Annotated in this window: 44 protein-coding genes and 4 pseudogenes; 22 read left to right on the top strand and 26 right to left on the bottom strand. The window is 59.4% G+C overall.

Translation table 11 applies throughout. The features are described from left to right. The 8 genes from FJ543_RS30790 to virB11 all read left to right on the top strand — a co-directional run. The coding region (locus FJ543_RS30790; protein WP_140700730.1) for a VirB4 family type IV secretion/conjugal transfer ATPase at positions 1–1,735 on the top strand (1,735 nt) is incomplete at its 5' end. Between the two features lie 13 nt (positions 1,736–1,748). Beyond that, positions 1,749–2,432, top strand: coding sequence for a type IV secretion system protein VirB5 (locus FJ543_RS30785; RefSeq protein ID WP_064993313.1), 684 nt, complete (start codon positions 1,749–1,751; stop codon positions 2,430–2,432). A gap of 58 nt (positions 2,433–2,490) precedes the next feature. After that, positions 2,491–3,378 carry a type IV secretion system protein gene (locus FJ543_RS30780; RefSeq protein WP_064993312.1) on the top strand — a complete coding sequence of 296 codons (888 nt, stop codon included), beginning with the start codon at positions 2,491–2,493 and terminating at the stop codon, positions 3,376–3,378. Positions 3,379–3,400: 22 nt separating this feature from the next. Then, the gene (locus FJ543_RS30775) at positions 3,401–3,559 is read left to right on the top strand and encodes a type IV secretion system lipoprotein VirB7 (RefSeq protein ID WP_013533338.1); all 159 of its coding nucleotides are present in this window, start codon (positions 3,401–3,403) and stop codon (positions 3,557–3,559) included. After that, entirely contained in the window at positions 3,556–4,269 is a 714-nt protein-coding gene (locus FJ543_RS30770) for a type IV secretion system protein VirB8 (protein WP_013533337.1), read from the top strand. The genes FJ543_RS30775 and FJ543_RS30770 overlap by 4 nt, the downstream gene beginning before the upstream one ends. After that, positions 4,266–5,147 (top strand): TrbG/VirB9 family P-type conjugative transfer protein, encoded by an 882-nt coding sequence (locus tag FJ543_RS30765; protein ID WP_064993311.1) that lies wholly within the window; start codon positions 4,266–4,268, stop codon positions 5,145–5,147. Before FJ543_RS30770 ends, FJ543_RS30765 begins: the two co-directional genes overlap by 4 nt. Beyond that, positions 5,144–6,286, top strand: a complete 1,143-nt coding sequence (gene virB10 / locus FJ543_RS30760) for a type IV secretion system protein VirB10 (protein WP_064993310.1) — start codon at positions 5,144–5,146, stop codon at positions 6,284–6,286. The genes FJ543_RS30765 and virB10 overlap by 4 nt, the downstream gene beginning before the upstream one ends. After that, on the top strand, positions 6,270–7,310 hold the full coding sequence (gene virB11, locus FJ543_RS30755; protein WP_013533334.1) for a P-type DNA transfer ATPase VirB11: 1,041 nt from the start codon (positions 6,270–6,272) through the stop codon (positions 7,308–7,310). Before virB10 ends, virB11 begins: the two co-directional genes overlap by 17 nt. A 118-nt stretch (positions 7,311–7,428) precedes the next feature. Here virB11 and FJ543_RS30750 read toward each other — a convergent pair whose 3' ends face one another. The 3 genes and pseudogenes from FJ543_RS30750 to FJ543_RS30740 form a co-directional block, all read right to left on the bottom strand. Continuing rightward, complete coding sequence (locus FJ543_RS30750; RefSeq protein ID WP_064993308.1) at positions 7,429–9,864, bottom strand: ATP-binding protein; 2,436 nt, start codon at positions 9,862–9,864, stop codon at positions 7,429–7,431. Positions 9,865–10,031: 167 nt separating this feature from the next. Further along, positions 10,032–10,784: a carbonic anhydrase gene (locus tag FJ543_RS30745; RefSeq protein WP_064993307.1), complete on the bottom strand. Its 753-nt coding sequence runs from the start codon at positions 10,782–10,784 to the stop codon at positions 10,032–10,034. 973 nt (positions 10,785–11,757) lie between these two features. Further along, positions 11,758–12,463 (bottom strand): annotated as a pseudogene (locus FJ543_RS30740) (porin); the annotation flags it as partial. On the opposite strand from FJ543_RS30740, the gene FJ543_RS32115 reads away from it, so the two are divergent. Next, a complete protein-coding gene (locus FJ543_RS32115; protein WP_064993306.1) occupies positions 12,378–12,863 on the top strand; it encodes a hypothetical protein in 486 nt (161 codons plus the stop codon). The pseudogene FJ543_RS30740 and the gene FJ543_RS32115 sit on opposite strands and share 86 nt — an antisense overlap. Positions 12,864–12,892: 29 nt before the next feature. Here the strand turns inward: FJ543_RS32115 and FJ543_RS30730 are convergent, their stop codons facing one another. Next, a complete protein-coding gene (locus FJ543_RS30730) occupies positions 12,893–13,492 on the bottom strand; it encodes a type IV toxin-antitoxin system AbiEi family antitoxin domain-containing protein (protein ID WP_084015684.1) in 600 nt (199 codons plus the stop codon). Between the two features lie 98 nt (positions 13,493–13,590). Here FJ543_RS30730 and FJ543_RS30725 point away from each other — a divergent pair, with 98 nt between their 5' ends. Next, complete coding sequence (locus tag FJ543_RS30725) at positions 13,591–17,655, top strand: helix-turn-helix transcriptional regulator (RefSeq protein WP_084015682.1); 4,065 nt, start codon at positions 13,591–13,593, stop codon at positions 17,653–17,655. Positions 17,656–17,826: 171 nt separating this feature from the next. On the opposite strand, the gene FJ543_RS30720 is transcribed toward FJ543_RS30725, so the two are convergent. Beyond that, a complete protein-coding gene (locus FJ543_RS30720; RefSeq protein ID WP_064993354.1) occupies positions 17,827–19,473 on the bottom strand; it encodes an MFS transporter in 1,647 nt (548 codons plus the stop codon). A gap of 141 nt (positions 19,474–19,614) precedes the next feature. Here FJ543_RS30720 and FJ543_RS30715 point away from each other — a divergent pair, with 141 nt between their 5' ends. Continuing rightward, positions 19,615–19,803, top strand: coding sequence for a hypothetical protein (locus FJ543_RS30715; protein ID WP_064993304.1), 189 nt, complete (start codon positions 19,615–19,617; stop codon positions 19,801–19,803). A gap of 10 nt (positions 19,804–19,813) precedes the next feature. On the opposite strand, the gene FJ543_RS30710 is transcribed toward FJ543_RS30715, so the two are convergent. The 9 genes from FJ543_RS30710 to FJ543_RS30670 all read right to left on the bottom strand — a co-directional run bounded on the left by FJ543_RS30710 (position 19,814) and on the right by FJ543_RS30670 (position 29,451). Further along, positions 19,814–20,797: a beta-ketoacyl-ACP synthase III gene (locus tag FJ543_RS30710; protein WP_064993303.1), complete on the bottom strand. Its 984-nt coding sequence runs from the start codon at positions 20,795–20,797 to the stop codon at positions 19,814–19,816. Then, positions 20,794–22,059 (bottom strand): adenosylmethionine--8-amino-7-oxononanoate transaminase, encoded by a 1,266-nt coding sequence (locus FJ543_RS30705; protein WP_064993302.1) that lies wholly within the window; start codon positions 22,057–22,059, stop codon positions 20,794–20,796. The genes FJ543_RS30710 and FJ543_RS30705 overlap by 4 nt, the downstream gene beginning before the upstream one ends. After that, entirely contained in the window at positions 22,059–22,694 is a 636-nt protein-coding gene (bioD, locus tag FJ543_RS30700) for a dethiobiotin synthase (protein ID WP_064993301.1), read from the bottom strand. The genes FJ543_RS30705 and bioD overlap by 1 nt, the downstream gene beginning before the upstream one ends. Continuing rightward, positions 22,691–23,833 (bottom strand): 8-amino-7-oxononanoate synthase, encoded by a 1,143-nt coding sequence (locus FJ543_RS30695; protein ID WP_064993300.1) that lies wholly within the window; start codon positions 23,831–23,833, stop codon positions 22,691–22,693. Before FJ543_RS30695 ends, bioD begins: the two co-directional genes overlap by 4 nt. Then, positions 23,830–24,840, bottom strand: a complete 1,011-nt coding sequence (gene bioB, locus FJ543_RS30690; protein WP_064993299.1) for a biotin synthase BioB — start codon at positions 24,838–24,840, stop codon at positions 23,830–23,832. The genes FJ543_RS30695 and bioB overlap by 4 nt, the downstream gene beginning before the upstream one ends. Before the next feature lie 190 nt (positions 24,841–25,030). Further along, positions 25,031–25,909 carry a carboxylating nicotinate-nucleotide diphosphorylase gene (nadC, locus tag FJ543_RS30685; RefSeq protein WP_064993298.1) on the bottom strand — a complete coding sequence of 293 codons (879 nt, stop codon included), beginning with the start codon at positions 25,907–25,909 and terminating at the stop codon, positions 25,031–25,033. Next, a complete protein-coding gene (locus tag FJ543_RS30680; protein WP_064993297.1) occupies positions 25,906–27,453 on the bottom strand; it encodes an L-aspartate oxidase in 1,548 nt (515 codons plus the stop codon). The genes nadC and FJ543_RS30680 overlap by 4 nt, the downstream gene beginning before the upstream one ends. After that, entirely contained in the window at positions 27,450–28,424 is a 975-nt protein-coding gene (gene nadA, locus FJ543_RS30675) for a quinolinate synthase NadA (RefSeq protein WP_064993296.1), read from the bottom strand. The genes FJ543_RS30680 and nadA overlap by 4 nt, the downstream gene beginning before the upstream one ends. Positions 28,425–28,488: 64 nt before the next feature. Beyond that, complete coding sequence (locus FJ543_RS30670) at positions 28,489–29,451, bottom strand: hypothetical protein (protein WP_064993295.1); 963 nt, start codon at positions 29,449–29,451, stop codon at positions 28,489–28,491. A 173-nt stretch (positions 29,452–29,624) separates the two neighbouring features. Between FJ543_RS30670 and panB the strand changes: the two genes are divergently transcribed. The 4 genes from panB (at position 29,625) to FJ543_RS30650 (ending at position 32,936) form a co-directional block, all read left to right on the top strand. Then, positions 29,625–30,461, top strand: a complete 837-nt coding sequence (gene panB, locus FJ543_RS30665; RefSeq protein ID WP_064993294.1) for a 3-methyl-2-oxobutanoate hydroxymethyltransferase — start codon at positions 29,625–29,627, stop codon at positions 30,459–30,461. Further along, positions 30,458–31,321 (top strand): pantoate--beta-alanine ligase, encoded by an 864-nt coding sequence (gene panC, locus FJ543_RS30660; protein ID WP_064993293.1) that lies wholly within the window; start codon positions 30,458–30,460, stop codon positions 31,319–31,321. The genes panB and panC overlap by 4 nt, the downstream gene beginning before the upstream one ends. Before the next feature lie 159 nt (positions 31,322–31,480). Then, a complete protein-coding gene (locus tag FJ543_RS30655) occupies positions 31,481–32,206 on the top strand; it encodes a LuxR family transcriptional regulator (protein ID WP_064993292.1) in 726 nt (241 codons plus the stop codon). 94 nt (positions 32,207–32,300) lie between these two features. Continuing rightward, positions 32,301–32,936, top strand: a complete 636-nt coding sequence (locus tag FJ543_RS30650; RefSeq protein ID WP_064993291.1) for an acyl-homoserine-lactone synthase — start codon at positions 32,301–32,303, stop codon at positions 32,934–32,936. 557 nt (positions 32,937–33,493) lie between these two features. Here FJ543_RS30650 and FJ543_RS32110 read toward each other — a convergent pair. From FJ543_RS32110 to FJ543_RS30615, 6 genes and pseudogenes are all read right to left on the bottom strand, one after another. Then, entirely contained in the window at positions 33,494–34,717 is a 1,224-nt protein-coding gene (locus FJ543_RS32110; RefSeq protein WP_224655955.1) for a hypothetical protein, read from the bottom strand. A 657-nt stretch (positions 34,718–35,374) separates the two neighbouring features. Then, the gene (locus FJ543_RS30635) at positions 35,375–36,184 is read right to left on the bottom strand and encodes a galactosyl transferase (RefSeq protein WP_064993289.1); all 810 of its coding nucleotides are present in this window, start codon (positions 36,182–36,184) and stop codon (positions 35,375–35,377) included. Next, positions 36,181–37,193: pseudogene (locus FJ543_RS30630) on the bottom strand (polysaccharide pyruvyl transferase family protein). Before FJ543_RS30630 ends, FJ543_RS30635 begins: the two are co-directional and overlap by 4 nt. Positions 37,194–37,225: 32 nt before the next feature. Then, positions 37,226–37,633 (bottom strand): hypothetical protein, encoded by a 408-nt coding sequence (locus tag FJ543_RS30625; RefSeq protein ID WP_064993288.1) that lies wholly within the window; start codon positions 37,631–37,633, stop codon positions 37,226–37,228. Positions 37,634–38,053: 420 nt separating this feature from the next. Further along, positions 38,054–38,235, bottom strand: a pseudogene (locus tag FJ543_RS30620) (polysaccharide pyruvyl transferase family protein); the annotation flags it as partial. Next, positions 38,232–39,197, bottom strand: a pseudogene (locus FJ543_RS30615) (glycosyltransferase family A protein). The pseudogenes FJ543_RS30615 and FJ543_RS30620, both read right to left, overlap by 4 nt. 522 nt (positions 39,198–39,719) lie before the next feature. On the opposite strand from FJ543_RS30615, the gene FJ543_RS30610 reads away from it, so the two are divergent. After that, a complete protein-coding gene (locus tag FJ543_RS30610; RefSeq protein WP_064993353.1) occupies positions 39,720–39,974 on the top strand; it encodes a helix-turn-helix transcriptional regulator in 255 nt (84 codons plus the stop codon). A gap of 209 nt (positions 39,975–40,183) precedes the next feature. Here the strand turns inward: FJ543_RS30610 and FJ543_RS30605 are convergent, their stop codons facing one another. Continuing rightward, complete coding sequence (locus tag FJ543_RS30605) at positions 40,184–40,573, bottom strand: hypothetical protein (RefSeq protein WP_064993287.1); 390 nt, start codon at positions 40,571–40,573, stop codon at positions 40,184–40,186. Positions 40,574–41,025: 452 nt separating this feature from the next. On the opposite strand from FJ543_RS30605, the gene queC reads away from it, so the two are divergent. The 3 genes from queC to queE are packed head-to-tail and all read left to right on the top strand — an operon-like array spanning position 41,026 to position 42,811. Beyond that, the gene (gene queC / locus FJ543_RS30600; protein ID WP_064993286.1) at positions 41,026–41,724 is read left to right on the top strand and encodes a 7-cyano-7-deazaguanine synthase QueC; all 699 of its coding nucleotides are present in this window, start codon (positions 41,026–41,028) and stop codon (positions 41,722–41,724) included. Next, on the top strand, positions 41,724–42,080 hold the full coding sequence (gene queD / locus FJ543_RS30595) for a 6-carboxytetrahydropterin synthase QueD (RefSeq protein WP_013533306.1): 357 nt from the start codon (positions 41,724–41,726) through the stop codon (positions 42,078–42,080). The genes queC and queD overlap by 1 nt, the downstream gene beginning before the upstream one ends. Continuing rightward, entirely contained in the window at positions 42,077–42,811 is a 735-nt protein-coding gene (queE, locus tag FJ543_RS30590; RefSeq protein WP_064993285.1) for a 7-carboxy-7-deazaguanine synthase QueE, read from the top strand. Before queD ends, queE begins: the two co-directional genes overlap by 4 nt. A gap of 440 nt (positions 42,812–43,251) precedes the next feature. On the opposite strand, the gene FJ543_RS30585 is transcribed toward queE, so the two are convergent. Next, positions 43,252–43,488, bottom strand: a complete 237-nt coding sequence (locus FJ543_RS30585) for a DUF2188 domain-containing protein (RefSeq protein ID WP_086081356.1) — start codon at positions 43,486–43,488, stop codon at positions 43,252–43,254. Positions 43,489–43,734: 246 nt separating this feature from the next. Here FJ543_RS30585 and FJ543_RS30580 point away from each other — a divergent pair, with 246 nt between their 5' ends. Further along, positions 43,735–44,268 (top strand): hypothetical protein, encoded by a 534-nt coding sequence (locus tag FJ543_RS30580; RefSeq protein WP_064993284.1) that lies wholly within the window; start codon positions 43,735–43,737, stop codon positions 44,266–44,268. A gap of 523 nt (positions 44,269–44,791) precedes the next feature. Here the strand turns inward: FJ543_RS30580 and FJ543_RS30575 are convergent. The 4 genes from FJ543_RS30575 to FJ543_RS31675 form a co-directional block, all read right to left on the bottom strand. Next, entirely contained in the window at positions 44,792–45,337 is a 546-nt protein-coding gene (locus tag FJ543_RS30575; RefSeq protein WP_086081355.1) for a hypothetical protein, read from the bottom strand. A gap of 22 nt (positions 45,338–45,359) precedes the next feature. After that, positions 45,360–45,605 carry a DUF2188 domain-containing protein gene (locus tag FJ543_RS30570; protein WP_084015674.1) on the bottom strand — a complete coding sequence of 82 codons (246 nt, stop codon included), beginning with the start codon at positions 45,603–45,605 and terminating at the stop codon, positions 45,360–45,362. 56 nt (positions 45,606–45,661) lie between these two features. After that, positions 45,662–45,928, bottom strand: a complete 267-nt coding sequence (locus FJ543_RS30565) for a DUF3892 domain-containing protein (RefSeq protein WP_064993282.1) — start codon at positions 45,926–45,928, stop codon at positions 45,662–45,664. A 745-nt stretch (positions 45,929–46,673) separates the two neighbouring features. Continuing rightward, positions 46,674–46,913: a hypothetical protein gene (locus FJ543_RS31675; RefSeq protein WP_181174113.1), complete on the bottom strand. Its 240-nt coding sequence runs from the start codon at positions 46,911–46,913 to the stop codon at positions 46,674–46,676. A gap of 128 nt (positions 46,914–47,041) precedes the next feature. On the opposite strand from FJ543_RS31675, the gene FJ543_RS32345 reads away from it, so the two are divergent. Further along, positions 47,042–47,827, top strand: coding sequence for a thermonuclease family protein (locus FJ543_RS32345; RefSeq protein WP_176479564.1), 786 nt, complete (start codon positions 47,042–47,044; stop codon positions 47,825–47,827). 329 nt (positions 47,828–48,156) lie between these two features. Continuing rightward, a partial coding sequence (locus tag FJ543_RS30550; RefSeq protein WP_140700728.1) for an RNA-directed DNA polymerase occupies positions 48,157–49,110 on the top strand: 954 nt, incomplete at its 3' end.

Raw genomic sequence — 49,110 nt, 5'->3', positions numbered from 1 at the left:
GATCTACACTGACCAGGTCATCTGCGGGAAGCGGGCGCTTGAGATTCGACGGCCCGGGGGCAGCTCGGTGGGGTCATTGTTTTCGTTCCGTGAATATCCGGCGACGACGCGGCCCGGCATGCTAAATCCCTTGCTGTCGGCCAACTTCCCGCTTGTGCTCAGCCAGAGCTTTTCCTTCCTCACTCGGCCCCAAGCTCATGCGAAGCTTAGCCTTAAGTCCAGCCAGATGACGAGCGCCGGCGACAAGGCTCTCACCCAGATCAATGAACTTGCCGAAGCAGAGGACGCACTGGCAAGCAACGAGTTCGTCATGGGTTCGCATCATCTGAGCCTGTGCGTCTATGCCGAGAGCCTCAACAGCCTTGCAGATCGCGCAGCAAATGCCCGCGGAAGGCTGGCCGATGCGGGCGCCGTCATCGTCCAAGAGGGTATCGGTATGGAGGCCGCGTACTGGTCCCAACTTCCGGGGAACAACAGGTGGCGCACACGCCCCGGGGCCATCACCTCGCACAATTTTGCCGGGCTTGTGTCATTTGAGAACTTCCCAAACGGTTCCGCATCCGGCCACTGGGGCAAAGCTGTTGCGCGCTTCCGCACGAACGGTGGAACTTCTTTCGACTACATCCCCCATGAGAATGACGTGGGCATGACGGCGATATTCGGGCCAGTCGGCAAAGGCAAGACGACGCTGATGACCTTTATCCTCGCGATGCTTGAGCAAAGCGTGGTCGATCGCGATGGTGCCATCGTCTTTTTCGATAAGGACCGGGGTGGTGAACTGCTGGTGCGGGCCACGGGGGGGACATATCTAGCCTTGCGCAGAGGCGCTCCGAGCGGCTTGGCCCCTCTGCGTGGACTGGACAACACCTCCGCCTCGTTGGACTTTCTGCGCGAATGGTTGATGGCCCTTATCGAGAGTGACGGCCGCGGTCCGATCTCGCCGGAGGAAAGCCGTCGACTAGAACGTGGCATTGTTCGTCAACTTTCGTTCGAACCCGTGATGCGCTCAATTGCGGGCCTGCGCGAATTCCTGCTGCACGGCCCCTCCGAGGGCGCAGGAGCACGGCTGCAGCGGTGGTGTAGAGGGAATGCGCTTGGATGGGCCTTTGACGGCGATGTCGACGAAGTAAGGCTTGATGCCTCCATCACCGGCTTCGACATGACGCAGCTCCTGGAATATGAGGAGGTCTGTGCGCCGGCCGCCGCATATCTTCTGCACCGCGTGGGCGCCGTTGTCGATGGCCGTCGGTTCGTCATGAGCTGCGACGAATTTCGCTTCTATCTGCTCAACCCGCAGTTCTCGGCTGTTATCGACAAGTTCTTGCTCACCGTCCGCAAGAACAACGGGATGTTGATACTTGCAACGCAGCAGCCCGAACACGTGCTGGAATCGCCGCTGGGAGCCAGTCTCGTTGCGCAATGCATGACGAAGATTTTCTACCCGTCACCGACGGCGGACCGGGCTGCGTATGTCGATGGTTTGAAGTGCACCACGCAGGAGTTCGAGGCGATCCGCCACGGAATGGCAATTGGCAGCCGCAAGTTTTTGCTCAAGCGCGACAGCGGGAGTGTTGTTTGCGAATTCGACCTTGGCCAGATGCGCGAGTACGTAGCCGTACTCTCGGGGCGGGCCAACACCGTGCGCTTTGCCGACCAGCTTCGTGACCAGCACGGAGATGCCCCAAGCGGGTGGCTCGACGAGTTCATGGCTCGTTACCACGAAGTTCAAGACTGAAGGAGGAATATTCATGAGATTTGCCAAGCTTGCAGTGACGACGCTTGCTGTTTCCTTTCTGCTTAGCACACAGGCCAGGTCGCAATTTATCGTCAGCGACCCGGCATTGACAGTACAAGCGGGACTAACAGCGGGTTCCACTGCGGCGATGCTTATAAAATCGGCTCAGACGCTCGCTACCACGATCGAAATGGTAGAGATACTGAAGTCGTCATTTGCTGTCACGGGACTGCTGGGCGCACTGAACCAGGGAAACCACTACCCATCGAGCAATAAGCTGGACGGGCAGATGTTTGATGCTCGGGCGCCGGTTTCGACCATGGCGCGTACCATTGTGCAAGACCCAACCCGGAGAGTCACCGGCACCGATTCAGAAGCGAAACTGTTAGAGGAGCAAATCACTGGTGCCGCCAATGCGGCAGCTCTTGCAGCCGACACTCTGGACGTAATGGACAAGCGCCTTAAGGCTAACGACAACACGCCTGGTCAGCTTTCGCGCTCGCGAAATATTGTGCAGGCCACCGTGACCAACGGTCTGGTCCTCAAGCAGATTCACGATGCGGTCATCCAAAATGTCGAGGCCACGAGTCTGCTGACGATGACCACTGCACAAGGCAGCCTTCACGCCGTGGAGGAGGCCGCCACGCAGCGTCGCGAGCGCCAGGACACCGCCAAGATGTTTGGCACACTGCCGTGAACCACGCAAAGTTCGTCCGGCTCAACTGGGCTGATCAGGGACAAATCAGGCTCAGGCCATGAATTTCAAGATTGCCGCGCCATTCACGGCCATACACACGATCTTTGATCTGGCCTTTACCTCAGGGCTGCACAACGTGCTTGAAAAGATCCAAGAGGCGGTCAGCGCACCTCTGGTCGCGTGTGTAACGCTTTGGATAATAATACAAGGCTGTCTGGTCATGCGCGGTCAAGTCGATGCGCGCGGGAGTATCTCGCGCGTAATCATGGTGTCGATTGTCGTTGCCCTGATCTTGGACCAGTCCAACTACCAGCAGTACATTGAAACGTTCTTCGACGACACGATTCCAAGGTTTGCTCACCATATAAGTAGCAGCGACTTGCCATTCGTCGATATTCCTCGGAAGCTAGACTTTATGTTTGCTGCAAGTCAGTATGCTTTTCAGATGATTGCTTCCGAAATTGGGACAATGAATGGCCAGGACATACTTGCCTTCCAGGGAGCGCAATGGATTTTCTACGGCTCGCTGTGGACGGCGTTCGAGATCTACGATGCCGTTGGAATTCTGACGAAGCTGCTCTTGGCGATCGGACCCCTGGTCCTTGTCGGCTACCTTTTTGATCGCACGCGAGACATGGCCACCAGATGGATCGGCCAACTGCTCTCGTACGGGCTGCTGCTTCTCCTTCTCAACATCGTTGCGACGATAGTTATTGCGGCCGAAGCAGTCTCGCTGACAGCAATGCTTATCATAATCAAAATGTCGGGCACGACAGCAGCCAAGATCATCGGGCTTTACGAGCTCGACATGCTCTTCCTCGCTGGCGACGCTCTGATCATCGCGCTTCCGACGATCGCCAGCAGCATCGCCGGCGGCTCTTTGGCAGGCGAGAACCGACCTCTTAGCAACCTCAACCGCTACTTTGCCAAAACGGCGGGTGGTTAATCAATCAACCGGTGCCAAAAACATGAAACGCTATCTACTGTTGCTAATCCTCGCTTTGGCGGCCTGCAAGACAACCGATCGGCTTGCGACCTGCACGGGTACGCCATTCCAACTGAACGCGGGACAATGGGAAACCACTCCTGAGGATCTTCAGGTCGAGTGCGCGGAAGAGCCCAAGTGAAATTTCCTGAACATGCCCTTCTGGTGGAGAGAGAAACGCTAGCCGCTCACTACAAGAAGGTGGAAGCGTTTCAAACTTCACGAGCGAAGTCTGCGCGGCGCTTGTCAAAGGCGCTTATAGCCTTTGCCGCAGCGGCGGTCCTGGGAAATGTCGCCCAGGCATTTACCATCGCTGCCATGGTCCCGTTGGCCAAGCTCGTACCTGTGTTCCTCTGGGTGCGGCCGGACGGTACCGTTGACAGCGAAGTGTCAATCTCTCGACTGCCGGCAACCCAAGACCGAGCCGTCATAAACGCTTCGCTGTGGGAATATGTACGCCTGCGCGAGGGCTACACGGCAGATACAGCCCAATACGCCTATGACCTCGTCTCCAGTTTCAGCGCACCTTCTGTGCAACAGCAATATCAAGATTTCTTCAACTATCCCAACCCCACCTCGCCGCAGGTCACGGTTGGGAAGCGCGGCAAGCTCGAGGTCGGGCATATTTCATCAAATGACATCAGTCCCGACGTTCAGCAGATCCGATACAAACGTACGCTTGTTATCGATGGGCAGACGCCGATAGTGACCTCCTGGACTGCTACCATCCGCTACGAGCGCTTGACGGGTCTGCCTGGGCAATCGAGGCTCACCAATCCGGGAGGTCTACTCGTCACATCCTACCAAGCCTCGCAAGACACCGTATCGAACCTGGGCTTCGTGCAGCCATGACAAAAAGAGCATTTCTGGCGCTGGCCTGTTCACTCTTCCTAACGATGGAAGCGTGCGCCGAAGACACGCCACTTGCCGGCAAGCATGATGCGCGGATGCGCTACCTGGCTTACCGCCCCGACGAAGTGGTGCGCCTATCGACCGCAGTTGGGGCAACGCTGGTTGTCACATTCGCGGCAAACGAGACCGTCGCAGCCGTGGCTGTTTCCAATAGCAAAGACCTGGCTGCGCTCCCGCGCGCCAATTATCTCTTTTTCAAGGCTAGCCGGATGCTGTCGCCGCAGCCGGTCGTCGTGCTGGCCGAGAGCGAGTCCGGTACACGCAGATACGTCTTCAGTATTTCAACGAAAGCGATGCCCAAACTCGATGAGGAGCAACCAGACCTATACTACAGTGTGCAGTTCACCTATCCTGCTGATGAGGCTGCTGCTCAGAGAAAGGAAGCGGAAAGGCGCTCGATTCTTGGCCAGGCCCGGGCGAGAGTGCTGCAAGACGAGAGAGTTCGGGATTTGTTGAATCGGCCCGCCGCAGCTGCCAGTCCGGACGAAAGCAATTTTCACTACGTCGCAAAGGGCGATCGGTCGCTGGCGCCGCTGGAAGTCTTCGATAATGGCTTTACGACCGTATTTGGATTCGCAAGCAATTCCCGCATACCCTCCCTCTACGTTATCAATCCCGACGGCAAGGAAGCCGCTGCCAATTACACGGTCAAAGGCGACTATGTTGAAGTATCCGCCGTCGCCCGGGAATGGCGTCTGAGAGATGGCAACACGGTCTTGTCCATTTTCAACAGAGCTTATGACCCTGTGGGACGAGCGCCAGCGACCGGTACAGTGACACCCGACGTGTGGCGCGTTTTGAAAGGCTCGGGACGATGAATGAAACCGGCCCACAGGCGGGACATGATGTCCATGCATCCGGATCGATGGTCTCGGAGCCGGCCCGCCGGCATGTTTCGGGATCGCAGAAGTTGGCCGTCGCTGCTCTTGTTCTCATCTCGTCTCTATCGCTCATCTGGCTCGGAGGTCGTTCCAGCACACAAGACGAACCATCTCAGCCAAAGCCGCCAATTGTCGCCAACGTCGAGCCATTCCGTCCCGTGCCAATCGAGGTTGCTCCAGAACCTCCAGCACCCGCAGAGGCGGCCAAGGCGGCAGAGCCTGCGCCATCCACGCCGCCCCCACCAGCGGCAGATGATCCGCCGCCGGAGGAATCACCAATTTTCGCCTACAGCGGCAGCGGTCAAATGCCCAATGCCGATCAGCGGAGCGAAGACAAGCAAAATGATGCTCCGGGGACAGCGGATGAGATTTCAAACGGTGGCGATCTGTCAGGCCGATTGAAGCCAGATATACAGGAGCCGAGCCGGGCCACACTTTTGCCGCACCCTGATCTCGTGATTACTCAAGGAACGATCATTCCCTGCATTTTGCAAACTGCGGTCGACACAAATTTACCCGGCTATGTGAAGTGCGTCTTACCTAAAGCCGTCCGAGGCGCCACCAACAACGTCGTGCTCTTGGATCGCGGGACAACCGTGATTGGCGAGATCCAGCGCGGTCTCCAGCAGGGGGATGCGCGTGTATTCGTGCTGTGGACGCGCATCGAAACACCTGACCATGCCCTCGTTTCGATAGCATCGCCGGGCGCTGACGAGCTCGGCCGCTCCGGAATGCCTGGCACGGTGGACAATCACTTCCGGGAACGCTTTGGCGGAGCGATTCTCATGAGCGTCATCCAAGGCGCGTTTCAGGCGGCTGGTCAATATGCGGCCAGCTCTGGCGGAGGAAGCGGCACCAACAGCTTCCAGAGCAATGGTGGACAAGCCGTCGAGACGACATTGAGAGCGACGATCAACCTTCCCCCAACCCTGAAGAAAAACCAAGGAGACGCCGTATCCATCTTTGTGGCTCGGGACCTCGACTTCTCGGATGTATACGATCTTAGAGCGACTGCCGCAGCGCCATCCCCCCAACATCGCGAACGCCGGAGAAACAACAATGCAATCGGAGGCTGATCCTCAATTGCGTTTGCTTCTCGATCCCGTTCTGAAATGGCTTGAGGAGCCAAGAACCGAAGAGGTCGCTATCAACCGGCCTGGGGAAGCCTTTGTCCGACAGGCCGGCGTTTTCACGAAACATCCACTGCCGCTGTCTTATGACGATCTGGAGGACATCGCGATCCTCGCCGGAGCGCTGCGCAAGCAAGATGTCGGACCGCAAAGCCCCCTCTGTGCGACTGAGTTGCCGAACGGAGAGCGGCTGCAGATCTGTTTGCCCCCCGCAGTACCCTCAGGAACAATAAGCCTGACGATACGGCGTCCCTCAAGTCGTGTGACCGAACTCAAGGAAGTTTCTTCTCGCTACGAATATTCGCGTTGGAATCAATGGCGGTCACGAAAAGAGCGCCAAGAGCGGCAGGACGAAACGATTCTTCAGCACTACGACCATGGTGACTTGGAGCAATTTTTGCGAGCCTGCGTCTGCGGGCGGCTCACAATGCTGCTTTGCGGACCGACTGGAAGCGGCAAAACGACAATGAGCAAGACTTTGATCAACGCTATACCCCCGCATGAGAGGTTGATCAGCATCGAGGACACGCTCGAACTTGCAATCCCGCACGAGAACCATGTCCGCTTACTCTATCCAAAGGACCGAGCAGGCGCAGGTGCGGTGACGGCCGAGCAACTGTTGCAAGCCAGTTTGCGCATGCGGCCTGATCGAATATTGCTTGGCGAGATGCGCGATGACGCCGCTTGGGCCTACCTTAGTGAAGTCGTCTCCGGCCATGCGGGATCGATATCAACGATTCATGGGGCTGATCCGGTACAAGGTTTCAAAAAGCTCTTTTCACTCGTCAAGAGCAGCGCGCAAGGAGCCGCTGTCGAAGACCGCACGCTTCTTGACATGCTGTCGGCTGCCATTGACGTCATCATACCGTTCCGTACCCAAGGCGACGTGTATGAGGTAGGAGAGGTATGGCTCGCCGCCGATGCCCGGCGGCGGGGAGAGACAGTAGCCGACCTTCTCAACAAGCACTAAGGCTGGAACAACGTCTCGGGATCGGTAAGCCGGTGTCGACGCGTTATTCTGTTCTGCTTCGATATCTTTTTGACGGGCCTTCTCGCAGTGGTTGGATAGGCTGAGCGATTCGGCGGTATCATGCCATCATCATTGTACGAACCGCATGCGCCATTGTCCGGGATGAGACCGGCTTCGCTAGCCAAAGGACGAGGGCCTGATTAGCGGATATGACCGGCATGGAGTCGGTTTGGCCGACGACTATGACAGGCACCGTCATGAGGGTGGGGCATACGGATTCGGCCTGTCCTCGCTCCAGGAAAGGCGTTCTACCTAAAATCACCAGGTCTGCTGCCTTCCCGCTTTCGGTCCACTCGCAAAGACCTTCAAGGTTCGCGAAGCCGACCGGCTCATAACCCAGCGCGGCGATCTGGTCCCTGTAGATCTCCAACTCTGCTGGATCGGGCTCCACGACTGCAACGATTTCTCCGTTGCCAAGTGGTCCGTCGTACCGACCGAAAGCGATGTCAGCGGTGACTGGCTCCTCGTCGGAGGCCGGTAGGTAGATATCAAACCGCGTCCCTCGGCCAACAGCCGAGGTGACATCAAGGCATCCTGCGAGCGCGCTCACGTGCCTGTCAACCGCAGCAAGACCCAGCCCGGTCCCGCCGACGACAGAGCGCGTGGTAAAAAAGGGCTCAAAGACATGCGGAAGTATCGAACTTGCGATTCCCGGGCCATCGTCGCTGATGGAGAGGAGAACGTAATCTCCAGGTCTCAAGGTGCCCTGAGCCAGCGGCTTGGTTTGGCGCACCTGAGCGCGAGAAACGCTGACCTCGACACGGCCCTCGTTCAAGACAGCCTCCGACGCGTTCTTGCATAGATTCATGAGGATCTGCTGTATCTCGGTTGGGCTGCCCTCGACCACCGTTTGCCACTCGTTGATCTTGAAGTTCAACTGAACATCCGACCGAACTGTGACCCGCAGCAATGGCGCAAGATCCATGACAATTTCGGAGACGTTGAATGGCACTGCCACGCGCTGTCGGTTTCGGCTTAGTGACAGGATCTGGTCGACGATCAGCTTGGCTCGGTGTCCAGCTAAAATGATCTGGTCGATGTGATTACGGATTCTGGAGGGGCGACGCACAAGGCTTTGGGCAATCTCTGAATAGCCGATTATTGCCCCTAAAATGTTGTTGAACTCATGTGTAACGCCGCTTGCGATCGTGCCCACGGTCCTCAGCCTTTCCACATGCTCCCATCGACTCACCAGAAGGTCGCGTTCCGTATTTATACGTTGCAGTTCAAGATGGTTGCTCAAACGCACAATGGCGCTGGCAAGAACCCGCAGGTCGTCTGCCGAGGGGAGTGAGCGATCTCCTTCAAAAACAAGGATGCAAACCACAACCTGCTGATCGGAAGCCCTGCAGGCAACAATTTGACAAACACCGGAAAGCCCTAAGGCGGTCCGAACGACGCGAAACACTGGCCGTCCGGCGCGGACAAGTGAAACGACTTCATCAATAAGCGGCACGTTCCAGACGGGTGTGTACGTGTTCGCCACAAAGCACTCGGTATGCCTGCTGAGACTCGGATCCACTAGGGCGAGCGCGCATTGATCCGCATCGAAAACGCGTTGAACGACTCTGAGCGCTTCTTCGGTGGAAAAGCGCGCCGAGGCGTCCTTTGCTTTACTTTCGTTGAGGCGAGTTTCGATCTCACTCATTGCCTCTTCAAGCTCCAACCGCCTTTTCAGCCGGTTCGTCCGCAGAGGCTGCCTGGAGGGCGGAATCATCGCAAACAAGCAGAGGCATATGGACACCAAACCGAGGAAAAGTCGCATGCGCTGCGCGTGCGCGCTGGCCAAGCTGTAGCCCTCCAGATGCTCTCGCTCCAGTTCGGCGGCCTTGGAGAACGTGTCCGGAGATGCGATCTGATCGGCAGCTTCGTCCAACCTCCATGAAGAAGATAAGGCAGCTCCAGCCTTGCTCAGAACGAGCCTCGGTTCAGCCGAAAGCACGATCAGCATCGAAAGTTCAACCATGCCCGACGGTGCTCCCCCAAGGCGGCCAATCGAGCGAGCTAGCTGTGCAAGACAGCTTTGCATGAGCTGATTTTGTTCGACCAAGACTGAGACGGCAGCCTTTTTGCTTTCGATCGAATCTATGAGCTGCGCGAGCAATCTGGATTGCTCTGATCTCTCATCGGACGAAATCTCGAAAGAACGTTGCAAGTTTACACGAGTCTTTTGCAACGCTTGCCCGATAGAAGCAACCGAACGGTAGTCCAATGTCATATCCATCCCAGCGCGGGCGACGTCGCGCCGGAGCAATGCGTCATTGATCTGAATCGTTCGCAGCTGGCTTAGGATCGCGTGATCGATCTGCGGGGGCTGGCCCTGCGTCCCGACCAAGAGCGCAATCGAGGTGGCTAGGGCGATCATAATTGCTTTGTCGGAACTGAGCCAAGGAAACGGCGTTTGATCCGCGATGGACCCCTTGCGAAGGTCCGACATGAATTCCAGTTCATGGGCTCGGTATGCGGCCGGATGCTGCTGGAACAGGAAAGCCACGCCTACCTCTCCCCCTTATGAGAATGGCTTAACACCGTTACCGAACTTGGTCCTGGTGCGCTTCCAGCGCGAAATGAGCTCCCAAAGCGCCTACGCGACGCGGAGCACATCCTTACGATTCTGAAAGCAGATCAACATGACGCGCAGGCGGTTTTTACGCCGGGGCGTCAGCTTAGGCCCAGGATGAAGCGCCGATTGGGCGCGCGGATAGGGCGCGCGTTTTCGGGATATAGCGAGGTAAATCGCTCTATGTCTGCTGGGTCGACATCAACCGGTTCCGTCGCCACCATCCAGTCGACGTTTTCCGTGCATGGCGGCGTCGTCAAAGATCCTTCATATGTCCAGTAGCCAAGCGAAGCCGGCAGAAGCTCGTTCGGGTCGACTTCATCGACGGCTGCCTCTTCGCCTGACGTTGCAGGAAATGCGGCAGCAAGCCGGGCAAAGCTGGCATTTGTGGCGCCTGGCGTCAGAAACACGCTCAGAACACCCACAGTATCGCTGTTGCGGCCCTTATGGACAAAATGCGCTTCCATCGGGAAACTCTTACCTGCGACGTGGTGCTCGCTTGGTGCATGGAAATGGAACTGTAGCAGCTCATAGACACGATCCCCCCGAGTGAGCGTGCTGCCTTGCGGCAGGTTGATCTGAATGGTGTGGCCGTTGTTCACCATTCTGCCGCCGCCCCTGTGCCAACCTATGGCGATGTGCGGAATATCCGCTTTGACCGCGCCCCTGATATCGACCGGCGATTGCTGCATGCCCGCCGAGCAGACCAAATTCGTCTTGTCCAGATGCCCCCATTGTTCGGGGCCGACCGGCCCGGCATATCCCCATTCGGTGCTGGCCGCCCGCGCGGCTTCAGCGCAAATGGGACAAGCGCCGAGTGCAACGAAACCTTTGATCAGATTACGACGGTGCATGTTGCTGTGGCTCCTACTGAACACTTCAATTTGGCGTGGCATGGGAACTGCGGGCGCAGCTGTGATGTGGGCGACAGGGGCCGAACAGTTCGGCACGCCACCATCGCGGCCTCAGGGCGACCGACGGTCCCGCGCACGGCCGTGCTCGCCGGCCACATGCGGTTGTGACAGCTATTTTCCCCCGGTAGAGGATAGTCCCAGCTAGCCGGCTGTATCCATGCTCATTGTCTCCACGACCGCCGTTTGCCGTTCGGCTGCAGATCACATTGGCAACTCCACCGAAGATGGCGGCACCCGGGCCGCACTGGGTAAGCGATTCCACGCAACAACTCCGATGGCCCCACCAGGCCAACTGACGCTTCATATTCATCATCGGACAGCCGGAGAAATCGATTGCTTAGATAAAGAAGCATCCATGACGTGGATGCATACATTGCCATTGCCCAATTTGCGGTGCTGCTTGGGACGCCGGCTACGGATAGGAGGGTCGGCCATTTCCCGGCGACAACAACGCGGCTGAGAACTGGGCGAGGCGGCACGAAATTTGGCTAGACCTTATGCTGTCACGGCTTCCGGGACCAAAGGCTTGCGAGCCTGGGCAGTCGGCTGCGATTCAGATTGAGTTGCCCTGAAGACGGCCCAGCAGAACAAAATTCTCACTGATGTTGCGACGACGCCCGCCGAAACTCATCCTGAACCACTGAAGAAGGTTCAAGTGCCTGGACGAAGTGTCTAGGTGTTCTCAGCCCTTGCGTGCTCTCGATTCGGCAGCTTCATCGCCAGGTAGTAGCCCAACAGAGATGCAGATCGACCGGCGATGTCGCGGACCAGCTGTTGAGTTACCGAGCTTGGGAGTCTCGCTGAGCAGGTTCTGAAGCCCAGCAACGGAGTCCGGGCATGATCATGCGGGACGACATCTTGAAAGGCCAGACAGCGAGGCACCCGTCGGGCGCCGCCGTTCAAATTCATTCCGTTAGAACGAGCTTTGGAATCGCAGAACGCCGCCGAGCCTGTCCGCTTTGCCGACGTTAGCCGGGTTCGAGGCGACGGGAGTGAGCTTGGCGTAGTGGGCATAATCGACTTCGGCCCTGATTGTGAACCCTGGAATGGCCATATAGGCGAATTGCAGCCAGTCCGCAGTTGCTGAGCTGATCGCCTGAGACCTGGAGGTTCAACGACGTTTTCTCGTCGAAACCTGTAAGTGGCCCCTACCCACAAAGCCCAGTCGCCGCTCCATTCTTGTAGAAGCCGCGACCCTGAGCGGCGATCGCCCTGCTTGGGTCGTCGTTGGGATTGCCAAGGGAGCCGTAGCCGAACATACCGAATAACGACAATCATCTGTGACGTTGAGGTCGATGCGGACCTTGCCAGCCAAAGCGTTGTAGTTGCTGTCACGAGCGATGACGCCGGTGATCGCTCCGCCAGCCTGTGTCTGTCTCACGCCTAAGACGACGTGGGGAACATGGCCGTCAAGAGAACCGACCTCACCCGCCCCTTATTCAAGTGAAACCAGAGCTGAAAACCCATTGTCGGAATCCAGATAGTACTGAGCTACGTTGGTGTCGAAATCGCCAATACGCAACGAGTGCATTATTGAAGACGTTCCCGGAGTATCCGGCAAACGTGTCGAAGGCCGAGTCGTCCTTCCCGACACGCAGGCCACCAAGCTGGATCCAGGCGGAAGTCAACTTGGCGCCGCTGTTGAAGGCTGTTCGGCCAACCCTTCAGGTTCAGGCGAACGCCTTGGTATTTTCCTTCGCGCACGGGATCGACTGTCAGGGAGGCCGCATCGAAGACGATGCCTTCGTCGGGAGCTTCGACCTGGCAAATCCGGGTGAAGAGGTCGTGAATGGCGCCGGGGTCAGGGTCGCCTTGGCCGAGCAGGTCAAGATCGCCGGTTGGCCTGAAGACGTATTCGGGCCAGGTCACGAACAGCATTGCGCCCTTGAGTACATAGCGCTCGGACGCTTCGGTCATACTGAGGCGGAAAAGCAAGCGTTCGATCGCATACCGCGTCAGGATGCGCTGATAGTCGTCACCCTGTTGCCTAGAGTGCTGAAGAAGGCGGTCTCTTATTGAGGCGGCAGGATTCTTGAGAACCTTAGCCATCATTGTACGGCCTTGATATAGGGCTCGATCCGGGCGGTCACTCGATCAATGACCGCGTACTTCATCAGCTCACTCGCTATGGTCTTTCGTTGTTGCAGAGCGTCGCGGAGCGCCTCGACTGCGACGTCTTCGCCAACATGACGGCGATGCTTGAAGCAATCGGCAACCGTTTTTGCGACGCCATAGATCGCTACATCGACGCCTTCGACGCGGATGAACTCGACTCCGGATGCCAGGACTTCGCAGGTCGCCCGAACAATCTCCAGACGCAGGCCTGGAGTGTGCGGCGTCCTTGCCTTGTGTGGTATCGTCATCCACACCGCGTGCGGAAGCTGGGTCGTCAAACCGTGGTGACGAAGCGCGCTGATGAGGCTGACCACGCCGTTCGGCACAATACGTGCCGCTTCTGCCAGATCATGATCGGTGTCTTCGCCCATTCGCTCGGGATGCTGGTATAGACCGCGCCTGAGACGTACGATATCACCGGCCTCGGTAAGGCGCCTGAGATAGACCAGCGGGATGCCGGCCGCCGTAAAGTCGCGCGCACGCACGATGCCGCGATCTCGAACGAGATTCAGGGCGGTCTCACGGTGGGTCATACGATTTCGAGGCATTTGTTATCTATTGTCGGCAAAAATTTAGATTTGTCGACAGAAAAGAACAGTTGGGAAAACTCAACTGATGTCATATATTTCATATGACCATGGCGCAACAGGTTTCCCCGCTTGATCTTACCCCAAAGCACGTCCGGGCCGCCCGGGCTCTTTTGGCGTGGTCCCAGCACGACTTGGCCAAGCAAGCCGGCGTGGCGACCTCTACCGTTGCGGATTTCGAGCGGGGTCAACGTATCCCCGTCGCCAACAATGCCCAAGCAATTCGTACGGCGCTCGAAAATGCCGGCATCCGTTTCCTGCCGACGGGTGCGGTAATCGGACCAGCTATCCCGAATATCACCCCGTCCGAGCGAGCAGGCGCACCTATCCGCTGGGTGGATGCGGAAGATCTTTCGGTCTGGGCAAACCGAACAGAAGGCGTGCTGAGCATGCCAACCCTTGTTTCACATCTGATACGCGCTACCGCCGGCACCGCAGTTCACCTCCGCTTTCCAGCTGACGAAGGGGTCCAGCATCCGGGCTGGGACGGACAGACCTACACGGACACAGGAAACTCTTACGTGCCGAAAGGTGAGGCTGGTTGGGAGATCGGAAGCCAGCGTCGCGACATCGAAAGAAAGGTGACCGAGGATTACCGGAAGCGAACCGACGAGCCGGCGCCGTTCGATCCAGCCAATGCTAGCTTTGTGTTCGTCACTCCCCGCCACTGGCCCGGCAAGGATAAATGGGCAAAGGCCCGAGAGGCGGAAGGGCCTTGGGCAAACGTTCGTGTTTATGACGCCGACGACCTTGTCCACTGGATCGAACAAACACCGGTGGTTGGGCTGTGGTTGGCGGTTCGCCTGGGGAAGCGACCGGAGGACACTCGAGAGCTCGAGGAAGTCTGGGAAGAGTGGTCGCTCGCTGCGAAGTGGCCCCTGACCGAGGAGTTGGTCCTAAGTGATCGTGACGAGGAAGCAGCTGACCTTCTCCGCTGGCTTCGCAGCAAGCCATCCGTTTTCTCGCTCCAAGCTACGACCACAGATGAGGTCGTGTCGTTCTTTTACGCAACACTTGCGATGCTCCCGGACGAAGTGAAGGCCGCTTACAAGGCCCGATGCCTGGTGGCGACGACCGCTGCGGCGGCGCGAGCATTGGCAAACGCGCCAGGTCCTCTGATTGTCGTCATGACTGAACCAGACCCCGGCATCGCGCACGCGCTGGCGGGACGCGGCCACTATGTCCTGCAAGCCTATGACGAGCGGCCGATCTCCCGAGGTGACGTCCGTGCCCTACCGCGACCGTCGCGCGAGGGGATCGCTAGCGCTCTGGTTGCCGCTGGCATTGCGCAACCTCGTGCCGAGGCATACGCGCGCGACAGCGCACGCAATTTGGCTGTCCTGCGTCGCCTTATTCCCAGCGCGCCGGGGCGACGGCCACAGTGGGCGGAGGTTAGGCCGCCTCAAGCATTGTTGGCAGCACTTCTCGCGGGCGGCTGGGATGAGGACGCAGAGGCGGATAAGGCACGCCTTGCAGAGCTCGCTGACGAACCATATGACGCAATCGCCCGCGATCTGATGCCTTACGTCGGAAGATTTGACAGCCCACTGCAAAAGATCGGCTCGACCTGGCGTATCGCTTCGCCGCAAGATGCATGGTTCCTGCTTGCGCGGCATTTGACAGGGGTCGACATCAAGCGCTTCGAGGCTGCAGCCCATGCTGTCCTCGGCTCCGTAGATCCGCGGTTCGAGATGGACCCAGACGAGCGCTGGATGGCGAGTGTTCGCGGCGTCCAGCGCGACTATTCGGGAATGTTGCGCCATGGGATCGGACAAGTACTGATCCTGCTTGCTCTGTGGGGCGAGGAGATTAAGACGATACCGGACGCCGCACGCCGTGCTGATCATATTGTCGCGAAGCTGCTGGCGAATGCCACCAAACAGAGATGGTGGTCCCTATCTCGAGACTTCCGATTGTTGGCCGAGGCCTCACCGAGCGCCTTTCTTCGGGCCATCGAGGATAGCCTTGATCTGAACGACCCGCCAATCCGCGCCCTATTCGGCAGAGACGGGGAAGGTGTCTTTGGGGCAGAGCATTTGTCGGATCTTTTGTGGGCGCTCGAGTCCCTGGCCTGGTCGCCAGAGCTCATGCCGAAAGTGACCCATGTCCTGGCTCGGCTGGACGCCATCGACAACCCGCCCGGGCAATACGCGAACCGACCGGCCAACAGTCTCCGCGCGATTCATCTTCTCTGGCTGCCCCAAACCTATGCGACGCTCGACCTGCGGCTTCGGGCGCTCGACCTCATTCGCAAGCACGAGCGAGACGCCGCCTGGAAACTCATGTTGAGCCTGCTACCGCAGGGGCACGACACCTCCATCCCGTCGCCGATGCCGCTGTGGCGTGATTTTACCGTCGATGAAGTCGAGGTGGCTACATGGGCCACCATCGGGCGCGGAGCTGTGGCGATCACGGAGCGTGTGCTCGTCGACGTCGGCCTCGATGCCGCCAGGTGGACCGCGCTGCTCGACCGATTCGCTGACCTTTCACCGGACACGGAAGGTGGGTTCTCTACACTGGAGGCGGCTGAGCCGAGGATTACTAAGCAGATTGACCGCGCAGCAATATGGGCCGCCATGCGCCGTGTCCTCCATCACCATCGGCAATTTCCAGACGCCGAATGGTCCATGCCGAGTCAAGTGCTCGACCGACTTGAGGCGATTTACGAGCGCTTCGCACCCGCTGATCCAATAGAGCGCGTGGCATGGCTCTTTGAACAAGATGCGGGCTTGCCACGGCCTTCGGCCGAAGGTTGGAAGACGAATGAGCGTGAGGTCGATCTAGCGAGGAAAGATGCCGCACACGCCCTGTTCTCCAAAGACGGCATTCCAGCCATCCTCGCGCTCTCCCGCAAGGTTGGCACAGCGGGATACATCGGCAAGGCGCTCTTTGCTGGCGGTCTCTCCGAACCCGATCTCGAAGCGCTGTTGGAGTCGGCAATTCGAAGCGAAGATGCGCATGAGCGTGCTCTTGCCCACGGCCTGATCGTCTCTGCCTTTGCAGAGCGAAAGGAGCCATGGGCAGCTGAGTTGATCGCTAAGGCAACCAGTCGCTCTTGGGGCGACACCGCATTGCTTACGATCCTGCGCGCGCTTCCTGGGCGGCGTTGGACTTGGGACCAGGCTACCAGCGCTGGCGCTGAAATCGAAGAAACGTATTGGCGTCAGACGCCGGTGTTCTGGATGAGCGACGACCGTGACGAGGTCGGTTTCGCGATCCGCAAACTCATCTCCGTTGGTCGCGCGCGTCACGCTCTGCCGCTCGCGGCACGCGACAGCCGAACTGATCTGCTCTCAGATCTTCTCATCGAGGTGCTACTTGAGGCCGTCCGACAGCCGTTCGAGAGCGAGGGCGACAGGAACGAAGCGACGATGTTCCAGCACTACGTCGCCGAAATCCTCCAGGTGCTTGACAAACGTGATGACGTCGACAGCAATGCATTGGTCAAGGTCGAGTGGGCCTATCTACCGATTTTGACTCGCTCGCGCCGTCCGCCCAAGGTGCTTATGAAGGCGCTGTCGGAGCAGCCATCCTTCTTTGTCCAAATACTCAGCGCGGTATTCAAGGCGAGCGAGGAAAGCGGTGTCGTCGACGTTGAGCCGCAGGATCCCGAGCGAGCACGCGCCATCGCCACCCAGGCCTACCGACTTCTTGAGGAATGGGATCGGCTTCCCGGTACAAAAGATGATGGGACGATCGATAACGTTGCTCTTGAGGGGTGGATCAAGGAAGCTCGATCGCTCGCTAAGACCGCCGGCCGAGAAGATATCGCCGACAGTCGCATTGGCAACGTTTTGGCTGCCTCTCCTTTTGGAGCAGACGGCAACTGGCCGGCCGAAGCGGTCCGCGACGCAATCGATCTTTTCCGCAGCAAACCAATGATCAATGGCTTTTTGACCGGTAAGATGAACCGACGTGGCGTAACAATGCGATCGCCGCGCGACGGTGGGGAGCTGGAACGGAAGGAAGCCGCTAAATACCGCGGATGGTCGAATGCGATCTCTTTCGACCATCCGCATACGGCCAAGGCTCTCGACACGCTAGCGGACAATTATGAGGCTCAAGCACATCGCCACGATCAGAGTTCCGAGCGACTGGACTGGGAATGACTGCTGGGTTTCGGGCCTGGGATCGTGTGGCCAATGCTGTTTCACACGCGAACTGCTGTATGCCGAGCTTCTGGTTGGCCGCGCGGAATTCGGAGCTTTTGCAGCAAAGTAGGTCTCTCGGTCCGCCAGAAGCGCCAAAGGCCAGACCCCAATGCTCGACGCGTGGTCACGTCACCTCGGAGGGCGAGAAAAGAGTGTTGGGGAACGGGTACGCGCGGCCTCAGTCGTGCGTTCAATGGAAAGCACTGTGTGAGGAGGATCCTCCCCATCGTGCAGTGACAGGAGATGGTCACCGATTTCCTTATCCGCTGCCGTGAGCCGATGATTCAGGCGAAGAAAGTCCATCCAGGTCGGCGTGCGGAATGTCTCTGTCCAAATCGAAGGCGTTTGAAGATTTCGCTGCAGTGTCCAGTTTCGCGCACCGGCACGGCTCTGAACATGCCGCCTGGCGCGCATGTAGCCCAGAAAGGTCTCGATGTTCTCTTCGGGTATCCGATACTCCACCTTGACCACTATGGGTCCACTTCTGGGCTTCAAGTCGAGTGCCAGCTCCGGCGGGCGAAAATCCGAACTTTCCTGATCCGTTTCCTCCCATGGACCGACCGGTAACAGCATTCCCGCAGCCGCAACCAGCAACAGAGCGCCGGCGGCGCCCTCCAAAGCCCAGCCTAAGGAGTAGTTCTGTGCGACAGTACCCCAGATCCAGCTGCCAGCCGCCATCCCGCCTGCGCTCAAGGCGTAGTAGATCGACAGTGTCCGGCCGACCACCCATCTGGGGCTTGCCAGTTGCACCGACACGTCGATCCCAGTCCAGGTGATGAGCCAACCCGCGCCGCCGAGTGCCAGCGAAACGACCGCCACGGGGACCGATGATGTGAGTGCAAGCGAAAGGCAACATGCCGCACAAGCGACAGAGGCGAAGGACACCAGCCTGTTTTGAGACGTCATCCGCCTTAGAAAGCTATTGCTCATGCCCGCAATGAAAGCACCCATCCCGAAGCCGGCCAGCAAGATGCCGTAGATGATCGGGCCGCTCTTCAGCTGGTCCCGGACAAATAGAGGCAGCAATGCAAGGATGGAGATGCTTGCCAGGCCGAAAAGGGTTGCACGGGCAATCGCTGCCCTGATCTCCAGGGACATCACAGTGAAGCGCACTCCGTCATGAATTGCCATCGTCATGCGTTCACGAGGGAGAGGGGAAGTGCGAACCTTCCATCGTGTGCGCCATATCGCGGTTAGCGGCGCCAGATCACTCAGCGCTGCCAAGGCGAAAGCGGCAAGCGGTCCAAGAAATGCCAGGACCACGCCCCCCAAAGCCGGACCAACGCTGCGTACAATGTTGTATCCTACGGACATGAGGGTGACCGCGGCCGGGATGTCCCTTTTGTGAAGGATATCGCCAACAGATGCGTGCCAGGCCGGATCATTCAAGGCAAAGCCGCAGCCAGCCAGGAAACCCAATGCAAGAATTAGCCATGGACCGGCAAATCCCAGACCCACGGATATCATCAGCGTCGTTGAAGCCAATGCTATCAGGCAGTGCCCCGCAAACATCACCCATCGGCGGCTGAAGTTGTCGGCAATGGCTCCGGCAACGATTGAGAGGAGGAACACCGGCAAGGTGGATGCAGCCTGCACCAGCGCAACCATCAGGTCCGAAGCGGAAATCGTGGCCATCAGCCAGCTGATGGCCACCGTTTGCACGAGCCAACCGAGGCTGGATATTTGTGTGGCGGTCCAGATCGAGCGAAACACCGGGTTTCGAAAGGGAGCGAGCGTTGCTGAGGCAGGCAGATGGGTATTGTTTTCGGACTGCATGATCATTTGATGCCTTCGAGGGGCCGCTTGTTCAATTCTCGGCTGCCGGTGCTGCCGCTACAATATTGATCTATGGACCAGAAGGGCCGGACTTATCGACCAGGACGACTTCGTCGAGGTGAGGAGGGGTGATGAACTCTGTTGGCTCCGCTCTCCCATGCTGGCGCCGACAACCTTCGAAAGACAGCATTGCCGATCGTGCTGATCGACAGAATCATCTGCAACTTTGATCGCTCTGGCCTGACCACGCCAGCGCCCATGAAGCTTGTCGGCGACCATTTTTTCGTGCGCCCGTTCGTTCGTGTCATCGGTGACGGATCCTGTGCATGACCGCGTACGGCTAAATTCCTATGACGAGTGCGCCTCCGCTGAGACCGGCACCGGCCGCGGCAAGAAGAATCTTTTCGCCTGGCCGAAACGGCTGCGCCCGATGCGAAAGCGAGAGCGAGAGTGGGATCGTCGCGGCCGAAGAGTTGCCGTAATCGGCAATCGTCTTGACAATTGCTTCATCCGCTATGCCCAGATTCCTGCCGACCGCATCGAAGATCCGGGCATTGGCCTGGTGCGGCACGAAACGATCGATGTGTTGCGGCGGCATTCGGGCGGCCGTGAGCGCACCTCTCGAGCAGTCAGTCATCATCTCTACAGCCCTGGCGAACACTTCACGCCCGTCACTGATGGTCATACGGGTTTGCTCGAGGTCCAGCTCGCCATGAAACGGCGTGTTGCTGCCGCCGGCGGGAATCTGAATCAGCCCGTAGCGCGAGCCGTCCGAGGCCATCGCCGCGCCGAGAATGCCTCCGTCCGGCTCTTTGCACGGGGCAACCACCACCGCGCCGGCGGCATCCGCAAACAACACCGCGCTTGCGCGCTCGGCCGGATTGATGCGGCGGCTGAGGATATTGGCGGCAATCACCAGGCTCGCTTTGCCATGGAGGCGGGTGAACCCATCCGCCAACATCAAGGCATAGATGAAGCCGGCGCAGGCACCCGTCAGGTCAATCGCACCGGCGCGGTCGAGCCCGAGCCGGTGGGCCACCAGCGGCGCGCTCGGTGGCAGGAGATGGTCGGGCGTGGACGTGGCCAGCAACAGCAGGCCGATATCGTCACGGTCGACACCGGCATTCGCCAGCGCCATGTCGCCGGCGCGCGTGGCAAGGCCCGATAATGTGTCTTCGCCCGTTGCCCAGAAGCGCGACCGTATCCCGGTGCGCCGCTCGATCCAGCCGGGTTCGAGCCCGAGACGACCTTCGATTTCCGCGTTATTGACCTTGCGCGCCGGCGCGTGATGACCGAAACCGACGATGCGCGACGACCGGATCATGATCGCGAACCGAAGCGTTCGCCGGCCTCCTCTATGGCGTCATAGAGCCCGTCCAGTTCGTCGCCGGTGATGCAATAGGGCGGCAAAAGATAGAGGACATTTCCGAGCGGGCGCACCAGCATGCCACGTTCGAGGAAAAAAGCGCGCAGTTTCGGCCCGATCTCCGCCAGATATCCGGCCGAGCCGGTGCGCAGATCGAGGGCTAGGATCGTGCCGTTTGCTCGGCCCTCGGCGAAGAAGGGATTGTTTTGGAAGCGTTGCAGGCCATCGGCCTGTCTCGCACTTAAGGCCGCAATCCGCTTGGCGACCGGCTCGCACCGCCAGACCTCGACATTGGCAAGCGCGGCCGCGCAGGCGATCGGATTGGCGGTGTAGGAACTTGAGTGGAAAAAGGTCTTCTTTCGGTCCACGCAGTAGTGGGCCTCGAAGATGGCATCGCTGGCGAGCGTGGCTGCCAGCGGGACGGCGCCGCCAGTCAAGCCCTTCGAGGTGCACAATATGTCCGGTGAGATCGATGCCTGCTCGCAGGCGAACATGGTTCCGGTGCGCCCCCAGCCGGTCATCACTTCGTCGGCGATCAAGAGCGTGCCGGACGCTTCAGCGATCCGCTTCAATTCCGCCAGCACCCAGGCCGGATACATCAGCATGCCGCCGGCGCCAAGCACGAGCGGCTCGATGATCAGCGCGGCGGCGCGGCGGTCAAGAGACAGGGTCTCGAAACGATCCAGCGTTTCCTGCTCCCGCCCCGCGGCCGGAAAAGGAATGGTGTCGACCTCGAACAACAGCGGTTCGTAGGCGGCATTGAACACGCCCCGGGCGCCGACGCTCATCGTGCCGATCGTGTCGCCATGATAGCTGTGTTCCATGGCGACGATGCGCGAGCGCGGCGCGCCTGTGTTGCGGAAATAGCCGAGCGCCATCTTCAGTGCGACTTCAACGCTCGTGGAGCCGCTGTCGGAATAAAAGACCCAGTCGAGGCCTGGCGGCACCATTTCGATCAGCGCCGACGCCAATTGCTCTGCCGGCTCATGGGTGAGGCCGGCGAAGATCACCTGGTCAAGCATCTCGGTCGCAATCCGGATCGCTTCCATGATCCGTGGCTGGCGGTGCCCGTGAGTGACCACCCACCAGGAGGAGATTGCGTCGAGGATACGCCTTCCGTCATTCGTCTCCAGCCAAGCTCCGTCGGTGCGGACGACGGACAGCATGGGCGGCTCGATCGCGTGCTGGGTGAAGGGATGCCAGACGCGCGACCGCGGCATCACTCGCCTCCAGCCATCTGCGCAAGGTCGAAGCTTGCAAACATCGCCTTTCTCAGAGTTTCGCTCGTGAGCGGAGCGAGGTGTGGCAGTCTGCCGAGCTGACGCACCGCGCCCAACTCGGTGATTGTCTTTTGCGTATCGGCCGCCTCTTCACCGATGAAGACAACGCCGATCAGCGGGATCGAGCGAGCCCGCAGGGCTTCGATCGACAGCAGGCTGTGGTTGATCGTGCCGAGTTCAGTGCGGGCGCACAGGATCACCGGCAGCCGCCATTCAGCGAAGATGTCAATGAATCTTGTCTGTCGATTGATCGGCACCATCAGTCCGCCAGCGCCTTCGATGACGAGCGGTGTGGGCAGGACCGGAAATGAAAGATCGGCAGGCTCGATCGAGACACCGTCGATTTCGGCTGAACGGTGCGGCGACAAGGGGCTCCTCAAGCGGTGGGCCTCCGGCAGCACCCGCCCCGATGGCAGGCCAGCGAGCCGTTCGACCACCTCACTGTCGGTCTCACCTTCGAGACCCGATTGGACCGGCTTCCAGTAGAAGCCGTCGAGCAGACCTGCGAGCCCCGCGGCGAAAACGGTTTTGCCAATTCCCGTATCGGTTCCCGTGACGACGATGCGCTTGCTCATGCCGTGGTGGCCAATACTTCGGCAAGCGTCTCGACCATGACGCGAATGTCAGCCTTGCCCACGTTGAGCGTCAGCGAAATGCGCAGCCGCGAGGTACCCTCCGGCACCGCCGGCGGACGAATGCCGCGTAAGTCGAAGCCGCGAGCCTGCAGAGCCGCCGCGACAGCCATGGTGCGCGCCACGTCCCCAATGACAAATGGGTGGATCTGCGAACCGCTGGGCTTGGCTCCGCAATGCTCGGCCAGTTGCCGGCTTGCGAAGGCAACGTGCTCGTGCAAATCAACGCGGCGCATCGGCTCGTCGACCAGCATTGCGAGCGCTTCGCGCGCAGCCACTGCCATCAGCGGCGATGGTGCGGTGGCGTAGATAAACGGACGGCAGCGATTGACAATATAGTCGCACAGCACTCGCGGCCCGGTGACGAGCGCGCCCGATGCGCCGAGTGCCTTGCCGCATGTATGGAGAGCCACGATGTTGTCGCGGCCCTCGAACGCGGCGGCCAGCCCGCGGCCCCCCGGTCCCCAGACACCTGTGGCATGTGCCTCGTCGACCAGTATGAAGGCCTCGTGCCGATCGGCAAGCTCAACCAGGCTCTCCATCGGCGCGCAGTCGCCATCCATGCTGTAGAGGCTTTCAACGCCGATCCAGATGCGGCCAATGCCGCCTTCGGCGCGCCAGCGCCTGATCGCGTCCTCAAAAGCATCAATGTCATTGTGTGCCACCAGCCTGAACTCGGCGCGTCCTGCCCGGGCCCCTTCATGCATGCTGGCATGGGCGAGTTCATCGAGGATCAACAGGTCGCCCTTCTTCACCAGGGTGCTCAGGAGGGCGAAGTTGGCCATGTAGCCGCTGCCGAAGAACAGCGCCCGTTCGGCCCCGAAGAACGCGGCAGCATCTGACTCCAGCGCCTCATGCTCCGGCGCGTTGCCGCGCAGAAGCCGCGATCCGGTAGCGCCCACAGGGGTGCCCCGCTCGATTGCCGCCGCGACTGCATCGCCAAGTCTCTTGAAGGCAGCAAGCCCGAGATAATCGTTGGACGAGAAGTCGAGCCCGACCCGCGGCGCCAGTGCGCGCAGCCGGTCCTTGCGTGCCAACCCCTGCAAGGTTGCTTCAAAGCGGGCGAGCGGTGGCTCGTTCATTTCGCCTCGCCTCGCATCGGTTCGATGCCCAGACGTCTAAATAGACGAGTATCCTTGTCCTCTCCGGGATTGTCCGCAGTCAGCAGCGTGTCGCCGACAAAAATGGAATTGGCGCCGGCAAAGAAGCACAGCGCCTGGGTCTCGTCGCTCATCGCCGTCCTGCCGGCGGAGAGCCTTACATCAGACTTCGGCATCATGATCCGGGCGAGCGCAATGGTGCGGATGAAATCGATCGGATCGATGGGTTCGGCATCGGCGAGCGGCGTCCCCCTGATGGGGATCAGCATGTTGATCGGCACGCTTTCGGGCGGCTCGGGCAGGTTCGCCAGCGTCACCAGCATGTCCATGCGATCGGCCTTTTCCTCTCCCATCCCGACAATGCCGCCGCAGCAGACCTTGATCCCAGCCTCGCGCACGCGCCCAAGCGTTTCCAGCCGGTCGGCAAAGGTCCTGGTCGAAACGACCTTGCCGTAATAGCGCGCAGAGGTGTCGATGTTGTGGTTGTAGTAGTCGAGACCGGCCGCCTTCAGGCGCTGCGCCTGGCTGAGGTCGAGCATGCCGAGAGTCATGCAGGTCTCCAGGCCGAGCGCCTTCACGCCTTCGATCATGGCGAGCACGGCGTCCATGTCGCGCTCCTTCGGACTGCGCCAGGCAGCGCCCATGCAATAGCGGGTTGCGCCAGCATCTCGTGCCTTGGTCGCCTCCTCGACGACATGTTTGACCTCCATCAGCTTCGAGGCCTTCAGGCCGGTTTGGTGATGCGCAGACTGGCTGCAATAGCCGCAATCCTCCGGGCATCCGCCGGTCTTGATGCTGAGAAGCCGCGACAGCTGCACCCGGTTGCGATCGAAGTTCTGGCGATGGACCGTCTGCGCCAAGAAGAGCAGATCGTTGAACGGCATTCCGTATATAGCCTCGGCCTCTTTGCGGCTCCATCGGGCTAGTGCTGCCTCCATCGACTGCGTGGCAAAGTCCGAGTCGCACTCCTCGTTCATTTCCGTTGTCATCGTCAAAGCCTCTATTGCCGATCAGCGAGCGCACTCACCAGTCCGTCGAGTGGGAGCCCCTTCCGATTGGCTCGTCGGTGGGCGCAATATTGGGATCCGGAAGTAATGAAGGGTGAGCCGCATGAAGCGTGCTCTTTCGCGCCTTTTGGTGCGCGCAGCCCGAGCACGTTGCTCCCCATTGTGTTTCCCGTTAGTTCAAATGAGTGCTGATGTTCCCGCGAGTTGGCATGTCCAGGCCGATGTCGAGAATGGGCGCGCTGTGTGTCAGCCATCCGACCGAGATGAGATCAACACCCGTCGCAGCAATCGCCGGTGCCATTTTCGGTGTCACCCGGCCGGAAGCCTCCGTGACGGCGCGGCCCCCAACCATTGCCACGGCGCGGGCAAGGTCCTCAACCGACATGTTGTCGAGCAACACCGCGTCGACCCCCAGCGTGAGCGCTGTATCGAGCTGCTCGAGGGTCTCGACCTCGACCTCGATCTTCACCATGTGCCCCGCGGCAGCGCGCGCCCGCTCTATTGTCGTGCGAATGTCGCCGGCGATCGCGATGTGGTTGTCCTTGATCAGGAAGGCGTCGTCGAGCCCGAAGCGGTGATTGGCGCCGCCGCCGACGCGTACCGCATATTTCTCCAGCGCGCGCAGGCCGGGCGTCGTCTTTCGCGTGCACACGATCCTCGCCTTGTGGCCACGCACGGCTTCGACCATCGCTGCCGTGGCAGTGGCAATGCCGCTTAGATGACACAGAAAATTGAGCGCCGTGCGCTCGGCGGTGAGCAGGCCCCGCGCCGGTCCGCACAGCATGGCGATGATTTCGCCCCCCGCGACATCGCTGCCGTCAACTCTCCAGATTTGCATGTCGATCGCAGGTTCGACGAGCATGAAGGCGAAGGCGGCCAGATCGAGCCCGGCAACGATCCCCGTTTGTCGCGACTTCAGCACCAACGTGGCGGTGCGATCGCGCGGGATCACGGCCTCGCTGGTCAGATCGCCGCATCTGCCCAGGTCTTCGAGAAGAGCACCGCGCACGATCGGTTCGATCAGGGTTGAGGGAAGCGGTGAGAATTTCATGTCAGGGTACTCCGCATCGGCGCTCGCCAGCTGAGTGCGACGGCGGTCTGTATTGCGCTGCGCAGTGTCAGTCGTGACTGGCGCGCATCTGCATCGCGTCCGGCGAAATCGGAACGATAGTGCGAGCCGCGGCTCTCTTCGCGCCGCAGAGCCGCAATGGCGATCATCAGCGCGACCATGGCGGGGTCAGACGCCGCGCTGTCGTGAGCTGCAACCGGCAACAGGGTAGCCACCCCGTCGCGTAGCGTCTCGCCGTCGCGGACGATGCCGAGCGCGGCGGAGACGATTGGACGGATGCCGGAGGCGTCCGGCCGTTGAGGCACGAATGCCGAACACACGCGTGGTCGCCGGGTGTGTGATGCGTCGGCGACGCTTTCAGCAACCCAGCTCGCCGTCACCACTGCTTCGATAAGCGAGTTGCTGGCGAGCCGGTTCGCGCCGTGCAGACCCGTGCAAGCGACCTCGCCGCATGCCCACAGTCCCTCGATGGAGCTGCGGCCCGCAGCGTCTACTGCAACACCGCCCATGTGATAATGTGCGGCCGGGCGCACCGGGATCAGGTCGGTCGCCGGATCGATGCCGGCCTGGCGGCACAAATCGGCGATCGCCGGAAAGCGCTTGTCAAATCTGGGACCCAGACATTGCCTGGCGTCAAGAAACACACGGCGTCCGAGAGCGAGTTGGCGCCAAACCGCGCGCGCAACCACGTCGCGAGGCGCAAGCTCGCCCCCTGGGGTATCACCCAGGAAACGCTCTCCCTGCTCGTCGACGAGCACAGCACCCTCGCCACGCACCGCCTCGCTCACCAGCGGCATCGGCCGCCGCGGGCCCTCGAGGGCGGTCGGGTGGAATTGCACGAATTCCAGGTCGGCGAACTCCGCCCCGGCACAAGCGGCGAGCGCGAGCCCCTGTCCACATGAGCCAGGCGGGTTTGTCGTCTCGCTGAACAAGGCGCCGATGCCGCCGGTCGCCAGCACCGCGCGGCGCGTTGGCAAGGCGATTGCGCCCGTGCACCCGGCCGCGACCACGGCGATGATCGCCCCGTCTTCCACGACAAGCCGGCGGGCCTCGACGTTTTCCAGGACAGTGATGGAGGCTGTGCGCCGTGCTGCCGCGACCAGCGCGCGCACCAGTTCGCGACCGGTGGCATCGCCCGCCGCATGCACGATCCGCCGCTGCGAGTGCGCCGCCTCGAGCCCCAGCCGCAAGGCGCCATCAGCGCGTCGGTCGAATGCGACTCCAAACCGCTCTAGAGTCCTGATCGCTTCAGGTGCAGCTCGGACCACTCGCCGCACCGTTGCCTCGTCGCAGAGGCCGTCGCCGGCCGCCAGGGTGTCACAAAGATGAAGTTCGGGACTGTCTTCGCCGCCGACACTTGCAGCAAGACCGCCTTGGGCGAGCTCGCTGCAGGCTCCGGTTCCCAGCCCCGCATTAGATAGAAGCACAACCGGTTCCGGCGCCAGATGGAGCGCGGTCATCAGGCCTGCCAAACCAGAGCCGATGATCACCGGTGCCCCGCCAATGTCATGAACGTCGAGGCTCATATGGAAAGCATTCGCTCGACTGAGTGGCGCGCGCGCTCTGCAATCCCGGCGGCGATCCGAACCTCATGCCGGTTCTCTTCGAGCGCGGCGCGGATGTTGGCCAAGGTGATGCGCTTCATGTGCGGGCAGAGATTGCAAGGGCGGATGAACTCGATTTCGGGATGCGCGACCGCGACATTGTCGCTCATCGAACATTCGGTCAGCAGGACGACGCGCGCTGGTTTCTCCCGCTCGACATAATCCAACATGGCCGCAGTCGAGCCGGAGAATTCCGCTTGTGTGACAATCTCGGGCGGGCATTCTGGATGGGCGAGCACGATGACCCCAGGATGTGCATCGCGCAATTCCCGGATGTCGGTCGACGTGAAGCGCTCATGCACTTCGCAGTGGCCCTTCCAGGCGATGATCTCGACATCCGTGTCCGCCGCAACGTTTATCGCCAGGTATTGATCGGGCACCATGATCACGCGCGGCACGCCGAGAGATTCCACCACCGCGCGGGCATTGCCCGAGGTGCAGCAGATGTCCGACTCCGCTTTTACCGCTGCCGAAGTGTTGACGTAGGTGACAACCGGGACCCCCGGATAGCGCTGCCGTAGCTGCCGCACGTCCTCTGCCGTGATGGATTCGGCCAGCGAGCAACCGGCGCGGAGGTCCGGAATGAGGACCATCTTGTTAGGATTGAGCAGCTTGGCCGTCTCGGCCATGAAATGCACGCCGGCAACCACGATGACCTGCGCCTCGACCGTGGCCGCCTTGCGGGCCAGTGCGAGGCTGTCGCCGACGATGTCGGCCACGCAATGGAAGATCTCCGGCGTTTGGTAGTTGTGCGCAAGGATGACCGCGTTTCGATCGCGCTTCAGCGCAAGGATGGCTTCAAGGTCGTCGGTAAACGCCGGCCATTCGACTGGCGGAATCACCCGCCGGACGCGCTCGTACAGGGACGCAGCCGTAGGTAACGCCCCAGTCATCAGCGCCTCCGCTTATATTCGATCTGACAATAAGGGGAATATGTCTACCTTGACTATAAGTATGTCAAGCCCGCGCGAGCGGCAATTTTGTCCCGGCCCCAGCCCTGTCGTCGAGGACGGCATGCCGGAACCGATAGAGCTTTGCCGGTCGCCCGCCCGTCTCGAGGGAGGTCTCGCCAGTTTCCTCGACCAACTCTTGCTGCTCAACAAGCCTGCGGAAATTCGGCTTGTTGATGAGCCTCCCGGCGAGGGCCTCCACGGTCCGCTGCAGCTGAAGCAGCGTGAAGGACGGCCTCATGAGCTCGAAAACCACCGGCCGGTATTTGATCTTGGAGCGTAGCCGCGCAATGCCCGTCGCCAGGATTCGTCGATGGTCAGCGACCATTGCCTTGCCAGATGTCACCGCAGGCGTTGCGTCCCGCCCGCGGCCAGCCTCTTCGATCAGGGCAGATTCATAGAGCAACTCATAACGCTGTAGGGTGAGTTCCTCATTCCAATTGCGGTGGTCGAAACCGAAGGCAATCGCGGCGCGCTGCAGGCGTTCGCGTCGCGTGGTGGCGTCGCTGGCGCCCTCAGCCCACTCACTCAGGCGTGGTCGTAAGATATCGAGCACCACCGGCGTGCCGGAGCGATGATCTTCCCAGGGCAAATACTCGTACCAACTGCGCCACCCACAACTAGCGGAGCCCGCTGCCTGTTCCTTGCGAGTGAGTGCGAGATAGCTGATTGAGATGGCGCGTTCCTGGGGCTCGGCACCTATGCGGTCCCGATCGGCGAAGGTGTAGAGCTGCTCGATATAGCCGAGCGGGTGGCCGGTCTGTTGCTCGACCCAACCCCTCAGACCTGATTGCAGCGATCGATGCTCCAGCGCATAGGGGCCGGACGGAAGGGTATCCGCGTTCCCGATGGTGAGAAGACAGGGATCACTGTCAGTTACGGCGACGACAACGGCGATCAGGTCCACTTTTGCTTCGTCGGCCTTGACCGCGGCTCTGCCTTTTCTGGTTCCTTTTGCCTGATGGTTCATGTTCGCGAAGGTGAGTTGTTCCCGAATTCGGGGTTATCAATCGATTGAATTTAAGCGTTGCTGCACGAACGTCAACACCGCACAGCTGGACGATCTTTTTTGCACTTCGCACTCGCACAAAAATATGCCAAACGCGACACCCGCGGGGGGTAACGCTAGGGAAGGATGCATCGTTGAGTGCAACGGGTGAGACAAAGGCGATCACACCGCCGGATATCAGCGCGCGGAAAGGCCAGGCTCCACTCGTCTGCCTGACGGCATACACCACGCCGATAGCCAGATTGGTTGATCCACACTGCGACGTCGTTCTCGTTGGCGACAGCGTTGGCATGGTATTGCACGGCCTCTCATCGACGCTGGGCGTCACTCTCGACATGATGATCATGCACGGCCAGGCGGTGCGCCGCGGTCTGGTGCGATCATTGATGGTCGTTGACCTGCCATTCGGCTCCTATGAAGAGAGCCCCGTGCAGGCCTTCGGCAACGCTGCGCGCCTGATGGCGCAGACCGGTTGTGCGGCTGTGAAGCTCGAAGGCGGTGAGAAAATGGCCGAGACCATCCGCTTCCTCTGCGCCCGCGGCATCCCTGTCATGGCGCATGTCGGTTTAACGCCTCAGGCGGTCAATACGCTCGGTGGCTACCGCGTCCAGGGGCGGGGAGAAGATGCCGAGCGCATCAGGCGCGATGCCAATGCGGTTACGGAGGCCGGCGCATTCTCCGTGGTGCTGGAGAAGGTGCCCGAACCCCTCGCAAAACGCATCACTGCGGAGATCGCCGTCCCCACCATCGGCATCGGCGCCTCACTCGCCTGCGACGGCCAGATTCTGGTGAGCGACGATATGCTCGGGCTTTTCAGCTCCTTCCGGCCGAAATTCGTCAAGCGCTACGCCGAACTTGGCGAACAGGCCGATGCAGCGATTGCGGCTTATGCCGCTGACGTCAGGAGACGGTGCTTTCCGGCGGCGGAACATCTCTACACACACGAGGCGAGGGCCGGAGACGTCACATGAGCGTGCCGATCGTTCGAAGCACTGCCGAGCTCCGCGCTGTTACCGCGCGATGGCGTCGCTCAGGCGCCAAGGTCGCCCTTGTACCGACCATGGGGGCCTTGCATGAAGGTCATCTCAGTCTCGTGCGTGCTGCGCTTCAGAAGGCCGATCGGGTAGTCGTGACGCTGTTCGTCAACCCCAAGCAATTCAACAGTGCCACCGATCTTGATGCCTATCCTCGCACGGAAAACCAAGATGCTGCAAGGCTTGCGCCGCTCGGCGTGCATTTGCTCTATCTGCCGGATGCAGAAGAGATGTATCCGCCAGGCTTCGCCACGAGCATTTCGGTGTCCGGCATCAGCGAGGGCCTGTGCGGCAGCTTTCGGCCGGGCCATTTCGACGGCGTGGCGACAGTCGTTTCCAAGCTCTTCCTGCAGACCGGCGCTGACTTGGCCTGTTTTGGCGAAAAGGACTTTCAGCAGCTTCAGCTGGTCAGGCGCATGGTCGGCGACCTGGACATTCCAATCACCATCCTGGCCTGTCCGACAATCCGCGAAGCCGACGGTCTTGCACTGTCCTCGCGCAATCTTCGGCTCTCGCCAGCACAGCGCGCCATTGCCCCAAAGTTGGCAGCGGTCTTGCTGGGGGTGGCCGATCGGCTTGCGCGCGGCGCTCCTGTCCTTCCCACTCTTGCGGAAGCGCGCGCAGCAATCCTGGCTGCCGGCTATCGCGAAGTCGAGTACCTGGAACTTCGCCGCGAGGCAGATCTGCAACCGCTGACGAGCCTTGACCAACCGGCACGCTTGCTTGTCGCGGCATGGCTAGGCGACATACGGCTTATCGACAACATAGGAATGTCACCAATTGGTGCAACAAATTAGAGGCTCGCGGCGCTGCATCGCCGCACAACAGGCTCATTGACCAGGAGCAGAGCAATGCCCGCGATTAAGCCGACCAGCTCGCAAACGTCGAATGGATCGCCAATCATTTAGACGAAGGTCTGCGCCGAGCAACGGCACGGAGGTTTATGCAAAGCGCAGATGCATCGCGTGTTTGAAAATTTCCTCGAGCAACTCTCCGAAAGCGTCGATGCTGTCGATCTGTGTGAGACAATGGCGTCTGCCGCAGCCGCGTTAGACTTTCCGCTCTTTGCCTATTTCAGTTGCCCGTCAGCTTCCGGCCGGAAGCCGCGCTTGATTTCGAATTATCCCCCATCCTGGACATCGCGCTATATGCAATTGCGCTACCACAGGCATGATCCGGTGATCCTGCGCGGGCTTCAAGGCTGGGACACCTTTGATTGGGGTGTGGATTTAGCTCGGCAACATCTCCCGGCTTCACAGCAACGGATTCTGGAAGAAGCAGCTCGATTTGGCATTCGTTCCGGGTTGACCATGTCGATACATGACCATCGCGGCCGCTTTGCTGCGCTGACCTTGGCTTCCGACCAGCCCCGTCCGCCTCTCTTGCGGTCACTGACACGGTACGAGCAAGCATTGCAGCTGGTCGCGATCAGCTTTCATATATTTGCCCGGCGCAGGCTCGCCGAAGATTGCGTGGTCAATGGCGTAATCCTGACCCCGCGAGAATTCGAATGCTTGAAATGGGCGGCGGACGGCAAGTCGGCCTGGGATATCAGCCAGATTCTCAGCGTCTCGAAACGAACCGTGACCTTCCATCTGGAAAACGCCAAGGCAAAACTTGGCGTGCGAACCATCAACCAAGCCGTAGCACGGCTGGCTTCTTCCCGACATTCGAGATCCTGATTCCTTTCTGCGGATACCTGTAAAGGTCTACAGGCTGCATGATTGTCGGCTTTGCTCTTCGATGGCGGGACCACATCCTGCACGGAGGCGACAAATGATGCAGCTAATCACACCTGAGCTCTACGATGAGTTTTCAAGCGAGCTCAAAGAAATGTACGGACTGAGGCATCGCGTTTTCAAGGAAAGGCTGGATTGGGATGTTCAGACCGAAGAGGAACTGGAAACAGACGCATATGACGGGCTGAGGCCCGTCTATCTCCTTCTCAAAGGATCCGACTGGCGCATTCGCGGTTGCGTCCGTTTTTTGCCGACGACGGGACCGACAATGTTGCGCGACACGTTTCCGATGCTGCTTGGCGAGACCGCGGCGCCAGCGAGTGCCCGCATTTGGGAGAGCAGTCGTTTCGCACTCGATCTCCCTGCATCAACGCCCAAGGCTGGAGGGCTGGCCCAAGCAACCTACGAGCTATTCGCGGGCATGATCGAATTCGGCTTGTCGAACGAACTCACTCGGATCGTGACAGTGACCGATACGCGCATGGAACGGATCCTGCGTCTTGCAACTTGGCCGTTGGCGCGCATCGGGCATCCCAAGGCGGTGGGCAACACGGAGGCGGTCGCCGGCTTTCTCGAGGTTTCGCACGCTAGCCTCATGCGCATCCGCTGGAGGGGACGTTTGAACGGACCTGTATTATGGCAGCCGGTTCTCGGCCTGTCGGCATACGCTTAAGATCTTCCCACGCTTGAAGGCGTCATCGCGCTGCCGTTGGCCAAAGGCGTTTCAGAAGCTCACATGAGGCCTCTATCGACGGTCCGGGGGGTCCATATTGCGGCGAAGGCTGGCGGCTCCAGCAAGGGAGCGGTGCGCAACAGGAAGCTGACCTCAATCACCGCCCGCGCGCTTTCCAACGGAGCTACTAAAGGAATCAGCCTTACGGCTTTGATACCTACGTGAAGCGATGCAGCGCGCCACTGCGCGATGACGAGGAGGGGGCATCGCCGGCCGGGCCGGTCAAGCGGCCCGTGAAGGTGGAAAATCTTCTGCCCAGTCCGCGAGCGGACCGAGAAGGTCCCCCACCTTCCGCACCACGCCACTTGACAGTCCCGCCCGCCGCAGTGGGGCGGGCTCTCGCCATCCCCCCGGAAAGACCGGGGAGGCTTCGCTCGAAAGGGCTTTCCCGTCGGGAAACACACACTCAGGACACAGACCATGACCGAACTCGCAAACTTCATCCCCCTCAACGAGGACGGCACCTATCTCGATGGCGTCGTGCGCTGGCGTCTGTGCTAATCGAAACCACGTTCTTCCACAGGTGCAATCTTGCTTCTGTGAAATAAAATCACCTCGTACGAGCTTCCATATTCCGTCTTCACTCCATCCAAGCCGTATCTCTGCGCCAAGGGAGCCCATGCGCCTAGTTCATCGGGGAACACTTGATTACCCTGCTCGTCCATGACCGCTAATTTCAGGGGCTCTTTCGCCTCGACAACAAAGTACTTTCCAGAACTACCTGCATAGCCGCGTGCCGTGTTTACATCGTTTTCTGAGGTCATCCAAATTGCGTCGCCCGTGTGCCCGCTTTGCCCGCGACCGCCCCACACCCCATCCCTGTTAGCGTGGTTGAACTTTGTTCCCGCCGGAAGTTCTTCCATCTTCTTCCTCTCCCAACCAACTGAGGCTGCCTGATCTATGTGGTGAACGGTTTGTCCCTTGCCCTTAGCCGAAACCTGACTACTCGGTACGAGGACGATCACGGTCGCAGCAAGGATCATCCCCTTCCAGAAAGACGGGGGATGCACTCGATGAATCGGGATGGCCGCGGTGGCGGTCTCTTTCGGTGAGGATCTCATGTAAGGATTTCCTTGTGCTCGTTTGTGAATTGTCCGCCATCGCATCCATTTCGCGATCGTCAAGTCGAATGGAGTTGCCGTCAGGTCTGATGACCCGGCGGCGGTCTTCGCTGGCGGGTATGCCATGAGCGCGGCGAAGATCAGGCCGCCGGCCAGTTGTATCCAGTCAATGCTGGCGCCTGAAATAGCGATAGCAGGTTCCTGCGGCACCGGGCTGGCGGCCGGCCAAGCCAGTCCATCCGTAAAGCTCTGAGTAGCGGCAAGTTCCTTATGCAGATCAACCCGCTTGGGCCATTCGGGGTCATGCAGGCAGGCGAAATTCACGATCGAAGAGGCCTCGGGCATTCGGAAGGCAAGTGCATGTGACAGATGACGTATCCCGAGATAATTCACGCGTGCGACAATGTCCCGATCCAGCGTGCCCGAGACGCCTGCGGCATTGACGAGGCCGTCGATGCGTTCGGGGAACTGGGTAAGCGCTGCATCAATTTCTTCGGGAGAATCCTGATCGATGCGAAAGAACGCGTCCAGCATCACGACGGGATCCTCCAGATCGACTCCAATAAGACGCACGCCTTCGCACCGGGCGAGACGGGCGACTTCGGCGCCGACCCCGGAGCAGACACCGGTTACGACAACGGTTTTACCGGCAAGCTTCAACGGCTTCTCCATCTTTTCGCAAAGGACGGCGCTCTCGAATGTCTGATCAGGTCGCGGCGTCCTTGACCGCCGACGCCGATTGGTTGAACTCCTCGATGCCGCCTCAGACTCCCGGGCGTGCCGTTGCCCGACTCGGACGTTTCGTGCCTCAGCGATTGAAGCAGCGATACGGGCCGATGCACCGCAGGTGCTGTCGCTTATGTCGGTTCGGGTACGATCGACAAAACTGATTCTATGCATGGTGTTCATCCATACCGTAGATGCAAAGCGCCCGTCGGCTTGGACGGTTCAAGCGCAAAAGCCATGCCAACTGACAGAGCGCTTCGGCCTGGCTTGCTAAGGTATGGTTTGGCGCAGCCGGTGCCACCGAGAGACCTTCGGCCCTCGATCGCGAATGCGATACCCTCCTTTGCGGATGTCAGAAGCTGGAGAATAGAGTCCCCGCCTAATGGCCGCTCATGCTGAAGCGGTGGCCAAGATTCTCCTGAATTGCCCCTGACCGATAGTGAGTCGATTCCCTTACCTGGGCTGACAATGGGTTACGCAATTCAGGCCAGGCAACCAATCAGGCATGTCGAACTCGCGCGTTAAGGCCGTAGAGCGCAGCCGCAAACGCCAATATTGCTCAAGCCCTGCTACAACTTTGCAGCCGCCCGTCTATTCCGGTCGTCCGAAGAACTCTTTCCTGTGGCGAGCTGACAACAGACGCAACCCGGCGAGATTTCTCGCGACACGGAAGGGGCGCTTCAGAGCGCTTCTGCTTACGAAATACATCTGCATGAGGCTCGGAGTCTTATTGTGCGACCCCTGGTGTGCAACACGGTACACAGCGGCCCGGAACGGGAGGCAATTCAAGGGAGTTCCGCGCTTGGCCAGAGCTGGTGCTATACGGACGTGGCTGCCAAGCGTATCTTTGATCCATTCGATGGGGGCATCTTCGATTTTTGCCGGCAGCCCGTACAGATCCGAACGAATGATCAGCGATGTTCCGCAATAGTGACTGAACTGGTCACGACAGAGCAGAACATTGCCGCCATCGTCCCAGCGATACCCCTTGTCAATCCTCCAGCCGTTTTCGTTCGGATGCTTAGAAGCATACTGCACGATACGAGAGCTTACCAAATCGTCGTCGTCAACGATCATGAAGAAGCGGCTGCCAGCGGCATTGAGCATGCCGGCAAGAACACGGCGGCCTTTGTCGGCGCGGAATGAATCCAGAAAGTCGTTCTCAGTTGCATCGCCTCGCTCATGAATGTCGTTCGGTGGAAAGCTCACCCGGACCACCGAGAACTTATCGGGCATGACAGGAAGATCGGCCCCGTCATTGGCAACCACTATGCCTCGCCAATCGGGGTTGGTTTGATTGGCAATGGATGTGACGGTTTGGGCGAGGTTCCTCTTCAGGAGGCCCCAATCACGCGCGTTATCCTGATGCCTGACAGGAACAATGAACGTTACGGCAGTCATGACAGTCTCCAGTCTTTGACTGTGCCAACCGCCTGTTCTCTTGCCCATCTAATGCCGTCGTCATTCGACATTGCCTTGTAGGATAGATCGGTACCCCCTGAAAAAGCGTTCATGAACCGGCGAATTTTTCCGTAGTTGTTGTCCAGCACCGCGTGGGGGCGCCCTATGAGAATCGAACAGATGTGCACATGCAGGCGATCCGTAAGGATGGCCTTGCCACGGGAAATCTGCCGGATGCCGCGTCGAAAGCGGTTGTTGGCCGCGGCATTCAGTTTGCGCAACCGCACTTCTGAGGGGCTGAGGTGCAGCAACGCAGATGCCGCACCGAGCGCTTTTGCAACGCCCACCCTCGAGTGGCGCTCGGTGATCCAGTCCTCCCTTGGGATATGGGGATAGACAGAGAAATCGACCGCTCCGACCTGCTCCTTGTCCTGGCGAAGCATCGCGAGCACCGGGAAGCGGGGCGCATCAGGCTGCACACTGCCGATGCAAAAAGCCATGTCGGGGCAGAGATGCACCTGGCAATCGAACTTTTCCCGGGCGAACAGAAGGGATTCCTCGTCGCGCACCAGCAGCACGAAGTTCTTATGTCGGCCAATGGCGCGTCTGCTTTGCTCAAGCCGTTCCGGAGAGCTGTAATGGATCGATTGCGGAAACTGGACGATCTGCCGGTCGGGAAACAACTCCAGTATATGTTCCCGGAAGTCCTGGTGAGATACCCATAAGTCGCCGAAATTGCCGCCCCCATGGATAAATATGGGCCCACTCGGAGCCGTCCCCTTGAGTTCATCATGGGAAAAATCGTCCGTCGTGCAGACATAGGAAGGCCGCTTTGCGTAACGATCCTTCAAATAGGCAATCCCAGCCATATTGCCGAGTCGCCACAGTTCTTGATGTCGGGAAAATCCAGTATCGCTATCGGCTCATCGGGCCTGACGAACATCTTTAGGCAATCATGCGTTATGTCCTGCAGCGCAGCAATCAGTTCTAGTTCCTGAGCACCTGGCATCGTACCTCTCTTTTGAATTGACGAGCTGGAGATCACGCGTGGCTGACTTTGGACAGCACCTTGAAAGCGAGCTTTCTCACTTCGGTTTCCGGCCCATCCGGACGGCCCATAACGATCCAGAGAAAGAGACTGAAACCGCAATAGAGAGTTCCGCCGAGGCAGATGAGGACGGCGAGTTGGAGAACCAAGCCGGTCTGCGTGGTCTGAGCGCCAATGCAATGATCGGCGAGCGTTACACCTGCGGCCAGAACGGCCGAGCTGGCGAGCGCCCTGAAATTCGCCAACAACTGCGCCCTGACCGAGACATTGATGAGCCGCTCCACCACCACCATGTTGACGACAGCGCTGAACAGACCGGTGAGCACCCGGCTGAATATCAGCCCCGGAAGCCCCCAGCACCCCAAACCGATCGAAATCACCGGTATGCGGACAAGAAGCATCTGTGTATCACGCACGAACAGGGTCCGGGTCTGCCCCAGGCTGCAGCCCCATTCTGTCGGTGTCCTCTATGCCCAACTGCTCGGCACCGCGCCTGTCTCGCCATGGATGCGATCAAAGCTTCCTCGCGCTAGAACGGCGTGACTTGCGTGGGACCCGCCAACGCACCTCTCGCCAAGTCTCAGCACCACGGAGTTCCGGAATTTCCGGCCCGAGTCGCTGCTCGCGGACTTTGTCATCGCGTGTCTTCAATCGCGCGACCTCGTCTGGCCGCGAGCAGCACGCCACGCTGATTTTCGACATTTGCTGGAGCGTCCCGTTGCTTAAAGATAATCTTTGCGGATTCCGTTCAGCACCTCACCAAAGCGACTTTTCAAGCCGTCGAGCGAGCCATCGGGACTAAGCTGCGGTTCCCCGCGGCTGCTTCCCACAACCAGCTTGTGCACACCGCGCGGAAGCAGGCCCGAATTCAGGACCGTGCCGACGCCCACGAGCATTGTTTGTTGGTGCACCTCCCGGAATCCAGGCAACAGAAAGTCCCATAGCCAGAGATTGAGGTCGTCACCAAATTGCCGTGGCTCGATTCCCAATGATATGGAGTCATTTCGCCTCCGCAAACTTAGCTGTCCCGAGTTCCCTCAGTGTCAGCAGCAACTCAGGGTCACGCCACGCCCAACGCGCGAGCAGGCCGACGTTTGGCACTTTGCCGCGACGAAGAAGTCCGGCCTGGCTCCAAAGCGCCTGGCGACGCGCTCTGCCCTTGGAGGGTGGCGATTGACTCAACTTCCTCTGGCCGTCAGGCAAAGCAAGCTTCGAGCGCGTCGAGCGCTGCCCAGGTGTTGAATTGCTGCTGCAGGAAGCGGCGCGATGTGCGGTCGATGCGGTGAAAGATATTGACGCCCAAGCCGCGCACGACGCCCGGATCACCGCAGAGCAGGCTGCGCCGAGAGGCGAGGATTGTATCGCAGAAGAAAAGCACGTCCTCTGCGGCGCGCCGAAGAGTGGCGTCGAAACGGATTTTTTTGAAGATGGTACGGCCGATCACCATTCCAGAAAGATGGAGAAAGCTCCAGTCCTTCAGCATTGCGCTTGCAAGGTCAGGAACTTCGATGACAAGCGGCTGCTCCCCCAATCGAATCACCCGTCCGCCCCTGCAAGTTCGGATATTGCGAGGTGGTAATAGAACTCTTCGCTCGCTTGAATTGAGGCCCAGTAACAGTCCCCTCCGAAGCACAACATGCTCTCAAAAGCGTTGTGCAGATGATGTGGCAGCCAGGTGTCGTCTGAATCGAGGAAAGCGACGAGACGCGTCGAAGGCGAAACGTTCTCAAGCCCGGTGTTGCGAGCGCCACCAGGGCCGGCGTTGGCCTGCCTTATGACCGTGATGCGCGACCTCTGATCGGCGTCAAGCGCTTCCAGCTCGACCTCAGCCGGAAGAGGGGACTCATCGTCGATAACCAGAACCTCAAAGCCCGTATAAGTCTGCTCAAATACGCTCTGTAGCGAACGGCGAAGAATCCCCGCTTTTTTCTGATAAAAAGGGATGACGATTGTGAAAGAGGCCAATTCTCATCCATGCCTTCGGGAGGTCTGTGCGAGGCCCGAGTAACGCATTCGGCAATGGTTGGCCAAAGTGATTGTATGGATGATGATCATCCATGGCGTGGATAGGCCGTCTGCGGCGAGCGTGGCGTCATCTATGGCACCAATCAGCTCGGGTCTCGGGCGCACTCTCGTTTGCCCGTTCCCGTTGGCCCGGGGCGGCTGCTTCGACATGGCTAGCAGGCCAGCAGGAACACCGAATCCAGGGTTGAGCAAGCCGAACTACTGCCCCGGAACGTCGGCGGTGATCAGCCCCACTGGGTGGCGCGGGCATGGTCGGCGCAGTCGATCAGACCATGTTGCGGCGGTCAGTTTGTTACGACTTGATCGGACCCGGTTGAGCCACCATATACCGCCTCCGGCCGCTGGTCTTAGGTGCCTCATGCACCAGACCTCCAGGCTGAATTGAGTCAATTCATTTGACTGTCCGGGTCCAGAGGAACTCTCCCGAGGTGCCGGGCATCTTTGCTCTTCTTCGAGGTGTTTATGAAAGATTCACGCATTCCCGAGCCGGTGTTGACGGCCATGTCGGCGGGGACCCACATCACCCGTGCTTATCGTGAGCACCTTGGATATTCCGTCGAGGACCTGGCAGTGGCGTGCGGGCTTGCCGCTGAGGAAATCCTGAACATTGAGTCCGGTCTGAGATACAACAAGGGTTATAGGGACCGGATCGCAAAATCGCTGTCCCTACCCGCCGGAATTCTTGAGACGGAGGCGGACATATTGGACGCTGCCTGATCGGTGGAAGGCCGGTTTCCCGTTGGTTGCCGGGAAACAGGTCTCTCGTTTTCGCATTGTTGGAACCCAGCGTTTGCGCCACAGGTCCGTTTGCCCAGGATATCACCAACGCGAGCAGCAGGTGCCATACGCGCCCGGAGAGCCTAGCTCGGGCGCCGCTCGCGGCGCGTTCGGGGGGAATGCAGGATCACACATGCATTCCAGTCACGCTAACTGCCAAGCAGATGACCGGCATTTCGTAGGGCGGCGAGGAAGGGGCCGGCATGGACGGTGATATCGATCTTTGCCTGCGTTGAGAGGGGCATGCTTGTCCAGTTCTCCAAAGGCGCCATCAGATCTGAGAACGTGTCATTCACCATGCAATAGTGGGTAAGAAGGCCCTGCCTGTCCAACGCGACCACGCCAGTTTGTTCGCCTCGATACCGGATTGCCGCGATTCGCTGCACCTGCGGGTCATCGTCGACCCGCACGTCGAAAACCAATGTACCCTGGCTCCTCGCGGCTATCTCCGCGGCTCTTTCGCTGAAACTTGATGAGAGAGAGCGGACGCTTTCGACCGCCATCTGGAAAATCGCCCAATCCAGTTCCTGCGAGGCCATGTCGGCAATTGCGCGTAGTAGAGGGGTGATTGCAACGACGCATGCGGCTTGTTCACAGATGTCGGCTGACGACCGATCCTAACCGGGGTTCTGCCGCCCATCGTGCTGTCCGATTCGGACTGATGCTGAAGCGAGGGGGCACGCCCACTGAACTACCTCTCGGCACCACGCTCACTCCCTTGCTCTTGTTAGGCAGCGCGTGGCCTCCGCAGCCTCCGCTCTCCCACGAGTACGGGAATTCTTCCCAAGCCATATCGCGAGGCTTCGCATTTGTGATTCTAAGCGTATGCCCGGGTTTGAACATTGACCTAAGGAGGCTGCGCGGTGTCGCGACCCAGCCGCACCCTCGGCGAGTCAGCGCCACAGGGTTCACAAAGTTGACTGGCTGGGCTAGGGGGAGCGCAGAGAAATCTCCGGTCGCAGCCTTACCCGGTCAAAACAAGGATACCACGATGAAGACTCTCGTCATCTGCTCCGGCGGATTGGACTCCGTTTCCCTTGCCCACAAAGTGGCAGCGGAGCACGAACTTGTCGGGCTGCTGTCCTTCGACTACGGCCAGCGGCACAGCAAAGAACTGAAATTCGCCGCGATGTGCGCGCAGCGATTGGACATTGCGCATCAGATCATCGACATCCGCCAAATCGGCCGCGGCCTTTGCGGCTCCGCGCTCACCGATGGTGTCGACGTGCCGGACGGCCACTACGCCGAAGACACCATGAAGATCACGGTGGTGCCGAACCGAAACGCCATCATGCTGGCCATCGCCTTCGGACTCGCCGCCGCGCAGCAGCTCGAAGCAGTGGGGATGGCCGCTCACGGCGGAGACCATTTCATCTATCCAGACTGCCGTCCGGCCTTCATCGAGGCTTTCCAGACGATGCAGAACCGAGCGCTCGACGGAGACGCGCAGATCCGTCTTTATACGCCTTATGTGAACCTCACCAAGGCGGACATCGTCGGCGATGGAGCAAGGCACGGGACCCCATTTGCGCAGACCTGGTCCTGCTACAAGGGCGGCGAACGTCACTGCGGACGGTGCGGGACCTGCGTCGAGCGGCGCGAAGCGTTTCATCTGGCGCAGCACGCCGACCCGACCGACTATGAGGACACCGATTTCTGGCTTGAGGCGCTGCGGAGGCGGAGCGCCTGATGTTCCGCATTACCAAGGAATTCCACTTCTCGGCCTCGCATCAGCTCACCTCCTTGCCACCCGAGCACCAGTGCGCGCGACTGCACGGGCATAACTACATCGTCGTAGTGGAGCTCTCGGCCAAGGAGCTGAACTCGCACGGCTTTGTGCGCGACTATCACGATCTGGCGCCGCTCAAACACTATATCGACGAGAGCTTGGACCACCGGCACCTCAACGACGCGCTCGCGCATGAGCAGGTCACAGCGGAATACCTGGCCAGGCATTTCTATGAATGGTGCAAGGCACGGCTGCCGGAAACCGCCGCCGTGAGGGTGAGCGAAACCCCTAAAACCTGGGCGGAGTACCGGCCGTGACCGACACGCGGCCCGCAATCCGGGTCAGCGAGATATTCGGGCCGACGATCCAGGGCGAGGGCGTGCTCATCGGTTTGCCGACCGTCTTCATCAGAACCGGCGGGTGTGACTACCGCTGTTCCTGGTGCGACAGCCTCCATGCGGTTGACAACCAATTCCGCGATGAATGGAAGATGATGCCAGTGGACGCGGTGTGGCAAAACGTGGTTGCGCTTTCCGGCGCCCGGCCAGTTATGGTGTCCCTGTCGGGCGGCAACCCCGCCATTCAGCCCTTCGGCGGCCTGATCGAGCGGGGCCATGCTGAAGGTTACCGCTTCGCGCTGGAAACCCAAGCTTCGGTGGCCAAGGACTGGTTTGCCGAGCTTGACGTACTGGTCCTCAGCCCAAAGCCGCCGTCGAGCGAAATGAGGACCGATTGGGTTGCATTCGAGGCTTGCATCGAAGCGGCGCGGGAGAAGCCGCAAGTCGTGCTCAAGCTCGTCGTTTTCGACGAGAGTGACTACGCCTTCGCCAAAGACGCCGCCGCCCGATTTCCACGTCTCCCGGTCTATCTGCAACCCGGCAATCACACGCCACCGCGCCGTGGCGAGGAAGACGCAGCTGTCGACCTTGCCGGAATCATGAGGCGCATGGAGTGGCTGATCGAAAAGGTGACGCGAGACAGATGGTTCGAAGCCCGCGTATTGCCGCAGCTGCATGTTCTGCTCTGGGGTAACAAGAGGGCCGTCTAGGTCTCGCTCGCCGGTGTGGGAACTGCACCAATCTTATCCTCGGCCAGAATCTGGCGCCGTCAGCGCCGGACGGAACTAGAGCCCGTGCGCCTGTCGCGCCGCTGCTATGGCTTGGGTAAGCCCCCTCACGCCGACGTCAGCACCTTCTGGACCGCAGAAGGTGAACACCGGGCCTCTTTGGCTGCCTCACAGACCGTCCCTCGGCCTTCAGGGCCTTGATCAGGTCATGGTCTAGCGTCACCGGCCTGCCGGTCTTCCACGGCTCGCTTCAGCTATTTGACCGGGCCGCCTTGTGAGGCTGACGCGGCGCCAATCTTTACGGGCCTCTACGATGCGGCAGGCAACAAGGTCTACCGCTTAGTTGAGCGTCGGCCAGTTGGCTTTGTTTGGCGCACCCAGAGGTTGACCACTTTGTGCTACGCAAGCTCTGACGCCGCAACTTAACCTTTGGTTTTTCGTGGGTCTGCACCGTAGGTGCGTTCCTCGCGAATTGTTCCCTTTGCCTTGTGCAAAACCGCTTGGGCGAGGCCGCCAGCCTTATGAACAGCGCGACCTGCGGCCGTTGCGGCGGCCTCAGATGCTTTCTGGGTCTTGTGATCGGATACGGTGTTTCCGCCTTGCGTCACCTTCCAACCGCTCTTTGACGGCGACGAGTGAAATACAGTTCGTTTTGCCATTCGCATACTCCCATAGATGAACCGGCAAGCGCCGGAGTTTCGCGTGCGTAAACGTACGCACGCCAGAGCCGACTGCGGTGGAGTTATTTGTGGAAGACTAGTGTAAGAGGTTACTTCTTAGGTGGCTTGGGCGGTGGCGGCGGCGCAGGCTTGGGTGGCGGTGGCGGAGAAGGTCTGGGGGCCTCGTGCCTAACACCTTTGCGTTCTCCCGGCGGTTTCTCAGGTTGAAATTCGAAAGATGGAATCATGGCTTCCTCACTTAGTTCTCGCCTCGAAAAGGCAGACAACGATACGCTAAAGGAAATCTTGCGGGAAGCTGAGAGCCGACTTGATGCACAACTAACAATGGCTTTGGCAGCAGATTTGAGGGCGATGACGTTGCTCGGTTTCATGGTTGCGGTTGTCGCCGTAGTCGTCGCTGGCACGCTTGCTATCTATAAGTCCGAACACGTCGACATCTTCTTTGGTGCCGTTGGACTATTTGCGACGTTTGGGATGTCGGTTTCATCCTTTTACGCTTTTGAGGCGGCCAAGCCGATAGACTTTGATGCTGTGGGCAATTATCCCTCCGGCTGGGCATCTGATGCAGAAAGTGGGAAGCCGCTCCACATCGCCCTAGCTGAAGTCTGCGCCCATTACGATGAGATGCTGAAATCCAACAAGGCTGCCATGAAGAGCAGTAGCGAACACTTGCTGTGGTCCTCGCAAGTCGCACTAGGAACGATGTTTGTGTCCGCCTTTTTGGTGGCATGTCGTATCTTGCACCTGTTTCCCTACTGAAGGAGGGGAGGGCTGGGTACGATCTTGATGAACTAGATGCGACGAGAAGCGCGCAAGACCTAATCCGAAAGTTATGTTTGGAAAGGTAGGATCTGGCCCACGGTGTAGGGTGGTCGGATATCTAGGGCCGATGGTCCTAAGGACCGGTGGTGGCTGCAAAAAGCGTTGAGCAATTGCGGCTTTCCGGGACGCTTGCCAAGAATCCGGATACGTCAATCACTTCGAGCCGCCCGACGATCGGCCGATCGGTGAGCCATACGAATGGCTGTCGGCGCCAGGGCAAGCGGCCTGGAAAGAGATGGCGCCGACTTTGCTGCGGTATTGCCGCCGCGGGATTGTCGGTCTTACCGCGCTACTAGTTGGGAAAATGCGCAGCGGAGATCTGGGTGTTGCGGGCCTGAGAGCGCTCAACCAATGCCTGGGCTCACTTGGAGCCACGCCGGCGTCGTTCCCAAAGGTAGGTTGGGCGCCGCCTTCGGATGACCACGACGATTCTGCAGCCGAGTACTTTCGATAGGCGCGTTCAAGGGAGAATGTTCGGCGGCTCAACGTCAACGCAGCCATAGGCGCGGTCCGTCGCCAAGCCGCCTTCCTGCCTATATTCTGCCTTGAAGCAAAAGCGAAATGACTTCGGCTTCACGTCAGTTCTCCACCCACATCTAAAGGGTATGACCAGTTCATGCGGCACAGCGTTCATCCCGCATCCCTTCACACGGTGCGGGATTGCAAATTTCTTTGTTCGCCCGCCTTGTTTGACTGCCTCGATGATAGACCCAATCACACCGGTCAGGTCGTCATGATCGGTAAACACGATTACATCGTCCGGGTATTGAAACGACAACTCATGGACAAGCAACGCTCGTCTGTTGTGGTTCAGAATCTCGAATTTTAGGCTAGCCTGCCGTGAATACTCAACATACTCAGCCTGGTAGACGCCAAACGTAGGATTCACCTCACCAAGCACGGCGTCAGCTTGCCGTTTGGCTTGTGCGGCCGACAGCCATGCTAGCAGGGCGGAGATCAAAGAAACAGCGACCGCGACAGCGGCAATCCAATCAGAAGTCACCATGCCGAGGGCTTTCTCTATGCGGCTAACCGGGCGTTTTCTTAGGGTCGCGATCGCGGGGGAACGTTCTCTCCTCTTCATATCCGCCGCGCTTTTTCTCAATCCGGACAGAGCCGCCATCTTTCCCAATCGCGCTGGATAGAACGCCGCCAGCGGTGGCATCCGCTTTAGTTTCGAACCGCTTAGTAGCGCGGTCGGCACCATCTTTATGCAGTTTCCAGTCCTGTTTTTTCTTGTCAAACGACAGAGTGTATGTCGGCAGTTTGGTCATAGGATAATCTCCGAGAAGAAAGTGATGGCGGGCCGAAACCCGCCATCGTTAGAGCGTTACGGACACTCAGGAAGCGCCAGCAAATTATCGTTCCACTGGCCATCCGCGTGAGTGCGGACGTATTTCTCGTTGGGGCCATTGACCACAGCGACGTTGGCGCGCTTTCCGCCTACCGATGTGTAGAAAGTATGCGTGCCCGCTTCGATCCATTGGATCACTTGTGATCTCGACCATTTCCCGGTGGAGTTGCCGAGGTTTGTAATAGCCTCGTGCTTGTTCTCACGTGGGACTTTGTTGATGCAAGTTACCTGCACGTCTGCCATTGCAATTGCTCCTTTCGAGCGCTTTGCGGAGCAATTGGGAATGGCAGGGCTTGGGAGGATGTCTGACCATTACGTAGCTCCTGTGGCTTGTCAAAAACGCCTCAGGACGCTAGTTACCGACCTGCTATGGAGCGGACACGCGGTCTTGTTCGTCCACTCGGCACCACAAGACCGTGAGTACGCAACAGACAGAGGCAGACGGCGAATCACCGTCTGCCTCTTTTTTATGCAAAAATGGCATTCCAGTAAATGGCCAGTAACGTTTTGTTAACAATATAGTGACGCTGAGATAGTCAGCTTTGCTGTCGTATCGTCACTACCTCGTGGTCCGCCCAATCCTTTGAACGCGGCGCGCCATCATTTCCTTTTTACAGCAATCCGCAGATGTCAAAATACCCACCGCGCCCGGCGCGATCGACCGCCATGGAGTAAGCAATGGCTGCAAGTAGCGACGACCTGCTAATTAGCATTTCGACCGACCTCTCTACGCTGCAGGCGCGCATCAACGACATGGTCGGTATCGGTGCGAAGGGCCAGCAAGGAGCGGAACGGCGTCCTAGCGGACCAGGGGCGTGAGCTTGAGGCTCTGCGAACGAAATACAGCCCGCTGTTTGCCGCCCAGCAAACATACTTGGGAGTCTCAAAAACATTAAGATGGCGCAGGCGATCGGCGCAATTAGCGCGGATGAGTCCGCAGCTGCCATCGCGCGCGAGAAGGCTTCCTTTGCTGCGAACGTTGTTGCCATCAATACCGTGGCGAGCGCTCACCAAGCGCAATGCGCTCTCCCTTAACGCGTCCGCTGACAACTATCTCTTCTTGCATGCCGAGCTTGGCGTAGCGTTCGCCTTTAACGGTGGGACGGAACCATCGCTCCCGTGGATCGGCCCGTTCTCGGTCGCCAATGCCGTCGCAACCGGCGGCGTCAGCAGCATCGTGCAGGGGCGTTACGGTGCACAATACCAATCCGGCAATTCCGATCATCAAGCAACAGCCGTTCTTCTAGGCCTCCTTGGGCCATGCGCACATGATTTCGGTCCTCTCCCGCGTCCCACATCGGACTTGTATGCTGCACCGGCCGCCCAGTATTGTTGCGAAGGGGCGGGGCCACCGAAATGGAGCCTGAGGACGATCTGAAATCCCGTATCGAGGCTGCATTGGTTCGCGGCCACCTTAGCCAATGGCAGCGCCAGTTCCTCCTCGATATGCGTGACCGATTGGTGAAATACGGCCCGCGCACGCGGTTGAGCGCGAAGCAGTGGGCGAAGCTCTATGAGGCGATAGGACCCGCACATCCAGGCACCTACAAGCCCCCATCGCCGCGTTGGCGACCGCGCCGTTGGCGCAACCCACTCGTTCGGGAGGTTCGATACTTGGCAGGCAGGTTCGTCAGAACCTTTGGGATCGCTCTCGCATTGGTCGTCGGGTCCCTGATCTATTCGTTCGTTGTCAAGGGCGGCCAAATCACTTGGCCAAGCATGCCCTCCTTCGCGAGGTCAGACGCAGCAGGCTACAGGGTGCCACTTGCCAGAACCCAGTTCACCGTAACGGACGGAGATACCATTCGGCTCAACAGTTCCGCGAAGGGGACCCGGCTGGTTGGCTTCAACGCACCCGAAAGCATCGAGCCAAGGTGCGACTCTGAGGGAAACCTCGGGCGTCGAGCGAAGGCACGCCTCAAAGAGTTGGTTGCTGCGGCGAAGCTTGAGCTGAAGATGGTTCCATGTTCCTGCCCGGCAGGCACTGAGGGCACCGACAGGTGCAACTACGGGCGAAGTTGCGGCTCACTCTTTGCCGATGGCCAAGATGTGGGCGACATATTGGTGTCAGAGGGGCTGGCCGTCCCGTTCGCCTGCGGCTCTACAAGCTGTCCGCCAACGCCCCGCCCTTGGTGCGGATAGGATAAGACGCCTTCTCGCACAATGGTGTCCCAGCTCTGGCCCTTCCGCAGCATGTCCATGATCGCCTCGCTACGCTCGGCGTCTTCGGGACGGACCTTCATGTGACCCTCGGCCTTTGCCTTGGCGATCCCCTTGAGCCTGCCTGCGCGTCGGTCGTCATAGTACTTGCGGACAATGGCCGCGAGCATGTCGACCAGCATCCCGTTGATGGCGTCGAACATGGGTCCGGTGAAGGCGTCCTCGGTCTTCAGCATCATGTGCGAGGTCGGCAAGTCCAGCGCACCTTTGGAAACCCATCATTTGGCGTTGGCAATTTTTAGGAAACCCATGTGAATTACCCTGATCTTCCGTATCGTGGGCTCGGGGAGCGTATTTTTGGACAAGCTTCAAGTCATGCTATCGAAGGGCTACTTTCCAAAAGAGCTGCCGCCCCCTTTATAACCGAGGATTTCGGCGAGTATGCGCGGGAATTGTTGGCGATATGGGCCGCGAGCGGCCCGCTGAAGCCCAGCCATGCAAAGCATCAGAAATTTTGGGAGATAAGCGAGACTGAACCCGAACTCTACTCGACGCCAAAAGCGAAGAACGAGCGTCGACAACTGCACATTACAAACCCAGTGCCCCAGCTTCTGCTCGCTTCGGTTATGACAAGGAACTGGGCGACTATATCTCGCTGGCTGGACCGGCAGCGATTTAGCTTCTCCAGAACCATGATCTCATCCAAATCGTACAGGGCGATTGAGGAGCCCGACTTCAAGAGCAACGCGGTGCACAAACAACTCATTCGAGCTACCTACGATGTAGAGGTCAAATCAGACGTTCTTCGCTTCTATCCATCCATATACACCCACTCGGTGCTTTGGGCGGCCTATGGTAAGGAACGGGTCAAGAAAAACCGCAAGAAGTATAACGACAGCTTGGGTGATCGAATCGACGTACTTCTCCGTAAATGTAATCGAGGTCAGTCCGTGGGCATCCCGATAGGGCCCGATACATCCCGTATAGTCGCGGATATTCTCTCAGGCTACATCGACAGCAGACCGATGCTGAGGACCGGTCTTCAGCGCGGCGCAGCCGATCGCCTGCAGGATGATTGGGTAATAGGAACTGAAACTGTTGGTGATGCAGAACGACTGCTTTCTGCGTTACGGACGACCTACCTTGAGGTAGGTTTAGAAATTCACGGAGGAAAGACATCAGTTATCGGTAAGACCGTATGTCCGCTTCTGCCGGTGAGGTGGCTCACCCTACACTGCGCGTCCGAGGGTTGCTCGGGCGGTCCG

This window comes from Mesorhizobium sp. B2-5-7, assembly GCF_006440875.1.
Lineage (GTDB): Bacteria > Pseudomonadota > Alphaproteobacteria > Rhizobiales > Rhizobiaceae > Mesorhizobium > Mesorhizobium australicum.
This window is presented reverse-complemented; position numbering and strand designations above follow the sequence as displayed.

Excerpts from the sequence above, each read along its gene's own strand:
- FJ543_RS30785 (WP_064993313.1), top strand. The coding sequence starts at position 1,749 with ATGAGATTTGCCAAGCTTGCAGTGACGACGCTTGCTGTTTCCTTTCTG.
- FJ543_RS30780 (WP_064993312.1), top strand. The coding sequence starts at position 2,491 with ATGAATTTCAAGATTGCCGCGCCATTCACGGCCATACACACGATCTTT.
- FJ543_RS30775 (WP_013533338.1), top strand. The coding sequence starts at position 3,401 with ATGAAACGCTATCTACTGTTGCTAATCCTCGCTTTGGCGGCCTGCAAG.
- FJ543_RS30765 (WP_064993311.1), top strand. The coding sequence starts at position 4,266 with ATGACAAAAAGAGCATTTCTGGCGCTGGCCTGTTCACTCTTCCTAACG.
- virB10 (WP_064993310.1), top strand. The coding sequence starts at position 5,144 with ATGAATGAAACCGGCCCACAGGCGGGACATGATGTCCATGCATCCGGA.
- virB11 (WP_013533334.1), top strand. The coding sequence starts at position 6,270 with ATGCAATCGGAGGCTGATCCTCAATTGCGTTTGCTTCTCGATCCCGTT.
- FJ543_RS30745 (WP_064993307.1), bottom strand. The coding sequence starts at position 10,784 with ATGCACCGTCGTAATCTGATCAAAGGTTTCGTTGCACTCGGCGCTTGT.
- FJ543_RS30730 (WP_084015684.1), bottom strand. The coding sequence starts at position 13,492 with ATGACCCACCGTGAGACCGCCCTGAATCTCGTTCGAGATCGCGGCATC.
- FJ543_RS30725 (WP_084015682.1), top strand. The coding sequence starts at position 13,591 with ATGACCATGGCGCAACAGGTTTCCCCGCTTGATCTTACCCCAAAGCAC.
- FJ543_RS30720 (WP_064993354.1), bottom strand. The coding sequence starts at position 19,473 with ATGCAGTCCGAAAACAATACCCATCTGCCTGCCTCAGCAACGCTCGCT.
- FJ543_RS30710 (WP_064993303.1), bottom strand. The coding sequence starts at position 20,797 with ATGATCCGGTCGTCGCGCATCGTCGGTTTCGGTCATCACGCGCCGGCG.
- FJ543_RS30705 (WP_064993302.1), bottom strand. The coding sequence starts at position 22,059 with ATGCCGCGGTCGCGCGTCTGGCATCCCTTCACCCAGCACGCGATCGAG.
- bioD (WP_064993301.1), bottom strand. The coding sequence starts at position 22,694 with ATGAGCAAGCGCATCGTCGTCACGGGAACCGATACGGGAATTGGCAAA.
- FJ543_RS30695 (WP_064993300.1), bottom strand. The coding sequence starts at position 23,833 with ATGAACGAGCCACCGCTCGCCCGCTTTGAAGCAACCTTGCAGGGGTTG.
- bioB (WP_064993299.1), bottom strand. The coding sequence starts at position 24,840 with ATGACAACGGAAATGAACGAGGAGTGCGACTCGGACTTTGCCACGCAG.
- nadC (WP_064993298.1), bottom strand. The coding sequence starts at position 25,909 with ATGAAATTCTCACCGCTTCCCTCAACCCTGATCGAACCGATCGTGCGC.
- FJ543_RS30680 (WP_064993297.1), bottom strand. The coding sequence starts at position 27,453 with ATGAGCCTCGACGTTCATGACATTGGCGGGGCACCGGTGATCATCGGC.
- nadA (WP_064993296.1), bottom strand. The coding sequence starts at position 28,424 with ATGACTGGGGCGTTACCTACGGCTGCGTCCCTGTACGAGCGCGTCCGG.
- FJ543_RS30670 (WP_064993295.1), bottom strand. The coding sequence starts at position 29,451 with ATGAACCATCAGGCAAAAGGAACCAGAAAAGGCAGAGCCGCGGTCAAG.
- panC (WP_064993293.1), top strand. The coding sequence starts at position 30,458 with ATGAGCGTGCCGATCGTTCGAAGCACTGCCGAGCTCCGCGCTGTTACC.
- FJ543_RS30655 (WP_064993292.1), top strand. The coding sequence starts at position 31,481 with ATGCATCGCGTGTTTGAAAATTTCCTCGAGCAACTCTCCGAAAGCGTC.
- FJ543_RS30650 (WP_064993291.1), top strand. The coding sequence starts at position 32,301 with ATGATGCAGCTAATCACACCTGAGCTCTACGATGAGTTTTCAAGCGAG.
- FJ543_RS30635 (WP_064993289.1), bottom strand. The coding sequence starts at position 36,184 with ATGACTGCCGTAACGTTCATTGTTCCTGTCAGGCATCAGGATAACGCG.
- FJ543_RS30625 (WP_064993288.1), bottom strand. The coding sequence starts at position 37,633 with ATGCTTCTTGTCCGCATACCGGTGATTTCGATCGGTTTGGGGTGCTGG.
- FJ543_RS30610 (WP_064993353.1), top strand. The coding sequence starts at position 39,720 with ATGAAAGATTCACGCATTCCCGAGCCGGTGTTGACGGCCATGTCGGCG.
- FJ543_RS30605 (WP_064993287.1), bottom strand. The coding sequence starts at position 40,573 with ATGGCCTCGCAGGAACTGGATTGGGCGATTTTCCAGATGGCGGTCGAA.
- queC (WP_064993286.1), top strand. The coding sequence starts at position 41,026 with ATGAAGACTCTCGTCATCTGCTCCGGCGGATTGGACTCCGTTTCCCTT.
- queD (WP_013533306.1), top strand. The coding sequence starts at position 41,724 with ATGTTCCGCATTACCAAGGAATTCCACTTCTCGGCCTCGCATCAGCTC.
- FJ543_RS30585 (WP_086081356.1), bottom strand. The coding sequence starts at position 43,488 with ATGGCAAAACGAACTGTATTTCACTCGTCGCCGTCAAAGAGCGGTTGG.
- FJ543_RS30580 (WP_064993284.1), top strand. The coding sequence starts at position 43,735 with ATGGCTTCCTCACTTAGTTCTCGCCTCGAAAAGGCAGACAACGATACG.
- FJ543_RS30575 (WP_086081355.1), bottom strand. The coding sequence starts at position 45,337 with ATGGTGACTTCTGATTGGATTGCCGCTGTCGCGGTCGCTGTTTCTTTG.
- FJ543_RS30570 (WP_084015674.1), bottom strand. The coding sequence starts at position 45,605 with ATGACCAAACTGCCGACATACACTCTGTCGTTTGACAAGAAAAAACAG.
- FJ543_RS30565 (WP_064993282.1), bottom strand. The coding sequence starts at position 45,928 with ATGGCAGACGTGCAGGTAACTTGCATCAACAAAGTCCCACGTGAGAAC.
- FJ543_RS32345 (WP_176479564.1), top strand. The coding sequence starts at position 47,042 with ATGGAGCCTGAGGACGATCTGAAATCCCGTATCGAGGCTGCATTGGTT.